44 protein-coding genes and 7 pseudogenes (1 of these 51 only partly in view) are annotated in these 56,996 nt (G+C 69.2%); 23 read left to right on the plus strand and 28 right to left on the minus strand.

The window, feature by feature from the left end; all coding sequences use genetic code 11:
• Positions 1-242: 242 nt before the first annotated feature.
• Entirely contained in the window at positions 243-506 is a 264-nt protein-coding gene (locus H1Q64_RS14170; protein ID WP_237905846.1) for a hypothetical protein, read from the plus strand.
• Positions 507-709: 203 nt separating this feature from the next.
• On the opposite strand, the pseudogene H1Q64_RS34115 reads toward H1Q64_RS14170, so the two are convergent.
• A pseudogene (locus H1Q64_RS34115) lies at positions 710-961 on the minus strand (transposase family protein); the annotation flags it as partial.
• 386 nt (positions 962-1,347) lie between these two features.
• Here H1Q64_RS34115 and H1Q64_RS14175 point away from each other — a divergent pair.
• The 3 genes from H1Q64_RS14175 to H1Q64_RS14185 all read left to right on the plus strand — a co-directional run bounded on the left by H1Q64_RS14175 (position 1,348) and on the right by H1Q64_RS14185 (position 2,609).
• The gene (locus H1Q64_RS14175; protein ID WP_237905847.1) at positions 1,348-1,596 is read left to right on the plus strand and encodes a hypothetical protein; all 249 of its coding nucleotides are present in this window, start codon (positions 1,348-1,350) and stop codon (positions 1,594-1,596) included.
• Positions 1,597-2,005: 409 nt separating this feature from the next.
• Positions 2,006-2,374 (plus strand): hypothetical protein, encoded by a 369-nt coding sequence (locus tag H1Q64_RS14180; protein WP_237905848.1) that lies wholly within the window; start codon positions 2,006-2,008, stop codon positions 2,372-2,374.
• A gap of 40 nt (positions 2,375-2,414) precedes the next feature.
• Positions 2,415-2,609, plus strand: coding sequence for a hypothetical protein (locus H1Q64_RS14185; protein ID WP_237905849.1), 195 nt, complete (start codon positions 2,415-2,417; stop codon positions 2,607-2,609).
• On the opposite strand, the gene H1Q64_RS14190 is transcribed toward H1Q64_RS14185, so the two are convergent.
• The 5 genes and pseudogenes from H1Q64_RS14190 to H1Q64_RS14210 all read right to left on the minus strand — a co-directional run bounded on the left by H1Q64_RS14190 (position 2,594) and on the right by H1Q64_RS14210 (position 10,605).
• On the minus strand, positions 2,594-3,901 hold the full coding sequence (locus H1Q64_RS14190) for a Wadjet anti-phage system protein JetD domain-containing protein (protein ID WP_237905850.1): 1,308 nt from the start codon (positions 3,899-3,901) through the stop codon (positions 2,594-2,596). The genes H1Q64_RS14185 and H1Q64_RS14190 overlap by 16 nt on opposite strands.
• Complete coding sequence (locus tag H1Q64_RS14195) at positions 3,898-7,488, minus strand: SbcC/MukB-like Walker B domain-containing protein (RefSeq protein WP_237905851.1); 3,591 nt, start codon at positions 7,486-7,488, stop codon at positions 3,898-3,900. Before H1Q64_RS14195 ends, H1Q64_RS14190 begins: the two co-directional genes overlap by 4 nt.
• Before the next feature lie 292 nt (positions 7,489-7,780).
• Positions 7,781-8,323: pseudogene (locus H1Q64_RS14200) on the minus strand (DUF4194 domain-containing protein); the annotation flags it as partial.
• 3 nt (positions 8,324-8,326) lie between these two features.
• Entirely contained in the window at positions 8,327-9,745 is a 1,419-nt protein-coding gene (locus H1Q64_RS14205) for a Wadjet anti-phage system protein JetA family protein (RefSeq protein WP_237905852.1), read from the minus strand.
• 434 nt (positions 9,746-10,179) lie between these two features.
• Positions 10,180-10,605 (minus strand): hypothetical protein, encoded by a 426-nt coding sequence (locus H1Q64_RS14210; protein WP_237905853.1) that lies wholly within the window; start codon positions 10,603-10,605, stop codon positions 10,180-10,182.
• Positions 10,606-11,343: 738 nt separating this feature from the next.
• Here H1Q64_RS14210 and H1Q64_RS14215 point away from each other — a divergent pair.
• Positions 11,344-11,739: a hypothetical protein gene (locus H1Q64_RS14215; protein WP_237905854.1), complete on the plus strand. Its 396-nt coding sequence runs from the start codon at positions 11,344-11,346 to the stop codon at positions 11,737-11,739.
• A gap of 293 nt (positions 11,740-12,032) precedes the next feature.
• On the opposite strand, the gene H1Q64_RS14220 is transcribed toward H1Q64_RS14215, so the two are convergent.
• Positions 12,033-12,833 carry a hypothetical protein gene (locus H1Q64_RS14220; RefSeq protein ID WP_237905855.1) on the minus strand — a complete coding sequence of 267 codons (801 nt, stop codon included), beginning with the start codon at positions 12,831-12,833 and terminating at the stop codon, positions 12,033-12,035.
• Positions 12,834-13,070: 237 nt separating this feature from the next.
• Between H1Q64_RS14220 and H1Q64_RS14225 the strand changes: the two genes are divergently transcribed.
• The 3 genes from H1Q64_RS14225 (at position 13,071) to H1Q64_RS14235 (ending at position 15,774) form a co-directional block, all read left to right on the plus strand.
• Complete coding sequence (locus H1Q64_RS14225; protein ID WP_237905856.1) at positions 13,071-14,168, plus strand: tyrosine-type recombinase/integrase; 1,098 nt, start codon at positions 13,071-13,073, stop codon at positions 14,166-14,168.
• 14 nt (positions 14,169-14,182) lie between these two features.
• Entirely contained in the window at positions 14,183-15,229 is a 1,047-nt protein-coding gene (locus tag H1Q64_RS14230; protein ID WP_237905857.1) for a tyrosine-type recombinase/integrase, read from the plus strand.
• A gap of 71 nt (positions 15,230-15,300) precedes the next feature.
• The gene (locus H1Q64_RS14235; RefSeq protein WP_237905858.1) at positions 15,301-15,774 is read left to right on the plus strand and encodes a hypothetical protein; all 474 of its coding nucleotides are present in this window, start codon (positions 15,301-15,303) and stop codon (positions 15,772-15,774) included.
• 7 nt (positions 15,775-15,781) lie between these two features.
• Here H1Q64_RS14235 and H1Q64_RS14240 read toward each other — a convergent pair whose 3' ends face one another.
• From H1Q64_RS14240 to H1Q64_RS14250, 3 genes are all read right to left on the minus strand, one after another.
• Entirely contained in the window at positions 15,782-16,114 is a 333-nt protein-coding gene (locus H1Q64_RS14240; protein WP_237905859.1) for a hypothetical protein, read from the minus strand.
• A gap of 600 nt (positions 16,115-16,714) precedes the next feature.
• Entirely contained in the window at positions 16,715-17,332 is a 618-nt protein-coding gene (locus H1Q64_RS14245) for a hypothetical protein (RefSeq protein ID WP_237905860.1), read from the minus strand.
• Between the two features lie 293 nt (positions 17,333-17,625).
• Positions 17,626-18,153 carry a hypothetical protein gene (locus H1Q64_RS14250; protein WP_237905861.1) on the minus strand — a complete coding sequence of 176 codons (528 nt, stop codon included), beginning with the start codon at positions 18,151-18,153 and terminating at the stop codon, positions 17,626-17,628.
• A 338-nt stretch (positions 18,154-18,491) separates the two neighbouring features.
• Between H1Q64_RS14250 and H1Q64_RS14255 the strand changes: the two genes are divergently transcribed.
• The 3 genes and pseudogenes from H1Q64_RS14255 to H1Q64_RS14265 all read left to right on the plus strand — a co-directional run bounded on the left by H1Q64_RS14255 (position 18,492) and on the right by H1Q64_RS14265 (position 20,933).
• Positions 18,492-18,866, plus strand: a complete 375-nt coding sequence (locus H1Q64_RS14255) for a gamma-glutamylcyclotransferase family protein (RefSeq protein ID WP_237905862.1) — start codon at positions 18,492-18,494, stop codon at positions 18,864-18,866.
• 395 nt (positions 18,867-19,261) lie between these two features.
• A complete protein-coding gene (locus H1Q64_RS14260; RefSeq protein WP_237905863.1) occupies positions 19,262-19,849 on the plus strand; it encodes a hypothetical protein in 588 nt (195 codons plus the stop codon).
• A 196-nt stretch (positions 19,850-20,045) separates the two neighbouring features.
• Positions 20,046-20,933: pseudogene (locus H1Q64_RS14265) on the plus strand (ADP-ribosylglycohydrolase family protein).
• Positions 20,934-20,986: 53 nt separating this feature from the next.
• Here the strand turns inward: H1Q64_RS14265 and H1Q64_RS14270 are convergent.
• A complete protein-coding gene (locus H1Q64_RS14270) occupies positions 20,987-22,027 on the minus strand; it encodes a helix-turn-helix transcriptional regulator (protein ID WP_237905864.1) in 1,041 nt (346 codons plus the stop codon).
• 419 nt (positions 22,028-22,446) lie between these two features.
• Between H1Q64_RS14270 and H1Q64_RS14275 the strand changes: the two genes are divergently transcribed.
• Complete coding sequence (locus H1Q64_RS14275) at positions 22,447-24,582, plus strand: AAA family ATPase (RefSeq protein ID WP_237905865.1); 2,136 nt, start codon at positions 22,447-22,449, stop codon at positions 24,580-24,582.
• A gap of 231 nt (positions 24,583-24,813) precedes the next feature.
• Here H1Q64_RS14275 and H1Q64_RS14280 read toward each other — a convergent pair whose 3' ends face one another.
• Complete coding sequence (locus H1Q64_RS14280) at positions 24,814-25,605, minus strand: hypothetical protein (protein ID WP_237905866.1); 792 nt, start codon at positions 25,603-25,605, stop codon at positions 24,814-24,816.
• 104 nt (positions 25,606-25,709) lie between these two features.
• Positions 25,710-27,233 carry a DUF2779 domain-containing protein gene (locus H1Q64_RS14285; RefSeq protein WP_237905867.1) on the minus strand — a complete coding sequence of 508 codons (1,524 nt, stop codon included), beginning with the start codon at positions 27,231-27,233 and terminating at the stop codon, positions 25,710-25,712.
• A gap of 353 nt (positions 27,234-27,586) precedes the next feature.
• Between H1Q64_RS14285 and H1Q64_RS14290 the strand changes: the two genes are divergently transcribed.
• Positions 27,587-29,302: an AAA family ATPase gene (locus H1Q64_RS14290; protein ID WP_237905868.1), complete on the plus strand. Its 1,716-nt coding sequence runs from the start codon at positions 27,587-27,589 to the stop codon at positions 29,300-29,302.
• 125 nt (positions 29,303-29,427) lie between these two features.
• On the opposite strand, the gene H1Q64_RS14295 is transcribed toward H1Q64_RS14290, so the two are convergent.
• The 11 genes from H1Q64_RS14295 to H1Q64_RS14340 form a co-directional block, all read right to left on the minus strand.
• Positions 29,428-31,341 carry an inositol monophosphatase family protein gene (locus H1Q64_RS14295; protein ID WP_237905869.1) on the minus strand — a complete coding sequence of 638 codons (1,914 nt, stop codon included), beginning with the start codon at positions 31,339-31,341 and terminating at the stop codon, positions 29,428-29,430.
• A gap of 176 nt (positions 31,342-31,517) precedes the next feature.
• Complete coding sequence (locus H1Q64_RS34120; RefSeq protein ID WP_419468842.1) at positions 31,518-31,943, minus strand: DUF3293 domain-containing protein; 426 nt, start codon at positions 31,941-31,943, stop codon at positions 31,518-31,520.
• Between the two features lie 222 nt (positions 31,944-32,165).
• Positions 32,166-32,510 carry a hypothetical protein gene (locus H1Q64_RS14300; protein WP_237905870.1) on the minus strand — a complete coding sequence of 115 codons (345 nt, stop codon included), beginning with the start codon at positions 32,508-32,510 and terminating at the stop codon, positions 32,166-32,168.
• 52 nt (positions 32,511-32,562) lie between these two features.
• Positions 32,563-32,697: a helix-turn-helix domain-containing protein gene (locus tag H1Q64_RS33985; protein ID WP_237906503.1), complete on the minus strand. Its 135-nt coding sequence runs from the start codon at positions 32,695-32,697 to the stop codon at positions 32,563-32,565.
• Between the two features lie 473 nt (positions 32,698-33,170).
• Positions 33,171-34,100, minus strand: a complete 930-nt coding sequence (locus H1Q64_RS14310) for a metallophosphoesterase (protein WP_237905871.1) — start codon at positions 34,098-34,100, stop codon at positions 33,171-33,173.
• A gap of 214 nt (positions 34,101-34,314) precedes the next feature.
• Positions 34,315-34,989, minus strand: coding sequence for a metallophosphoesterase family protein (locus H1Q64_RS14315; RefSeq protein WP_237905872.1), 675 nt, complete (start codon positions 34,987-34,989; stop codon positions 34,315-34,317).
• 27 nt (positions 34,990-35,016) lie between these two features.
• A complete protein-coding gene (locus tag H1Q64_RS14320) occupies positions 35,017-35,937 on the minus strand; it encodes an ADP-ribosylglycohydrolase family protein (protein ID WP_237905873.1) in 921 nt (306 codons plus the stop codon).
• Positions 35,928-36,302, minus strand: a complete 375-nt coding sequence (locus H1Q64_RS14325; protein WP_237905874.1) for a VWA-like domain-containing protein — start codon at positions 36,300-36,302, stop codon at positions 35,928-35,930. The genes H1Q64_RS14320 and H1Q64_RS14325 overlap by 10 nt, the downstream gene beginning before the upstream one ends.
• 138 nt (positions 36,303-36,440) lie before the next feature.
• Positions 36,441-37,649: a DUF2201 family putative metallopeptidase gene (locus H1Q64_RS14330; protein ID WP_237905875.1), complete on the minus strand. Its 1,209-nt coding sequence runs from the start codon at positions 37,647-37,649 to the stop codon at positions 36,441-36,443.
• Positions 37,646-38,824, minus strand: coding sequence for an ATP-binding protein (locus H1Q64_RS14335; RefSeq protein ID WP_237905876.1), 1,179 nt, complete (start codon positions 38,822-38,824; stop codon positions 37,646-37,648). The genes H1Q64_RS14330 and H1Q64_RS14335 overlap by 4 nt, the downstream gene beginning before the upstream one ends.
• On the minus strand, positions 38,817-40,448 hold the full coding sequence (locus H1Q64_RS14340) for a hypothetical protein (RefSeq protein ID WP_237905877.1): 1,632 nt from the start codon (positions 40,446-40,448) through the stop codon (positions 38,817-38,819). The genes H1Q64_RS14335 and H1Q64_RS14340 overlap by 8 nt, the downstream gene beginning before the upstream one ends.
• Before the next feature lie 400 nt (positions 40,449-40,848).
• On the opposite strand from H1Q64_RS14340, the gene H1Q64_RS14345 reads away from it, so the two are divergent.
• From H1Q64_RS14345 to tnpB (H1Q64_RS14360), 4 genes and pseudogenes are all read left to right on the plus strand, one after another.
• Entirely contained in the window at positions 40,849-43,503 is a 2,655-nt protein-coding gene (locus H1Q64_RS14345) for a PD-(D/E)XK nuclease family protein (protein ID WP_237905878.1), read from the plus strand.
• Between the two features lie 2 nt (positions 43,504-43,505).
• Positions 43,506-46,850 carry a UvrD-helicase domain-containing protein gene (locus H1Q64_RS14350; RefSeq protein ID WP_237905879.1) on the plus strand — a complete coding sequence of 1,115 codons (3,345 nt, stop codon included), beginning with the start codon at positions 43,506-43,508 and terminating at the stop codon, positions 46,848-46,850.
• 618 nt (positions 46,851-47,468) lie between these two features.
• Entirely contained in the window at positions 47,469-47,918 is a 450-nt protein-coding gene (gene tnpA / locus H1Q64_RS14355) for an IS66-like element accessory protein TnpA (protein ID WP_237905880.1), read from the plus strand.
• Positions 47,915-48,112: pseudogene (gene tnpB / locus H1Q64_RS14360) on the plus strand (IS66 family insertion sequence element accessory protein TnpB); the annotation flags it as partial. The gene tnpA and the pseudogene tnpB (H1Q64_RS14360), both read left to right, overlap by 4 nt.
• A 42-nt stretch (positions 48,113-48,154) precedes the next feature.
• On the opposite strand, the gene H1Q64_RS14365 reads toward tnpB (H1Q64_RS14360), so the two are convergent.
• Positions 48,155-50,044, minus strand: coding sequence for a recombinase family protein (locus tag H1Q64_RS14365; protein ID WP_330874573.1), 1,890 nt, complete (start codon positions 50,042-50,044; stop codon positions 48,155-48,157).
• A 9-nt stretch (positions 50,045-50,053) separates the two neighbouring features.
• Complete coding sequence (locus H1Q64_RS14370; protein WP_237905881.1) at positions 50,054-50,239, minus strand: hypothetical protein; 186 nt, start codon at positions 50,237-50,239, stop codon at positions 50,054-50,056.
• A gap of 238 nt (positions 50,240-50,477) precedes the next feature.
• Here H1Q64_RS14370 and tnpB (H1Q64_RS14375) point away from each other — a divergent pair, with 238 nt between their 5' ends.
• From tnpB (H1Q64_RS14375) to H1Q64_RS14400, 6 genes and pseudogenes are all read left to right on the plus strand, one after another.
• A complete protein-coding gene (tnpB, locus tag H1Q64_RS14375; RefSeq protein ID WP_419468843.1) occupies positions 50,478-50,642 on the plus strand; it encodes an IS66 family insertion sequence element accessory protein TnpB in 165 nt (54 codons plus the stop codon).
• 51 nt (positions 50,643-50,693) lie between these two features.
• A pseudogene (gene tnpC / locus H1Q64_RS14380) lies at positions 50,694-52,028 on the plus strand (IS66 family transposase); the annotation flags it as partial.
• A 311-nt stretch (positions 52,029-52,339) separates the two neighbouring features.
• Positions 52,340-52,519, plus strand: a complete 180-nt coding sequence (locus tag H1Q64_RS14385; protein ID WP_237905882.1) for a hypothetical protein — start codon at positions 52,340-52,342, stop codon at positions 52,517-52,519.
• Positions 52,506-54,578 (plus strand): recombinase family protein, encoded by a 2,073-nt coding sequence (locus tag H1Q64_RS14390; RefSeq protein WP_200529444.1) that lies wholly within the window; start codon positions 52,506-52,508, stop codon positions 54,576-54,578. Before H1Q64_RS14385 ends, H1Q64_RS14390 begins: the two co-directional genes overlap by 14 nt.
• A gap of 25 nt (positions 54,579-54,603) precedes the next feature.
• Positions 54,604-54,837: pseudogene (locus H1Q64_RS14395) on the plus strand (transposase domain-containing protein); the annotation flags it as partial.
• 15 nt (positions 54,838-54,852) lie between these two features.
• Positions 54,853-55,245: pseudogene (locus tag H1Q64_RS14400) on the plus strand (IS5-like element ISAzba7 family transposase); the annotation flags it as partial.
• 277 nt (positions 55,246-55,522) lie between these two features.
• Here H1Q64_RS14400 and H1Q64_RS14405 read toward each other — a convergent pair.
• Both H1Q64_RS14405 and H1Q64_RS14410 read right to left on the minus strand, forming a co-directional pair.
• Positions 55,523-56,635 carry an IS110 family transposase gene (locus H1Q64_RS14405; RefSeq protein WP_237904663.1) on the minus strand — a complete coding sequence of 371 codons (1,113 nt, stop codon included), beginning with the start codon at positions 56,633-56,635 and terminating at the stop codon, positions 55,523-55,525.
• Positions 56,636-56,756: 121 nt separating this feature from the next.
• Positions 56,757-56,996 carry the end of a VUT family protein gene (locus H1Q64_RS14410; RefSeq protein ID WP_237905883.1) on the minus strand. The gene runs 348 nt beyond the window's last position, so only the last 240 of its 588 coding nucleotides appear in the window; its start codon lies beyond the right edge, outside the window — the gene reads right to left on this strand; it ends in the stop codon at positions 56,757-56,759.

Consider the following 56,996-nt stretch of genomic DNA (forward strand, 5'->3'; position numbering starts at 1 on the left):
GGGAAGACCCGGAACCGCTCCTACAAGGGTGCGACGCTGGCGAAGCCGACCGAGGCGATCACGTCGCTCAACGACCGCGTGCACACGGCCATGGCCGATGGTCAGCTGTGCCTGGTGGCGCCGCTGGCGGGCATGCAAGCGCGGAGGTGCCCGCCGGTCCGGAGGACGTCCTCGAGGTGCGAACGGATATTCCCTTCCCAGCGTCGCACGGATGTGGCGCCCTCGATTAAGGAACAGAACGCATGACCGACACGAACGACACGGAGCGCATGGTCCTCATCGCCACACTGAAGCGGGATGCGGATTCGTTTGAGACGGTTGGCAGGGCCGTCGCCGACGCCCTGTTCACGGTCCGCCACGCGGCGGTGCCGCTGACCGGTCAGGACTCGGCGATGGAGGCGATGCTCGAGGGGTTGAACCAGGCGATGGTCAATTCGGCCCAACTGACCGAGGCGCTCCGTAGGTTGGCCCGCCGGGTGGAGCGCGATGAGATGAGCGGGGCATGAGATAGCGGAGATCCTCGCCCGCCCGCACTACCTCGATCGCAGAGGCTATGCGTCCTGGACCTTGGCTCCGCTGGTACCGGAAAGCGCCTCGGCGACGGTCGAGTAGCGAAGCCTGCCACCTTTCGCCTTGGCGGCCGGGTGTGGGAATACCCGGTCGCCTCCGCGTGGAAACGGTGCTCGTTCGGTGAAGCGCGGCGGGCCAGGACCACCAATTCGATCGGGCGTCCCGCGAGGGGGAGATCCGCAAGGTGCCTGCAATTGCGGCTATGCACCCGGCTTGAGTGGTTGCCGCATCCCGGGCACGGGCTGCCCGGGCTCGCATGCCGTACGGTGATCCGTGTTCGGGCGCCGTCATAGGTGGCCCCTTCCACAATAATGCCACGCGGCACCAAGGCTGCCGGTCGGAGAGTCTGCGGCATGCGGCAGGGACAACTGTACCCGTTCTTCAGCGCCATGTTTCAGCCAGGAAGTGATGACGGCTTCTACGGGAATCTACGGGAATCGATTCAAACGAGGGCACGCGGCAAGGCGGACACCTGCCTCCGTGCTGCTCGGAAGCCGAAGCCTGATGACGCCCGTATGGGAATCGCACACAACGGTGGACATCCATGGAGGAGCAGAGGAAGCGGTCCAGAAGGTCGAGCACCTGCTGGCCGGTCCTGGTGCGTCAGGACGGTGATGCGGAGGCGTTCGCCAGCCGGGCACGGGCCTCACCGCAGGGGCGATGGACGGTCAAGCCCGGTTGGTGGGACCATCCCGCCAGGGAGTGTGGGGAAGAGGAACCGGCATGGCGGAACGGGGCAGTGTCGCGCCGATCTGGCGCTCGTCTTTTCAGGGGGCGATGTGGGACCTGACCGTCGGCAACGGGCACGCCGTCGTCTACGATGACGCGCGTGCGGCAGGCTGGACCGTCGCCATCTTCACCGGCGGCCTGTCCGTTGTTGAGGAGCGCGACGCCGGCCCGCGCGCCGCGGCGATGGAGCAGGCGCTGCGGTTGCTCGCCGATCACGGCTTGGCGAGCGCCCACGAAATCGCCGCGGCGCTCCGCCGCCTCCCAGAAACCTCGGGCGCGGCGCGGGACAGCGCCTGACGCCGCGCCTCCGCCGGGGTGAAAGGCCGAAGTCCGCCGGCCAGGACGCTCCGCGGACGGTCTCATCGGCGCACCGGAATCCGGCCGCACCATCCCGCGCGTGCTGCAGATGCCCGCCGGACGGAGTGCTCCCATGTCCGGGTCAGCGAACTGATGGGACATGCCCAGCAGGGGCAGCCCCGGAAACGCTCCTACAAGGGCGCGCGGCTGGCGAAGCTGACTGAGGCGATCGCGTCGATTAACGACCGCCTCTACACGGTGAGGGGCGGCGGCCAGCAGTGCCTGGTGCCGCCGGCGGGTGCTCGAGTGAGAAAGCTTCCACAGGTTCGGAGGACGTCCTCAACGAGCGAACTGATCTTCCCTTCCCGGCACCGCACGAACGTGGAGCCCTCGGTAAGGAACGGAACGCATGACTGACATGACCGACACGGAGCGCATGGTCCTCGTCACCACGCTGAGGTGTGACGTGGAAGCGCTCAGGGAGGTGGGTGAAGCCGTCACCGATGCCATGGTCGCTGTCTATCGGACGGCGGTGCCGCTGGCGAAGCAGGAAGAGGCGCTTGATGGAATGCTCGAGGGGTTGAATCAGGCAATGGTCAAATCGCTCGAACTGGCCAGGGCGCTCCACAGGCTGGCCCGCCGCGTGGAGAAGGATGAGATCAGCGGGCATGAGTTGGCGGACATTCTCGCCCGCAAACACTATCTCGATCGCCAGGGCTACACATCCTGGACCTCAGCTTTGCCGGTGGCGAAAAGTGATCCGGCGCCGGGCGAATAGCGAGGCCGGTCAGCTTTTGCCTTCGCGGCCGGGTGCGGGAATGCCGCGAACCCGTCCTGCGCAGGCGGAGGGCGCCGCTTCGCTCTTGGAAGCAGGCGATCGTGTCATTCATTCCTCGGCGTTGCCGCGCGCCGCGATGCAGCTGACCGGGCATCGCTCCGAGCGCGCGTTCGCCGGATACGTCGAGGATCGCGACGCCGTCGTGGACGATGCCGGACGCTACCCGCCGCTCTGATGGGGGGCGCTCCCGGAGGCGTTGCCAGCGGGCACCGGATCCACGGCCTCCTGCTCGAGGAGGAGGCCGGTTTCCACAATCGTCCGGGCGATGATCCCGACCGCTCCGGGGCGCCGGCTGAGCGCTGTCACGTCGCTTGCGCGCCCGGCACGCCCGAAGCGGCGCACGGTCAATGCGTCCATCAGGTGCGGAACGACCGCGGCCCCGAGGCTGTCCTCCAGATGGCCGGCGATGCGCGCGCCGCCGGCGTCGACGTCGCCCCAATGGAACAGGCGGGGTGGCGTCGGGGCCGCGCGGAGCAGATGGCGCAGCGCCCGAATCACGGCGAGGCTCGGGAATCCCCCGGTGTAGACCACGCACACGTCCGCCTGCCGCGCCTCGCGCACCTGGCGGTGAAAGGACGTGAGGTTCTCGATCGTCAGAATCGAAAAGGGGCCTTCGCCGTCCCAGGACAGCCCGTCCAGCCATTCGCGCTGGACGGCCACGAAGGGCGGAGCCGTGCCGGGCAGCAGGCCGTCCTCCGGCGTGTTCCCGAAGCGGACGGTCACCGGACCGCTGAGGAAGACCGGGGCCGGGAAACGCGTCAGGCCGAAGCGGGCGAGGAGCTCGTCGTCGGAAAGCCCCTCGTCCGTCGTCGGGGCGGGGCCCGACGACGGGGCGGCCTCCGCGTCCTCGGCGTCGACCTGGGCCACCGAGCGCAGCATCCGCACCAGCCCGGCCCGGTGCCGTTCGACGATCTTGCTGGCGTCGTTCGGATGCGTCGGGAACACCCGCACGGAGAAGGTCCGCGGATCGGCGCCCTCCGCCTCGCCGCGCGCCAGCGCCGCGAGGATCCGGAAGCGCTGGTCGATGCCGGCCTCGTCCGACGGCGCCAGCCCGAACGCGCTGTCGCCGCGCGCCCAGCGGCCGCAGGCGCGCTCGGCGAGCCCGTCGAGCCAGCGGGCGTCGGCCGGCAGGAGCCGGCGGATCCGCTCGCCCAGGTCCCGGGCCTGCGCCGTCGCCCGCCGCACGCCGAGGAACGCGGCGAGCGCCTCCAGATCGGCGAGCAGGACCTTGTCCACGAGGTGGGCGCGCTCGTGCTTGCCCATGCGGACCTCGACGGCGCCGGCCGCTTCCGCCGCGGCGAGCGCCTTGAGGAAGCGCGCCTCGTCCTGGCCGGTCGGCAGCCGCGCGTAGTCCGGCTTCTCCGCCACGGCCGCGCCGTCCCGGCGCCGGTCGCCCCGCCGCAGCAGGCGCCCCAGCAAGTCGCGCGCCGGGCCGTCGAGGACCGCCGGTGGGCGGGACGCCGTCACCCGACGCCTCCCGACGCGCCGGCCGCGTGCTCCTTGAAGGCCGCAAAGCCCAGCAGCCGCGGGTTCTCCGAGCGGAAGCGCTCCCGGGCCAGCTCCTTGACGTGCTGCGTGTCGATCATCACCGAGGTGCCGATGCGGGAGATCGTCACGATCGTCTCCATGAGCTGCTCGAAGGTCGTCCGCTCCTTATCGGGCGCGGCGATCACCGTCTGCAGGCCGATGCTCCGGTTGAAGGCGAGCACCTCGTCGATCACCGCGGCGTCCATCTTGTTGAACGCCTCGTCGAACAGGGCCAGGGAAATTCCGCCGTCGAGCCCCTTGCGATCCGGATAGGCGGTTGCCGCGAGGGCGGCGCCGATCGCGACGTAGAAGGGAACCTGCAGCTGGCCGCCGGACGCCGTGCCGATGCGCCGCGCCAGGTCCGTCTTGACCACGCCCTTGCTGTTCAGCATCTCGAGCCGGAACTCGAAATACCGCCGCGGGTCCTCGATGTCGCCGATGCCGGCGTCGGGGTCGGTGGCGATCTCCTGCAAGCGCTTGAGCGCCCGCGCGCTCTCCTCGTCCAGACCGTCGGCGTCCTTGGGGGCGGTGTTGAACAGCGGCATGTCGAAGGTCGGGTCGGACGACCGCTCGATGAGCGCGATCATGTCCCGGTAGCCCGGCGCCTCCTGGCGCGCGAAGCGGTACGTCAGACCGTGGAACGAGCGCTTGCGCAGCTGCCGGTTCAGCTCCTCGAGAAGCCCGCCCATCGCGTCGAACGCACCGCGCATCTTTCCGACGAAGTCCTCCTTGAAGGTTTGGATCGCCTCCAGCCGCGCCCGGGCCGCCTCGGCCTCCTTGCGCACGAGCTCGTTGTCGCGCAGGTTGGCGTCCTCGGCGGCGACCCACGCGGCGACCGCGTCGATCTCAGCCATCCGGTCGTCGTCGGACGCGTCCGCCGCCGCGTCATCGGCCAGAGGCCCCGCCGGCACGCACGCCGGGCGCGGAAGGTCGGAACGTCGGAGGTACTCCCGAACGGCTTCCAGGAAAGCGTCCTCGGTGGCGGCGAGGCGCTTGTCACTGCGGAGCAGAACGTAATCGTCCAGGTGAGCAAGGGCGGCCGGCAGCCATCGCGGATCGTCGGCCGGGTTCTCGACGATCGTGAACTCCTCCATCAGCACGCGGTCGAACTCGGGACGCCCCGGGTCGCCGTCCGCGGTCAGAACGGCCCGACGCTCCTCGGCCTGCGACGCCTCCATCACGCGATCGGCGTAGGCGAGCGCCCCCGCGACCTTGTCCCGCAGGTCCGCGATGCTTCGCTCACTCGCGCCGATGGAGTCGCGCACGCCCTGCAGGGCGCCCTCGATGCGTCCCTTGTCCGCCGTGGCCTCGCGGATGGCCTCTTCGGTCGCGTGGAGATCCGCCTTGGCGGCGCGGATCGCCTCGATCAGCGATCGGTCCTGCGCGGACTCGAGCTGCTGCCGTCGCGTTTCGGCATCGGCACGGTCCTGCGCGATCCGGCCGAAATCGGCCAGGCTCGCCGCGAGACCGGGCGCCGTGAGCCGCTCCAGTTCCGCCACCGCGTCCCGCAGGGCGCGCTCGGCGCAGCGCAGGCGCGTCAATTCGGTCTCCTGTTCGGCTAGATGCGTCTCCGCGCTCCGACGGCTCTCCTCCACCGAGTCCAGCATGCCCTGGGTGTCGATTTTGCCGAGCAGGAACGGGACCGGCGCCCGCAACTTGCGCACCGTGCGGCCGCCCGCGGACATCAGGTCCCGGGTGATGGCGGCGTCCTCGCGGCGGAGATCGGCCTCCGTATCGACCATCAGGATGCCGCCCAACGCGTAGTCCAGGAAAGCCCGCGCGTGGCGATCCTCGGCGGCGATGGCCGTCGCCAGCGACCCGGCTTTCGCCGGCCGCGTCTCCGCGGTCTTGGTGGTGTTGACGACCATCGCGCCGTCGAGGCCCTGCTGCCGGCGATAGGTCTTGAGGGCTTGCTCGTAGGCGCCGGGTTCGACGAGGAGGGCTTCGCGGCGATCGCCGAGCGCCGCTTCGGCGGCGGCGCGCCACTCCTCGTCGAGGTCCGTCACGCGCTCGCAAAGCGGGGTTGCTTCGATGCCGTCCGCCCGCAGCGCGCGCATGAGGGCGAGCGTCCGGTCTGACAGCAAACGCTTGCCGGCACGAACGCGTTCCGCATTCTCGCGGTTGAGCTCGAGTTGTTTGTTGAGCTCGGTGATGCGGGCCTGTGCCGCGCCGATCTTCACGTCCACCGCGTCCAGAGCGGACCTCAGGGCCGCTGGCGCGGCGGACGCCAGGAGGGCGGCCGAGAGACGCACCTTGTCCTCCGCCGGCAACTTGCCGCCTGTGGCGATCTGCGTCCGCAGCGTCGGATCGATCCGGTTCATGGCCTCGGGCGCGACAGCCTCCGCAAAGGGCGCGGCGAGCGCGAACCGGGCGACCAGCCGCCCGGCGGCCACCACGGACTCCTGGCTCCGCCATTCGCCGAGACGCACGTCGATCTCGCGGATTTTGACCGCCACGCTGTTCAACGCCAGGGTGTCGGAGTTCGCCGCATGAGCCGCCTCGAGAGTCCGGAGGTGGTCCGCGTCGGCCGTTTTCTGTTCCTCGAGCCGTCCCAGAGCGGCGGTCTTCTCGGCAACGGCGTTCTCGATGGCGCCCTTCCGGGCCATGAGCTGACCGAGCTTCGCGCAGGCGAGGTGAAGGTGCCCCTGCAGGGACGCCAGACGGCGGCGGGCCAAGGTGGACCTCTGGCTGCGGACGTTGCCGACGCGGGACCCGAGCGCCTCGACCTGCGTCAGCCGATCCTTCAGCTCGGCGATCTTCTTCTCGATCTCGGCGTACCGAGCGATGGACGCTCGCATGTCCGCGACGGACACGGGCTGGCTGTCGAGGATGAAGTTGCGCACGAATTCGGTGGCCGAGGTGACCGACTTGAACGTGACCGCGTTGCGGAGGTTCTTCAGGAACTTGTTCTTGTCCATCCGGCCGAATTCGGTTCCGGCGATCAGGCAGATCTCGGAGACGAAGAGTTCGGGGCCGGTCGGAGTGTGCAGCGTCAGCGCGTCGTCCGCGGCGATGCGCGCGCGCGCCTCGTCCCATGGCAGCGCCTCGCTCCAGCGCGTCCCGTCGGGGGCGGTGCCGGTGTCGGCGACGTCGTCGGTGGTCAGGATGCGCCCTTCGACGATGAACAGCGCCGCGACGGTCTCCCGCGCCATCTCCCGATGCGCCTCGAGGCAGACGCCGAGCGTCACCTCGCGGCCGGCGTCGGTCCGGCGGAATCCCATGAGGAGGTAGGTGATCGCCTGTTCACGCAGGAACGTGGCGCCTTCCGCGTCGCTGTCAGTCTCCACGTCGTCGATCGCGCCGAGGCAGTAGTCGCGCACACTGCGCCGGGACTTCGTGACACGGGCGATCTCGTCGTTCTGGACCGAGGCGTTGAGCCGCAGGCGGGAGCGGTCGTCGCCGGTGAGGACCGTCTGCAGCGCGTCGAGGATCGCCGACTTGCCGGCGCCGTTGTGGCCGAGGATGGCGGTCCGCCCGTCGATCCGGATGTCCTCCTTGAAGAAGGCGTACCAGTTCACGAACCTCATGTGGCGCAGCTCGAAGTACGAGGGCCGTCGGGTGTCCGCGGCGCCGTCCCGCGCGCCGGCATCCAGCGGGGGCGTGATCGTGCTGTCCGGCATCGCCGGCCTCGCAGGGTTCGTGGTCGCGGAACGGGACGCGGTCGTCGCCGTCCGGCGCGTCGTCCGGTCCGTCCCCGTCCGGACGGTCGTCCTCGGCGTCGATGAGACCGGAGGGAACGGTCGACCGGCCCGCGTCCGCTCCGGCGCCCTCCGCAACCGTTTGGGCGTAGCGGAGCAGGGACTCCAGGCTCGCCTCGCTCATTGCGAGACGGATGGCGGGCCGAATTTCGAGCGTCGCGTCCTGTCCGTTGTCGTCCAGCGCGCGCACGAGGCCGTGGCGCTGAAAGCGGCGGACGATCTCGACGCAACGGGTGAGGGGCGGGCGCCGGCGTTGGGCCCGCTCCTCGATCAGCGTCCAGACCTCGCCGAGCGTGGTGTCGCACCGGCCGCGTTCCTTGAGGTCGAACGACGCGATCCGTTCCGCGTGAATGACCCGCAGCGCCAGCAGAAACAGTGTCTCGTCCAGTTTCAGCGTGCGCGGCGCGGCCCCGTCCTGGTCGAGGATGCCAACCAGACGCTCGCGCTCGTCGATCACGAGGTCGAAGCCCATGGCGTCGAACAGCGATTCGAGGTAGGGCCGGTGCCGTCGCGCCAGCTCGTAGGGTTTCGCGCCGCCGTGGTCATCGGCGTAGATGAACTGGCGATCCCACAGGGCGCGGACGGCAGCGCGCAGATCGCCCTCCAGCGTCTCGGCTTCCTTGCCCGTCGCCCGGTCGAGAATCGTCTGCAGGTCGCTCAGCATCGGTCAGTCCTCGGCGCGGACGGTAGGGAGGGAACGGCGAAGCACGAAGTCGCGGGCGATCAACCAGTCGTTCTCGACCAGACCGTCGCGGTGCTCGATCTCGAAGCCGTCGGGCAACGGAATCCGCGCGATGGGCAGGGCCCGCAGCGCCGAGAAGACGAGGAACTCCTCGATGTCCTTCGGCGGGATGTCGCGGGCGCTCACCTCGTCCCGCCCGCCGGCCTCCGCCTCCTCGATCTTGCGGCGGACGTAGGCCATGAACTGCGTCCGCGTCAGCTGCATCCGGCGGTCGAAGGTCAGCTTGGCGCGCTCGAAGGCCTGCTGGAGGGGGTCGAGCGCCGGCTGCGCGTAACGCCGCTTGTGCACCGGCGGGCGCGGCCGCTCGGGACGCGCGAGGCGTTCGCCGCCGATGTGCGACGGCGTGTCGAACAGCGCGGTCTCGAAGACGACCGGCTCGTCGTTGCCGAGGTGCGGCACGGACCGCGCCAGCGCCGCCAGCCCCGTGGCGAACCGTTCGGCGCGGCCGGTCTCGAGGGAGTCCATGTACCGCAGCGTGTTCTCAAAGCGCCGTTCGATGTTGGCTTTGGTCCGGTCGATGCGCGCACGGAAGGTTTCGATCACCTCCATCGACAGCCGGATGTCGCGGAGATCCTCGTCGAGCTTGGCCTGCGCGTCCTGCACCGAGTCCGCGACTCCCTGGGCCACGAGGTTGTCGGCGATGGTCGCGCACAGCTCGGCGTCGGAGCCGATCCGGTCGACCAGCTCGAGGATGCGGTAGCGGTGGCGGTAGGGATGGTTCCGCACCGAGGTCAGCTTGCGGTAGTCGCTGATGACGATGCGCTTGACGAACTCGTCGAAGAACGTGCGGACCAGGCCGTTCAGGGTCGCCTGCTCGAGGAGCGTCTTCTCGATCTCGGCAAGCGATCCCACGACACCACGGGCGTACCGCGCGAACTCGCGGGCGCGCTGGGCGGCCTCGGCGACGCCCTGCGCGTTGCCCGCGCCGTCCTCGGTCGCCTTGTCGAGGGTGCCGACCACGCTGAGCACGGTGCCGCCGAAGGTCTCCGACCGCGGCCGCGCCAGGGCGCACAGCCCGCCCAAAAGCTGGGCGACCTCGACGTCCATGTCCACGTGAATCGACCATCCGTCCCGCTGCTCGCGCAGCCATCCGGTCTCGACCAGCTCGGCGTAGGCGAGCTGCGGCGTCAGACGGAACTCGTCGCGCTCTTCCGGCGCCAGACCGGGCACGTATGACTCGAGGAACGTCTCGATGTCCGCCGACACGTCGTCCCGCGTCGGCTGCCGCGTTGTGTCGAGGCCGAACAGACCGTCGTGCAGCCTCGCCAGGAGGGCGGCGTACGCGTGACGGTACTTGCCGGTAAGCAACCGGAAGATGTCGTCCGGCAACCCTCCAAACAGCACGCTCGCCTCCTCGCTTCCCCACGCCACGGTGCGGCTGGGACGATAGATACCGTTCCGTCGGCAGGAAAAGGAAAATTGCGCGGCATGCGTGCCGTGGGGCCCATTAAAAGCACAATGAATAGGCCCTTTGGCATGAATCATTCTCGTTGGATTGCAGGGCTGTTCCCAGAAAGGACATCTGTCCCGCCCACCCACGTCGGAAAAGCGGCCCGCCGTGCACCTGCGGCGCGCAGCCATGGCCGTACTTTTCGGTTGCAGTGGCGTGCTGCGAGCGTGTCGGGGACGCGGACTGGCGCAATCGGACACGGGTGCCGGGCAGCGATCGCCACGCCGTCGCTGTCATGCACTCTTTCGCTTCGGGGCGCCGGGCGGTATCAGCGGGTATTCCGGTACGCCGTTGTCCAGTGTCCGCTGGATGGCGAACGTCCTTCCGGTCAGGCGTTCTGGCGACGACGCGCCGGTACCCTGATCCGCCCGCGCAGGCCGGCGGTCGCGGCGGCACTGACCAACTCGGTCAGGATCGCACCCAGGCCGTACAACGTCGCCGCCTTGATCACCACCGGGCAGTCGCCAGGATCGGCCAGCGCCGCGCGGATCCTGTGGCCCTGCACCACCAGGGCGGCGACGCTCTCGAGAATGCGTCTCTCGCGCAGGTCATGGCTGCGGGCGGCGAAGAAGGCCTCGGCGTTGCGCCGCTCGGTCGCCGTCAGCTCGGCGGCGACGCGGGACGGCAGGCCCTCGGCGTCCAGGGGCAGCGTGGCGACGACCCGCTGCCGGTTCCGGCCGATCGCGGGGTCGTAGCGGACGCTGATCACCTGAAGGCAGCCGGCTCCACGCTTGCCCCTGCGCTCGCGGATCATCGCGGTCCTCCGGTCGTCGGGTGTGAGGCGGGCGCTTCCCGTCCGCTGGCGGACGGGGCTCGACAGCCGGCGGACCGGCATTGTCCGCCTTTTCCGGAAAGCGTCTCCGCCGCGCTCCAGTTCGCCGCATTCGCCGTCATCGCCATCCTCACCATCCGTTCATCGGTGCGCCGGGGATATGGGTTTGACCGGCTGCCGGCATCCCTCGCCGTCCCTCCATTTCCTCACCGCAGTACGCGCAGCGGGCCTCGCGATGCCCCTCGCCGAGGGGCGTCGCCTTTCCTCCCTTGTTCTTCTAATTCGACGGATTCAATGATTCAGAGAGCGAAAAGCCACGCCCGATCAATCGGTTGCCAACGCCATTCCGGCGTCTGTTCGGGGGGTTCCCGGCATTCGTTCGGAGGGATCCCGGCATCTGTTCGGGAGGGTTCCGGCATTCGTTCGGGGCCATCCCGGCATCCATTCGGGGGCGTTCCCGAGCAAGGCCGTCATCGGCGGACGAAATCCGGCAAAGGCTGACGAAAGCGGTCCGCAACCCCTTGATCCGGCTGAGACAGAGCAATCATCGAAGAGTCATCGATGACTGCAGCGACCGCAGTCATCAGGTGTTGGTTCACTTTTTCTGGAACCCGGCGTCGAAACGGCCCCATATGGTCGGCGGCGGCGCGACGCATTTCCGCTGGCCCACCCTCCGCTTGACCCGCCGAACCCGCATGGCGGCCACCGTGGAGGAGCAACATGACGACCGCCCATTCGCTCGAGGCCCTCGCCCGGCTCATCACCCGCAGCGCCGCCCTGGGGCGCGCGATCCATCCGCTGCTCGACGGCCCGGCGCCGTCCGAGGCGCTCCGGTCCCAAATCATGGAACTGGCGGGCCTCTGCGACCGGGTGCAGGACCGGAACGTCGACGACGAGGGTGACGACCCCGACGAACGCTACGAAGCGGCCTTCGACGCGGCCCTGCGCCGGCAGGCCGAACAGCGCGCCGTCGAGGCCCAGGTTCTCGACCTTCTTCAGGCGATGACCGAGGCCGCCGTCGTCAGTGGCCGCCTCGCCGCCCCCCACCAGCACCTCGAGATCACCATCACGGTGCATGACCGCCCGCGCAAGGCACGGGTGGCGGTCCTTCGCTGACGCCGGGCATCCCTGTCGCCATGTGACCGCAGGACGTCGAAGAATTCGGCGTCCTGCGCCCGCCTCCGCCGTTCACCGCCCCGTAGGGCCGGCGCACCGAAGGAGGAGCACCGATGTCGCTTGACCACTCTACGGTACAGCCTTGCCGAGGCTGCCTTCCGTTGCGGCGTGACGCCGCGGGCCCGCGAACGTTGCGTAATCCTGTTGGCCGGCACAATGCGCAGCGTCAGCCGCACGGCCCTGTTCGAGTTTGAGCACGCATACGGCAGGGTGACTCCGCAGGGATTTGATGTCTAGCTGGAGCGCAGGCGATCAATAGCCTGCGCGTTCGAAAGTCCCAGTCGCCGCACCATGGCGATGACGTCGGCATCACTTGGTTCATAAAGGTCCTCGGGCCAGCACGCCATAAACGCGGCTGCGGGCAGCGTCTCGAGGCCGATCCAACGGTCCCACTCGCTCGGTACCGAGAAATGCGCGATTCGCTCCACGCCGCCCAGCCACGTCAGCCCCGCGGCCCCATCGACCGTCAATTCTCCCCTCCGTACGCGGATGAGCGCGTGGATGGTGCCGTCACAAATGGCGTAAATCTCGGGGATGCTGACCAACGGATGCCGTTCTCGAAAAGCGGCCAGTGTGCCCGGCAGCGGTCGCGGCCGCGCCACCTCGGCCCCGTGAGGAAAGTACGGACGCAAAGCGGCGCTCAGCGCCGGAGCCGCCAGCGGGCGCTCGATGGTCCAATTCAGCACGACACCGACGATCGGCGCCCCGCCAGGCAGCCCGATGGTTTCGAGGACACGGTCGACCAGCGTCGGCGAGACGCCGGTGCCGCCGTTCAGCCAGCGCGACAGGTTGCTGCCGGCGACACCGGCGAGCCGCCCGACGTGGCGGACACCACCGTTCAACATGATCGCGGCACGGAGCGTTTCCCGGTCCCAATGCGCGTGCGCCAAGGGCGACCGATTGGCGGCGGCTCCCGTTGCTGCCCTCTCTTCCAACAGCCCCATATTGGCCGGGCGTGTCCCGCGCGAGCGGCGGCCGTCGGCCCTGCGGATCTTGGCGGTCCACTCCGTCGAGGCGCTTTCGGTTCCAGCCATACCACACCGCTCGAGATGATAACGACGATGATCGCGAGTGTCACAATTCCGAACGATGAAGACAACCCCATATCGGCGATGGTGGCGTGAACAGCAGCTTTTTCAGCATCCATGTGTATGGCGCTCGCCCCGTATAAGTGGCTTTATACATACCTTGTGTATGACAGAGTCCGAAATGCGGTGCAGCGTCAGGACGTTGGAGCGATTGGAACCGCGGCCTCCGAACGCCCCTTGAACATGACCACGACCGAGGCACAGATGCCACCCAAGACCAACCTGGTAGTGCCTTCCTCACCACTCCACGCGCCGGCGGGACGCGCCAAGACGATCGCCGAGCTCGCCGCGTACTCCAAGTCGCTGTCCCTCGCTGACCTGTCCCAGGTTCTCGAGGAGGGAACCAACGCGGCCAAGGCCGAAAAGACGCTCGCGACCTATGCATCCGCCTGGAAAGGCTTCCTAGAGTTCTGCGCGCGTCGCGGGTTCCGACCTCTGCCGGCGAGCGGCGAGGCCGTCAGCTACTACATCGCGGAGCGGGCCTTCGCCGGGCTCAAGCACAACACCCTCAACCTCGACCGCGCCGCCATCCGCCACTTCCACGTCCAGGCCGGGCACGTCGACCCGACCAAGGCTCGTGAGGTCCAGGACTTCCTGAAGGGTCACCAGCGCCTTCAAGCGAGCAACCGTATCGGCGTGGCCAAGAAGGAGCCGTTGCTCACGGACGACATCCGGAGGCTGTGCTCGATCCTCGACAACGACGACAGCCTGCAGGCGATCCGTGACAAGGCGTTGATCCTGTTCACGTACGCCGGCGCGCTGCGCGTCTCCGAAGCCGTCGCCCGGCGCATCGGCGACGTCCCGATCACCTCGAGGGGCATCGCCGTCTACCTCGCCACATCCAAGGGGGATCAAACGGGCAAAGGCCAGTACGCGGGCATCCTCCGCGGCGCCAATCCGGAGACCTGCCCTGTCCTCGCATTGGCGACGTGGCTCGAAGCGATGAAGAAGCAGGGCATCACGGACAAGGACCGTCCACTCTTCCCCCGCATGCGTGACTTTTCGGATCGCGGCCTGGGCGTCCGGATCCGCGACCAGCCCATCGGTACGAACTGGGCGCGCGAGATCCTCAAGGCGGCCTGCAAGAAAGCGAAAATTCCCGACGAAAACATCTCCTTCCACTCACTTCGGCGCGGACACATCGAGCAGGCGATGGCCAACGACGCGTCCATCAAGGAGGCTCTCGCCCAGGGGCGCTGGAAAAACCCGGAGACCCTCATGGAGTACTGGTCGAGGAGAGCTGCCCTCGACCTGTCCTCGTCGTGTCACCTCGGCCTCTGACCGGACACCCCGCCATGACCGATACATCGCGCAGGAGCGCCTCGCAGCGGCAAACGCAGGACAAGGAAGATCGCATCCGGCTTTCCGAGGCGCTGTCGCTGGACGAGCTCGCCCAGATCCTCGCCCAAGGCTGTGCCGCCGCCAAGGCGGCCTCAACCCGGAGCGGCTACGCCGACTATGTCCGACAGTTCCAGGAATTTTCGGAACGCCGCGGGTTGCCGAGCCTTCCCGCCGACGCCGAGACCATTCGCTTCTTTCTCGCCGAGAAGGTCAAGGGCGGAAGCATGGCCAGCACCCTGTCCAAAGCCCTCAGCGCCATTGCGAACCATCACCGGCAACACGGCCACGTGGACCAGACCAAGGCACCGACGGTCCGCGATTTCCTGAAGGGACGGCGCCGCCTCGAAGCGGAACAGGGGAACACGCGGCGGAAGGCGTCTCTGCTCACCGACGACCTCGCCGTCCTCGCCGCAACTCTCGACGCTGACGACGATCGCTGTGCCGCGTTGCGCGACAAGGCTCTGCTCCTCACCCAGTTCGCCGGCGGCTTCCGCAGCGGCGAGGTACGCTCCATCCATTTCGCGGACCTGGACTTCGTCGCCAATGGCCTCGTCGTTACCCTGCACCGTTCCAAAACGAACCAGGAAGGCAATCCCGAACCCGTCCTCGTCGCCTGGGGAATGAACGAGCAGACCTGCCCGGTCATTGCCATGGCCAAGTGGCTCGAGGAACTGAAGGGCCGCGGCGTGACAACGGGGCCGGTGTTTCCCGGTTTGACGTACGTTCCGTACGGCATCCGTCCGCGCAAGAAGAGCATCGGCAAAGGGGGGCACTGGCAAATGCTGAAGAAGCGTCTGAAGGCGGCCGGATTGGATGCCGACCTGTATGGAACGCATTCCCTGCGTCGCGGCCACGCGACCCAGGCCCTCGATTCCGGAGCGACGATTGAGGAGGTGATGACCCAGTGCCGATGGAAAGACCCGAAGATGCTCCTGCTGTATTGGGAGAGGGGGCGCGCGCTCATGGCCGGACAGACCTCCTCCGGTCATCTCGGGCTTTAGGGAAGATGAGCATGGCTGCCGCTCGCTCTCAGAAAACCCGCTCGGACGCGAGGGCGTCCCGGAGCACTCCCATGCGGTCATTCCGCGCGCCCGATGACGTTTGGGAGAAGGCGCTCGCGTTGCTGGCAAACGTCAACAACGACCGGAGAAGAACGAAGCTGCGGGCCTACAACATGTCGGATCTGCTGCGGTTGATGATGGAGCACTGCGTCGAGCACCCTGAATTCCTGAAGGGGCAGCCGGCTTCGGCTTTCGAGCTGTCGCCGGAGGTCGCCCAGCGCGAGGCGATTTTCCGCGTCAGGAACACCGATTCCGCCCACGCCGCCAATGACGTTTTCGACCGACTGAACCGCATCAAGGGCCGCCTGAAGGATAAGCTGAGCCCGGTCGTCTTCGCCGACGGCATCAATGCCTCGGGGGCCGAGAGGAGAGCGGCGCAGGTCTTCTTCTACAAAGGGAGTCTTCCGTCCGTAAACCAAGAGGATTTCCTGGTGCGCATCATTTCATTTCTCGATGGTCTCGAAAACAGTGAGAGTGCTGGCTGAGCCGTGCTCACGACAGGCCCCTAGAAATTCCCAAAGCACGTTGACCAACGGCCGGATCAGCCACTATTCGGTTCCGGGCGGCGATGCCGCTGCCCTGCTCGCGCTGATTGTCTAGGCCCGCAGCCGTTTCGAGGCCGCACTCGGCCGACCGGTTCGGGTCTTCTGCGGTCAAGAGGCGGGATACGATAGCTTCTGGCTGCACCGCCTCCTCGTCGCTTACGACGTCGAGAACCACGTGCTCGACGCCGCCAGCCTGCCAATCGATCGCCGCGCCCGGCGCGCCAAGACGGACCGTATCGACGTCGACGGGCTCGTGCGCGCCCTGGCTGTGTATCAGCACCGAAACGGGCCCCTGCGCCGCGTACACGCAACTATACGAAACGACGGAGAAATACCCGGATGAGGTGGGGTCCCGATCGGCGCTGATCGGGACCCCACCTCTGCGGCGAAAGACAAACGATACAAATGTTTGCCGGCCGGATCGACACGGGGTTCCAGTTCCGCGCCGATCCACAGTCCTGGCGGGAGGCAGACGCGCTGTCGGCCGCCGCCGCCGCTTGGTTGGGCCCACTGGTTAGTGTCGGCGGTGTGGATGAGAGCGACTGCAAGAGCGTTCTGCGCCACCGAGCCAACGGGAGGCGCCGTGCGCGTCACCCCGGAGCTTGGCGCTTGGGCGGAACGCCTGGAGGCTCGGGTGCGTGCGGAGTGCGGGCGATTCGGCCGCGGGCTCGGAACCGCCACCCGCGCCTGCTCAACATGGTGCTTCCCCAGCATGGGACGCTGCACCAAGCGCGGTGCCCTCCTGGATGCCGCGGCGAGCGGGCTGGGTGAGGGGTGTGAGACCGCGTTTCCGGGTCAGTTTGACGGCAGCGTCGCCGCCCCCGCGATGACGGCGACGCTGTTTGACGGCACGCCGGGGCCGGAAGGAAGCCCCGGGCTGTCAGGCCTCTAGTTTCTCGGTGTCGGCCTCATCGTCTGGGACGGTGGGAGCAACGCTCCAGTCGGGCACCCACTTTGCCGCTTTCATGATCTGCAGCAGTCGTCCCGTGGTCGACGGCTCCTGAGTGTATCGGATCGACGGGATCATGGCGTCGAGGATTTCAGAAAGCGTGATGATCCTGATCCCACCGCAGGCTTCGGGAAGGTTGGCGCGAAACAGGTCGCAGCTTTCCCACAGGCCTCTGTTCTGTTTCCCTCTCAGGCAGGTCCATGCCGTGTAGTGCGTGAACTCTCGCGACCCGGTGACCTCAAAAACTTTGTCCGCAAAGGCGCTTCCCCAAGTCCGGCTGGCCAATTCCCTGAACTGTCCTTCTCGCGTCGGGTGCCCGTCCTGAATTTGTCGCACGATCGTTTCGAGCGGCGGCGGATTTTGCCAGGACTTGCAGCTGACGGCAACCACCCGCAGCGCGCCAGATGCCCTTGGATTGAAGGCAAGGATGTCAATGTCGCTGTAATTGGTGCCCGCTACCGGCGGCCGGTATCTGATGTTGGCCTGTGTCATGTACCCAAGACTGACGAAATAGTCGTCGACAATTTGTTCCAGAATATCTTCTTTCATGGTCTTCTCCGGGAACGGGTGCGTTTTGATCGCGGTGAACCAGAAAGTCCTGCCGGAGTGCCGGGCGGCTGGGGGATCAGGCGGCTTCGGGCGAATTCAGAGGCGTGCCCCCGGGCACCATCGAGCCGCCGGGGCCGCGATTCATTCGGCACGTCTCGCCGGACTGACCATTGAGTCGCTGTCGCCGCTTCGGGCCGGGTCTCCCGACGTCACGCCCTGGACGGGGTGCGCGGCCTCCCGTCCACGTGGCCTCCGAACGTGCCTGAACAAACAGGGAGACTGGCGTCCGGCCGTCACTCCAGAGCCTCGGCCAGCGCTGGGCAGAAATCCGGATGACGCCGGAGAAACCTGTCAACGCCGCCGAGCCGCAGGATCCGCCTCGCGTCGGCGGCACCCTCGACAGCCTCGACGCCGTGCCCCTGCAGCCCACGGAGCATGGCAAACTCCATGCCGCGCCGCAGAGCGTCCTCGTAGCCATGAATGTCCGAAGCCAGCCTCGGAAATCGCTGTAGAGCGCTGGTCAGAATGGCAACGACGATGTAGGTCGGCGTGAAGACGAAATCGACCCGGGCGTCGGCCGGCATTCCGGCGTCGTTCGCGGCGACGGACCACGATCCCGGCTGCGTTCGCCCGAGTGATCCGCGCTGCCCGGTTACGGCGCTGCGGCAGAAGGCGTGCAGGTCCGTGTCGCTGAAACCAAGCGCCGGGGCTTGTCCGGACGTCAGGGCTTCCAAAAGCCGGCGCAGCCCGTCGACGGCTTTGATCATCGCCGTCACAGTGGGCGGGTTCACGACTGCAAACGCCTTTGGTAAACCGTTCATCCGATCCTCCCAGGCGGCTCCGCTACCGCGCGCCCCCTCCCGCGGCAGCGGGATCGGGAGCGGCTCGAGGAGAGTGGCTCTCATGAACCGTCCAATTGTGCTTGTTCCATGAGTTGGCCTTTGGGTCAAGGTTGTGAATGGACTGGCACCGTCGACGAACTGTCGCGGCATGTCATCCGAGTTCTCTCAACCGTTCTCTGTTCGACTGCCGGCCTCCCCTCACCACGACGGCGCCAACGCCGGGGCTGCCGAGCGACCGGATGTGACGTGCTCCTCGGCGACTGTGTGGGGCCGGACCGCCGGTGGGCGGCGGGAGCATGGCAACGGACGGAGGTGGCATGGACGCGGAAAACAGACTGGCGGTTTACGGAACGCTGCGCTTGGGACAGCCGAACTGGCGCCGCCTTCTGGGGGCCGCGCACCATCTCGGTACGCACGGTCTCGACGGCTTCCGGCTCTACGACGGTGGCTCGTTCCCCTATGCGGTGCCGTCGGCCGGAAGCCGGATCGTGGTCGATCTCTTCGCCATCGACGCGGCGATGCTGAAAGCCTGCGACTGGCTGGAGGGCCACCCCGACCATTACCGGCGGCGGCGGGTGGTGGTCGCCGGGCAGGGCGCGTGGCTGTACTGTGTCGAGGAGGCGGCCGGCCGGCCGCCGATCGCGCACGGCGACTGGCTCCGGCACAGTCGAGCGCCCGCTGGTGCGGCGTGACTGATGTTCCGCCATCGAAGCGTGCTGAACCGGACGATGCGCCACCGGTTCCTGGTGGCGCGGCGGTGGACTGGGAAGGGGCGGCCCTGCGGGATCCGCCCCGCGGGTGGAACTCGTGTCGCTCGCTCGCCCGTTCGGTCTCACTGTTGCGGCACCGCGCACCGTTTCGCGCGCCGAAACGACAGGAGGGGGGCGATGGACGACGGCTGGGGGCAGTGTCCGCGCCTGGAGCATCATGCCGGTGTGGGGGCTGAAATCCGCGCGCTGTCCGCTGGTGATTGGCCTCGTGCCCGGGGCCAACCCGTGCCGTGCCGCTCTCCGGGAGGCGGGCGACGACGCGGTGGCGGTCCGTCGGTTCCGTTGTGACGGGGACGCGCTGGCCGGCGCGGACGTGCATGTCGCCCGTGCTCCTCGCGCCGGTTGGCCGCGGGGCCGGTATGAGCCGCGGTGCACCGGAGGTCAACGTCAGCTCGCGCGATGACGCGCCCGCGTACGCCGTCGGCTGTTCGCACGCGGTGAGCTTCGAGGACAGCGGAGCGCCGCGGATGGTGTTGCCGGGCATCGATGCCGCCCGCCATCAGCGTCTGGTCTTCGACGACATCGTCGTCCCACGCACGCTTCAGGTTGGCCGTCGCGTGCTGCTGCCTCCCACACGCGGCACCATGCAGCGGCTCATCGAGATCATGAACGGCTTGCTTGGCGAGAGAGCGGAGCGGGTGCTGGTCCACTGTTCGGCAGGCCGTCGGCGGTCGCTGGCCGGCGCGTACATCCTCTTCGCGCAGGCGTTCGGGCCCGGGGCCGAAGAGGATGCGTGGGCGGCCACGGTGCGCGCGTGCACCGCCGAACGCCCCGAGCCCAACCCGCTCATGCTGGCGCTGGCGGATGTTTTGCTCGGGCGCGGAGGGCGCCTCTTCTCAACCGTCTGGCCCGACCTCGATCGCGGCGAATGGCTGCCGCCCGCCGCGGGATCATCCGGCCGTTGAGGCCGCTCGCCAGGTGCTGCATCAGCCGGGCTCGTGCGGCCGCCGGGGTCGGGCTGCACCCTGACCGCCCCGGGGCCACAGGCGAACCGATTGTTTGAGGGCAACGACGATCATCCGATCGACCATGTACGACACGAGAGGGCACCCCTTGATCGAGCGCGCCGCGGCGGCAGGGGGCCGGGCGATCGGGTGCCTCATGGGACTGGCCATCGGCGACGCGGTCGGGGCGACGGTCGAGTTTCGACCGCACGGCTCCTTCGCCCCGATGACCGGCAGGATCGGGGGAGGGGCATGCCGCCCCGCACCGGGACAGTGGAGCGACGATACGGCGATGGCGTGGCGCCTGGCCGAGAGCCTGCTGCACAACGCCGATCTCGACCCCCGTGACCTCATGACCCGGTTCGAGCGCTGGGTGGGCGAGGAGCACAACTCGTCCACGGGGCGCTGCTTCGGCATCGGCCGCATCACCCTGGCGGCCATCGGCCGGTGGCGTGCCACCCGCCAGCCCTTCACCGGCGGTCCGAGCGCGAAAACGGCGAGCAACGGCTCGGTGATGCGCCCTGCTCCGGTGGCGCTCCGCTGATGGCGCGACCCGGAGAAGGCGGAGGAGGTGGCGCGGCGGCAGAGCCTCACCACCCACGCCGCGCCTGAGGCCGTGGACGGCTGTGCGCTGCTGGCCCGGATCGTCACCAGGGCCATCGCCACGGGCGACGGCGCGACGTCACTGGCCCCGTCCGTGGAATCCACCTGGACGCCGGCGCTGCAGGCCGTCGCCGCCGGTCACTGGCGGGGCAAGACCGACGACGCGTTCGCGTCGACGGGCTATGTCGTGCACACGCTCGAGGCGGCGCTCTGGGCGGTCGGCCGGGCGGTGGACTTCCGCGACGCCATTCGCCGCGCCGTCAACCTCGGGCACGACGCCGACACCGTTGGTGCCGTCGCGGGCCCGATCGCGGGCGCGCTGTTCAGACGCCGCGGCACCCCGGCGGCGTGGCTCGGGACGCTGCACGCCTCACCGCGGATCGAGGGCATGGCCGGCGCCCTTCTTGCGCAGGCGCTGCCCGGGTCACCACCCGCCGGCTGACCGGACGCCGGCATCCGGGGCGGCGGGTGCCGAGGGGCGCGGGCCACCGTGGATCATTCCGCTCCGTCCGCGGGCTCCGGCGCGGGCACAGCGGTCACGCCGCTCTCGGTGCGATCGAGCGCGTCCGCGATGTCCGTCACGAGTCGCCGCATGGTCTGCCGCAGCACCGCCGGGGCGAGGATCTCCACCGTGCCACCCCAGGTCATCAGGTGCCAAGCCATCTCCAGCAGGCCCCCGGCGTGCAGGCGGACGAGCAGGGAGCCGTCGGACTGCGGCTCCAGCTCCTGGCTGGGGTGAAAGCGGTAGCGACCGGCCTCCGCGGCCGCGCTCGGCAGGAAGCGCAGCACCACGTCCACCGGCGGCTCCTGGAAGATGCCGAACGACTGCGCCACGTAGTCGGCGAGTTCGAAGGCCGGGTCGCGTTCGAAAACATCATCGGTGAGTTCGAGCCGCTCAAGGTTGGCCAGGCGCAGCAACCGCATTCCGCGAGACCGGTGCGCGTGGCCGACCAGGTAATGCTGGCCCCCGTACAGCAGGCCATAGGGGTGGAAAGGCATGTTGGAGAGCTTGCCGGTCTGGTGGGCGCGGTAGCGCACGTCCACGACCCGGCAGCCGACAATGGCCTCGCGCAGGGTGGCCAGCACCCCGGGGGCGATCGCCGGCCGGGGGCCGGGGCGCAGCGCCATCCCCTCCGCCATGACCAGCGCCTCGTAATCGGGCTCGACACGCCGGCGCTGGCTCGGCGGCATAAGACCGCACAGCTTGTCCATCAGACCGTCGACGATGTCCGCGCGCTCCGGCAGCCCGGCCGCGCGCAAATGCCCGGCCGCTTCGCGCAGCTCGGCCAGTTCGACCGCAGAGACGGAAATCAGCCGGTTGAGGGTGCCGGGTGGCAGCCGCCAGCGCTTGACCGGTTCGCCGGTGGGGACCTCCTCGAGCTGCGGGAACACGCGCGCGATGCTGTCGCGCATGCGCTCGGCGGTGCGCCGGCCGACCTCGAACTCCTCCTGGACGTCCGCCAGCGAAACGCCCTGCGTCAGCCCCTGCATCTTCAGCGCCAGGCGCAGCAGGTCGTCCATTCTCTGATAACGCATGCCCCTCTCACCGCCCGTGGCCCGTCAGCCACCAAGGTACCACTTTCGCTCGAGCTGGGCGAGGGCAGCGGCAAACCCGGGCTTGCGTGATGCCGCGAACCGCGCGCCGCCGCCGGATCCGCTTCGGTGTCCGGCCACACCCCGTGATCCGGCTGTTTCCCGGCGCGCGCGCGCCCGTCCATGCGCCGGCCGGCCACCGCCCGCCGCCGGGGACGGATCCGACCGTGGTGCGGTCCGCCGGGACCCTGCCCACCGTGGCGGCTTGTCCCGGACCGGCGGTCACCAGAAGTGAGCCGGAATCACAGGGGCGATGCGGGGCAGTGCAGAATGGGCGAATGCCCACCCGCCGTTCGCGCGCACGTCCATTTCTGACGCGGTGCGGGCGTCAACTCTGCGCATTCACTGATGGATGAGGGCCCATGGAGCTCGAACGCGCGTCTCCTTCTTTCGCAGCCCCGGTGACCGATGCCATCCTGGACGACCTGGGCCACGAGCGGGCGCTTTGCCTGTGGTACGCCGCCAATGTCGCGCGCAGCAAGGTGCCGCCGGGCGACCTGATGCCCGTTGTGGCCGGCTGGCTGCGCAGCCACCGCACGCTCCACGACATCGACCTTCCAGACGATCCGAACACCCCGGAGGCATTGCCCGTCCGGCGGCGCCTGCGCTCCGCCGTCTTGAGCGGAGCGGTCGATCCGGCCCTGCGCCGGGTCATCCTGCGTCGCCTGCCGCCAGGCGGCGCGGCCCCGGTGCATCCCCGTGACGCGATCCCGCGCAACATCGATCTGCTCGGCGACGAGTTCGACCTCGATCCGATCGAGCGCGGTCTGCTGTGCCTGCTCGTGCGGTGCCACCGGATCGATGGCCTTGGCCATCTGCTCGAGGCGGTGAATGGTGCGGTCAACAGCGTCTCGCGGGCGGTCGCCGTGCTTCTCGGTGTCGACAGCCTTGACGTGCACCGGCGCATTCTGCCGCAGGGCCGGCTCGTGAAAGGCGGGCTTCTGGCGGTCAACCAGGGAGGCCTCAGCGTCACCGGCGAACTGGGATACCTGAACGTCTGCCCCGGTTTGGCCCGCATCGTTGCCCGGCCATACCGGTCGGCGGAGGATCTGCGCGAGGACCTCCTTGGCCACCCGGCTCCCAGCGAGCTGGCGTGGGAGGACTTCGTGCACGTTGCCGATGTCCGGGATCTCGCCGCGCGCGTGCTTGCCGGGGCGCTCGCGACGCACGGCCCGGGGGTCAACATTCTGGTGTATGGGCCGCCGGGAACCGGGAAAACGGAGTTCTGCCGGGTCCTTGGCGCGCGGCTCGGCGCCGCCCTGTTCGCGGTCGGCGAGACGGACGACGACGGCGACGAGCCGACACGGTCGGAGCGCATCGCCGATCTGCGCTTTGCGCAACGGCTCCTGCAGAACGCCCGCCGCGCTCTCGTTCTCTTTGACGAAATGGAGGACCTGCTGTCGGCTCCGGTCGGCTTTCCGCACCGGGGCGGTGGCTCCAAGGTGTTCGTCCATCGTCTGCTCGAGACGAACGCCACGCCGACCCTGTGGACGGCCAACAACATCCACGCCTTCGATCCCGCCATCCTGCGCCGCTTCACCCTGGCGATCGAAATGGCGGCCCCGGGCGTGGCCGTCCGCCGGCGGGTGTGGGAGCGGCGGCTCACGCGTGAGGGCATGACCGTGACGGACGCCGCGGTTGCCCGGCTGGCCCGCGAGATCGATGCGCCGCCGGGCATCGCCGCCAACGCCATCCGCGCCGTGCAGCTCGCCGCGGGCGGGGAAGAGGATCTGCTGCTGGCGGCACGGGGGCTGGCGCGCGTGACCGCGTCCAAGGCCTCGCCAGCCGACGCCAGCCACGCCGAGGCGTTCGCTCCCGAGCTGGTCCGCGCCGATGCGGACCTGGCCCGGCTGACCGAGCGGTTGGCGAGCGCGGGCGGCGTCGACGGGCTCTCGCTGTGTCTGTACGGTCCGCCCGGCACCGGCAAGTCGGCGTTCGTGCGGCACCTCGCCGGCCGGCTCGGCCTGCCGGTCGTGCAGAAGCGCGCCTCCGATCTGCTCTCCAAGTGGGTCGGCGGAACCGAGGAACGGATCGCCGCCGCGTTCGCCGAAGCGCGCGAGGATGGAGCCTTTCTGGTGTTCGACGAGGCGGATTCCCTGCTGGCCGACCGGCGGGACGCGGCGCGCAGCTGGGAGATCAGCCAGGTCAACGAGATGCTGACGTGGATGGAGAGCCACCCGCTGCCGTTTGCGTGCACGACGAACCTGATGGACCGCCTCGACACGGCGGCCCTGCGGCGGTTCACGCTCAAAGTGCGGTTCGCCTTTCTCGCTCCGGACCAGCTCCGGAGAGCCTTCCAGCTGTACTTCGGCCTGGAAGCCCCTCCGGCCATTCAGGACTTCGAGGCTTTGGCCCCCGGCGACTTTGCCGTGGTGCGCCGGAAGTCGCGCCTGCTCGGCTGCGCGGACAATCCGAACGGGCTTGTCGACCTTCTGCGCCAGGAGCAGGAGGCAAAGGGCGTCGCGTCGCGGCGGATCGGCTTCATGGCGGGCCGCTGACCCGTCGTAGCGGTGCGCGGTGTGGACCGAGCAACCGTGTCCACCATCCCGTCGCACCAGTTTTCCGGGTTGGCGTCATTGAATCCGGTCGCCTGGCCGGGGCATTGGATCTCTGGTCAGCCCAGGCTTTCGATCAACAACGTGCCAGCACCCGGTGAGCGGCACAGCCGCTCACCGAACGGCCTGTCAAGCCGCGTCCCCTTGTGGCGCTCGAGCCATCTGGATAGGGCATCAAGCAGACACGCGGAACACATGAAGGCCGAGCCGGTATTGCAAGCCGTTCCGTTCATCTTTGTGCGCAACCTGGCTGCCAAGGTGGCGCGCTTTGACGCTCGCGTTCGGCTGAAAGATATCTCGGTACCAAACTTCAAAGTCAGCGGCGGATCCTTTATGACGAAATGCATAATGCTGATTCTCGTCGCCGAGAACGGCTTTCGCCCCCGCCGCCAGGCGCTCGAGTGTGTCGCTGCAGCCGATGTATGGCAGGTAGGAGTTGCCGTAACGTATCTTTTCTTTTTCGAATATGACTCGATCTCCCTGGATATGGGTCGACCATATGAGACAATACTTGCACGGCACATCACAGCATTTTGTGGTAAGCTTCCTTATGTCGCGCAGAGTCCTCTGGATCGGGCGATCGTTTTGAATGGTGCGACGTTCCAGACATGCAATTTCGCCTTGGGACCAGCACTTCGCCTCAATCGCCGCCACTGGACCGTCAGCCCCGAAGATCGAGATGTCCACGCGGTTCATAAGTCCCGGTTCCGTGTATTCCTTTCGAACGTCAAGACTCTGAAATAGTCCTTGTTCGCCCTCGACCTGATCGGCGCTCCCTTCCTGCGTGGACAAACGGTTGAGGCACGCCAACAAGCGGTCCTGCAGCAGCAGGTTATACAAAGGCTCATCGCTCCCGTCTCTGAGGCGCAATGCCAGGTTTGGAACGGGCAAAGGCGTGTCGACCAGGCTCTCAAGCATGGTGCACATCAACTTATCAGTCATTTTACCAATCGTTATGTCCACCATTCCAATCCCACCTTACTGAAACGGGCTGCAGGCACGGAGCGCTGCGTTGCCTCCGCAGCGGGGAAATGCTTGGAGCGCACGTTGCCAATGCGCGCCATCTGTGGTCAGCAGGCACCGGCGCCGACGGATGTCCGGTGCGGCAGCTCCCCCGGCGGCCTCGCCATAACCCGCAACGCCCGGTGCAGCTTGACCAGGGCCAGGGTGTCGCGCTCGCAGTAGGCGAGAAGCGCCCGGCGCACCCGCCCGTTCTCCTCCTCGCTCAATCCGCCGGTGACCAGGCGTTCAAAGGCGACGGCGGCCGTCGTGCCGTCGGCCACCGTGTCAAGGTCGGCGTAGGTCAGGTCGGGACACAGCGCCGGAGCGACCGTCTTGATGGAGAAGCGGAACCGGAAACCCGGATGGTAAACCGCGTCGCGCACGACCGGCAGCAGGTCGTGCAGACGGCCGGCGATCTCGTCGAGGGCGCGCGCAAGGTCCGGAAACGCCGCGGCCAGCTCCGCAAGGCGGCTGCGCTCGTACGACGAATACACGATGATCGGATGTGGCGAGTCGCGAAGCGCCTTGATCAGGGTCTGCGCGAACGCCCGCCGCGGATCGTCGTGGCCATCCGCGAGGAAGTCCTCATGCCCGATCCGGCCATCGCCATCCACGCGATGCAGCGACCACTGAAACGGCAGGGCCTGGTACGGGCGGGTGTCCGGATACAGGGGAATGGCCGGCAGCATCGCCTCGAAATCCAGATACACGGCCGGCGGTCCGAAGGGGACAAGACGGGCCGCGAGGCCCGGCTCGACAATCGGCTCTCCCCGCCGGATGGCGTCGCGGATGCGCGTCTGTGCGGCCGTCAATCCGGCGTGATCGGGAATGTCGCGGATGGCATGGATTCCGTCGGCGGCCAGCGCCTCATGGCGGCTGTGGGAGAGATGCGGCAACCAGCCGATCCAATCCTCAGGCAGTGCGGTCGAGCAATGCTCCCAGTGCTCGCAGGTGCCGTGGCGCAGACAGCGCTTGGACGGCTCCACGGCCGGCTCCGCGTCCCGGCCCACGACGCGCAGCTGGTGCGACAGCGTGGCGGGCACCAGCGAGCGCCGGGACTCGACGGCCGGCGCGACTTCGACGCGGGCGAAGACATCGGGCCACGCAATACCATGCGAGCCGCGGGCGTAGCGGCTGTTCACGTGCAGCAGTTCCATGGAGTCGACGCGGACCGCACAGCCGTCGAGAACGTGGGCCTGCAGCGCAACGTCGTCGATGTACTCGTCCCGGACCGCGCCGCCGCTCTTCACCTCGCGCAGCCCCCAGCACCCACCCGGGCGACGCTCCAGGACATCGACGCGGATGCGAACGGCGTCATGCTCGAAGGCCGCCTCGAAAATGGCGCCGACTCGCGGGTCCTGCATCAGGGCGCGGGTACGGGCCACGGCGGCGGCATGCTCCCAGGGCGGCTCGTCGATCAGAACGCCGTCGGCGAACAGGCGATGGGCGTGCCGCCCGATTCTCTGGCCGACCTCCTGCGGGGAGCCCGGCACAGGCTCCTGGTGCGGCTGCGGCCGATGGACGGTCCGCCACAGGCGGCGCACGCAGTGCAGCCCCAGCATGTAACGGGACTTGGTCAGGTACTCAGGCATCGGCGGTCCCTCGCACTGGCTGCGGCTCCCTCAGCGTCGTCGGGCGTGATCGGCTCGTGGGCACGCCGCCGGGTGGCCGGAGCCGGTCGGTGGCGTCCGCGGACCGCCCCGGGACCGGACGGTTCACGCTGGAGGGCATGGTCCTGCGAAGCAGGTTTAAATTGTGTCAACGGCATGCGTTCAGACGCGCGGCGGCAGCGCGCGCAAACGGAGAAACAGCGCGGGTGTTTTGCGCGGGGAAACCATCCGCGCGCTGCCGAACCGCCCTGGTCGCAACTTTTTAACCAGGCTGCGGCATCGTCGCGCTTCCATTCACCAGAGGCTGGACCGCTGCGCGGCCGGTGCCGACCAACATGGCCACTGTTTACCCCAAGGACGTCTTTGAACCCTGCGCGTTCGGGATGGCGGCGCTGCCGTTCAGCCATCACCATGAACTCACGACGCTGCGGCGGCTGCGCGACGCGCTTCCCGATCACTACACCATCTTCCATTCGGCGCATGTAGCCTGGTGGAACGGCAAGGGCGCGTCGTTCGCCGAGGCCGACTTCGTCATCGTCAACCGGGACGGCGACGCGCTGATGATCGAACAGAAGAACGGCCGGCTCGAGGAGACCGGCAACGCTCTGTTCAAAACCTATGAGGACGGTCCGAGCGACGTCGTCTGCCAGATGACGCGCTGCGCCGACGGCCTGCGCGACGGCTTCCGCAAGGCAACCGGGGGCAGGCTGGCGTTGTCGATGCTCCTCTACTGCCCCGACCACACGCTGGGCAGCATCAACGCGGCCGCGCTCCCGCGCGAGCTGGTCGTGGACCGGCCGCGGGCGCCGCAGCTGGTGACCATCATCGAAAAGTGCCTGGGGCGGGGAACGGGGGGAAGCAAGCACGGTCCGCAGCATCAGCGGGTCATCGAGTTCCTGCGCAATCAGTTCCAGCTGACGGTGTCGAAGGAACGCCAGATGGAGTTGCACCGCATCAGTGCGGAGCGGCTCACCGGCGGGCTGGTCGACGCGTTGCGCCGCTTCGAAATGCAGCCGTTGCGTCTGCGCGTGGAAGGAACCGCGGGATGCGGCAAAACCGACATTGCCCGCCATTACGTCGAGCGCTGGTCGGGTGCGGAACGGCAGACGCTTCTGGTGTGCTTCAACAACGCGCTGGCGGCGGCGCTCCAGGAGCGGATCGGGGGCAAGGCCAAGGTGGCAACCATCCTCGGGTTTTGCCGGGAATTCATGGAAAGCCGGGGCGAGACCATCGACTTTGCCCAGGCCGGGCAGGCGGGTTTCTGGTCGAACTTCCTGGAGCGCATGGAAGCCCTGATCATCACCGAGCCGCCAAGCGGCGCGTGGCTGTTCGATGGCCTGATCGTCGACGAAGGCCAGGACTTCGAGCCCGGACAGTTTCAGATCCTGCGCTTCTTCCTGCGCGAGGATGCCGACATCGTGTGGCTCGAAGACTGGCGACAGAACCTGTATGGCAAGCCGGCCTTTCGCAAGGACGGCTTCGTCACCTTCCACGCCGACGGAAATTTCCGCACGCCGCTGCGCATCGCGTCCTTCGTGCAGCGCGCGCTCGGCGTTCCGTTCAACTGCCTGAACCCGGTTCCCGGCGAGGGCGTGTACGTCTTTGACTACGGCACCGAGGCCCAGCAGCTGGCGCTTCTGGCCGAACGCATCGACACCTGTCTGAGGCGCGGCTTCGCGGCCGACCAGATCGTCGTGTTGAGCGCGCGCGGGCTCGATCACGCGGTCTTCCGCACGTCGGAGCGTCTGGCAGCGGTCGCCCTCCGCCGCTTTCAGGGCTACGATGCCGCCGGCCGACCGCAGTTCACCAGCGGTCATCTGCTCTGCGACTCGATCTGGCGTTACAAGGGACTCGAGGCGCCGGTCGTCATCCTGACCGACGTCGACCCGATGCATGACCGGTCGGACGATGGTCCGACACCGGCGGCACGCGCCCTTCCCGTCCTGTATTGCGGCATGACCCGGGCGACGTGGCGCCTGGAACTCCTCATGGCGCGCAAGAACCCGCTGTTCGCCCGGTTCGGGAAGATTGCCGCGGCCTGCCGGTCCTGACGACGGGGCTCCATGGCCACCCGCTCCGGCGGGCGGGCGTGACCCGCCGCGGGCCACAACGCGCGCGGCGCGCGCGCCGGATGGATCGGGCAGGAGCGGGGACGCTCCGCACCGCCCGCCCGTCGTCACGTGCCCGGGCCGCCGCTGGCGGAGGCCGCGGTCCGGGACGTGACAGGCCCGGTGGCGAGCAGGGCCTCAGCGATCTCCAACGCGCGGTCGGGCCAGAAATGCGGCGGCCGGACCCGGCGGGCACCGGCGCGGGCGGATGGCCGGCAGGTGAGGATGGCCGTCGCCCACCGCTCGGGCACGCCGGCGCGGCCCTCGACAGCCCCCAGCAGCGCGCCGGCGATGGCGGCGTTGGTGTCCGTGTCGCCGCCGCAGGACACGGTGGCGATCACACCGTCCTGCAGGGACGCACCGGCCAGCAGCCGGTGAAAGGCGTTCTGCAGCGCGATGAGCGCCCATCCCTGGTGCGTCTCGAAATCGGCGGGCGGCGCGGCGGCGGCGCGAAGAGCGCCGGTGACGCTGGGGGCGCGATCGTTCCGCACGGCCCGCAGCGCCGCCTCGTAGACGTCCCGGCGGTCGGCACCGGTCACCGCGACCGCGATGCCGGCGGTCAGGGCGGCGCAGGCCTCGGCGCAGACCGGGTGCGGGTGCGTCAGCGCGCTGTCGGCCCGTGCCGCTTCGGCGGCCTGGTCCGGCCGTCCGGCGTGCAGCAGCCCGATCGGGGCCACGCGCATCAGCGACCCGTTGGCCTGGCTGACGGCGCTGGCCGCCCGGTGCGCCGCCTCCCGCCGCGCCGGGGAGGCAACGCGCGCCGCGGCTTCCAGCGCGGTCGCCGTCGTGCCGCCGATGTCGAACGGCGCCGAATGGAACCAGTCGACGTAGGCGTCGAGGACCCGATCGGCGTCGTACCGGCCGGCGGCGATGATCGCGCGCGCCAGGGCGAGAGCCAGTTCCCCGTCGTCGGTCGGCTGGCCGGCGATCGTGTTCCACGTCCCGCCGTCCACCAGGTCGCGGACGCCGTCGGGATGGCGGGCGCGGATCGCGGCGGCGCTTTCGAACTCGACGCGCGAACCGAGGGCGTCGCCGGCCAGCAACCCGAGCAGGCATCCCTGGGCACGGGCCAGACACGCCGGGTCGGCCGCGCGCGGCCAATCGACCGAATCCCCCCGTGGGCTCGTCTTCGCCATCGAAGCCGCACCCGGCAGGACCGAGGACCATGGGCGCCGCCGCAGGTCGTCGACCGCCTCCGGCGCGCCGCCGAAACACCACCGCGTCGCGCCGCGGTCGTGATCGTCGTAACGGATGGCGTGTCCGCGCTCGTCGACGAGGGTTCCGCCGGACGCACGCAGCAATGCGTGCCCGGCGGCAAAGTCCCATTCGCAGGGAGCCGCCAGCGAAACGCCGGCAATGGCATCGCCGGCGGCCACCCGGGCGAGCCGGTAGGCAATGCTCGGCAGCGGGAGGAACCGACCGGGTTGCACGCACGTCTGGTTGGCCTCGGTTCGCCGCCACGCCGCCTGCGAGACGATGACGATGCTCCCCGGCGCGAGCCGGCCACCGGACAGGTCGGTTTCGATCGGCAGGCCGTTGCGCCGCAGCGGCCCGCAGCCCTCCGCCCAGGCGATGAGATCACCGCCGTCGTCGGGAAAGGCGAAGGCGTAGACGACGCCGAGCACGGGGACGTGGTTGCGCAGGAGCGCGATCGACACCGCCGTGCCGCGACGGTAGCCCTTGAGGAAGGCCGAGGTTCCGTCGTGCGGATCGACCAGCCAGCGGTGCGGGGCGCCCGGTTGCTCGACCGCCCCGGTCTCCTCGCCGCGATAGCTGCAGGGCAGAACGGCGAGCAGACGCCGCCGGATCATCCATTCGGCCTCCTCGTCGGCGGGCATGTGCCCCTCAGCGCCACGGGGACCGCCCGGCCGGTGCAGCTCGGCGCGCAGGTGGGCGCCGGCGTCGAGCGCGGCCTGCACGGCGGCCTCGAGCACGGGGCGAAGGTCGAACGGGACAGCGGAGGGCATCGGGGGTTCGGTCATGCAGGGGCTCCTCGGTGGTGGCACACCGCGTCATCGTCCACGCACGCCGCGTCAGATCCGGTCGCAGCCGACCGCCCGGAGCCGCGCCCATGGTGGGCGCGGCCGAGGGTGCGAGCGCCCCCCGGACAGCCGGCGCATCCGGCCAACGTCCGCGTGGTCCATGGAGGTGCCGTCGGTCAGCGGGATGGAACCAGACGCGCCGGGCGGCCGCGTTCAACGAACACGACGGCGTTCTGGCCGAAGGAACGGCCCAGGATTGCGGCGTCGCGGAGTGGCGTTCCGAGGATCAGCAGGCTTGGCTCGCTTGCCCGCTCGGCTTGGGGCGACCGCCCTTCTCCGGGCAGGCGGCGCCGGCCCCGCCGGCCGATTATGCCCCGCAAGCGCTGGTGGGGCCGCCGGTTCGCCACCCGGCTGCACGGTCGGCTGCGCGGCGCCCAGGCGGTGACGAAGGCCGCGCGGTGCACTCCCCTGATCATCAGCAGCCGATCAACGCGAGAACACGATGTCCCGATCGTGATGGCAGTCTCCTGCCGTCCATCGAAGACGGCGAAGACGGTCCCGGCGTGGGCGTCCCACAAGGATGAAGGGATGGGATGGTTCATGAGCGGTCTTGGAGGGAATCGGGCCTGTGCCGGCGAGGGGGGCGTGGGAACGATAGCGGTCGTCCCGGACGACGGCCAGGGTGCCGCCCGAGGAGGCTGCCGCTCGCCCTTCCTGGCCGCCGTTCCCCGGTGAGCGGCCGACAAGCCGGCACGGATGGCGTTTGCGTACCGTGGCGCCGCAGCGCCGTGCCGTTCCGGCGTTTCCTTTCGGCGCGCGGGGCATCAGTTGGGCCGGCCATTCGGCATCCGGACAAGGCCGGGCATCACTCGATCGATGCAACGGGCGAGGTCAAGCGCCTCGAGGCCGCCCTCGTCGAAGCCGGCGGCGCGGCTTTCGGCTCGGCGCGTCGCCTCCTCGGCGAGAATGCGCTGTTCGAGGTGGGCCACGGCGTTGGGGCCGGCTGCCCTGGCCGCCCGGTCCTCGTCCCTTTGCCGGTCGAGGTCCGTGGCGGAGTCGCGGATGTCCGCGACCGCCTGCGCGCGCGCCTCCGGAGGTCCGAAGAGGCCGATCGGGCGGAGCAAGGCGATCAGCATGCCGTCGAACAGCGTCGGTCCCGGCACCGTCATCCGACGCATCCGGGGCTCGGGTGGGGTTGCCGCGCGGCGCGCCGTTGTCCGCTCAGGACGCAGAGAACGCCGTCACGGTCGGTGTCAGACGACATGAGAAATTCACCCAGCCGCGCACGGTCTTGCGATTGACGCCGAGCGTGCGCGCGGTCCGCTCCATCGGCCAGCCTTGACCATGCAGGGCCATCGCCACGGTAGAGCGGCCTCGCCGAACGGCATCACGGTCCGTGGCGGACAGTTCGGCCTCCGGCTGTGGATCGCTGTCCAAGCCCAGGCTACGGTGCAGCGCTCTCTATCGAATTGGATCGGATCATAAATCATGCTCCATAGGTGGTCTTCCATCAGCGCCTATGGAGGTCATCCTGAGAGTTCGAAATCGTCGAAAAATCGGCAGCTTGATCGATCTCAGCTCGTGGCCCAGGCTTGGACGCCGGTCCACAGCGGTGCCCTTAAGATGCTGCTCCAGGCGGTGGAAGGGCCGCAGATGCAGCGGACCGCTCACCCGGCGCAGTCATCCCTCTTCAGCTCAAAGTAGCAGCCCATCAGCACCTGCCGGGACGTCCCTGCTGCGAACAGCTTCTTGAACGGCGTCGTTACGCCGCGACGCTTTCAAGAATTGCGCGGCCCGGAGAGCGGACGTCGGGTGCTGTGACTGGGGACTCATGTCTGTGCGAATTCACAGGCCGGGTCCGGGCCGTGCGGTTCCGGACCGCTGTCCGCACAACGCCGGGCAACGATCAAACGATACCGGCCATCACACAGCTGGGAGGCGGCGACACGGCCCGTGCAATAGGACCCGGCATCAAGGTTCAGGCGCCCACACCGCAGGCGGTGTCCACCTCCCGGTGCCCGCTGTTCCGTGTCCAGCACCTCCGGCTCGGGCGTGTGTCCGTGAACGACCAGCAAGTCCTCGGCAAAGGTTTCGGCACGGTGGCTGAGAAACGGCTCTCGAATCCAGGCCCAGTGGTGGTCAACCAGCGCGTCCCACGGTTGCTGAAGGGTCTGGAAAGTGTCCGTCCGCGGGTCGATTCCGGCGTGGACGAACAGCGTCTTGCCAACCCGACGATGTCCGGTCATGGCCGACAGCATGGCCGTCACCGGAGCGGGCACCACGGCCGCCAGCCGGTCTCGGACGTCGTCCTGCAAAGCCGCCTCGAACATCCAGCCGCTCCTGGAGGGGTGCTTGCGAGCGAGCGCCCGTTCGACCTCGTCCATGTCGATGCCAAAGCTGTTCAGCGCCGCCCCGCCGCCGTTGGCGCACCACGTGAACAGACACGGATGCCCCTCCATGAACAGGCGCATCATCTGTTCGTGGTTTCCCATCAGGCGATGCATGGCGCCGACACCGTGGTCACGTGCGGAGCGGGCCGCGAGTTCCAAACACCGCCGGCTGTCCGGTCCTCGGTCGATCAGATCGCCGAGATACGTCAGCCGCGTGGACGGGCGACCGCCCGCAAGGCGAGCCACCGTCTCGAGCACGGCCTCAAGCAGGTCGGCGTGCCCGTGGACGTCGCCGACGGCGAACTCTTCGGTGGCGCCGACGACCAGCCGATGCGAAAAGACCCAAGGCGAAAGGGTGACGCTGATCATCGCTTGCGGTCTTTCTCTGGGTTCAACAGGGGCGGTCTGCGCCGCAGGCGTTGCCGTGCCGGCCCTGCAGACATCGCCTCACAAGACGGTGTTGCGGCGACAGCCGGCGATGCGCATCGGTGCGGCGGCGCGAGCCGTGGCCCGCGCCGGACTGAGGCCACCGGGCACGTCGCAGGCCGTCATCGCCGGCGACCGTGTCGACCGCAACGGGGGCTCACGCCACCACGGCCAGTTCTTTGAAATCCCGGAAAAGCGTCTGGTCGCGACGCTGTCGTCGGTAGCCGCGCGGGTTGCTCACCAGACGGACGCCGTCGAGGGTGGCGTCGATCTCAATATGCGCATGGCCGAAGACGACGGCGGTGGGTTTGGTCGCCTTGGGGGGCACGCGCTCGAGCAGATTGTTGCATTTCTCCCGCAGGTCTAGGCCGACGAGGGGGCCGATGCGCGGTGTTGGGACGAAATGGGAGACGATCACGATGCGATCGACGGCCGCGGCAGCCTCAAGGCTGCGCAGACCCTCTTCGGTCCGGGTGAACTGGCCGTCGTCGGCCGGAGTGAGGCATCCTCCGACGTAGCCGACGCGCGTCACGGGATCAATGTGCAGGCCCTGGGCCTGCAGGTCGAGGACGTGGAGGTTGGGCGCGCGGGCGTGGGTCGGGAGTCCCTTCTCGTGATTGCCCCACGTCGCCACCACGCTGCGGAAACGCCGGGCGGCCGCGTTGAGGGCGTCGATGGCGTCATCGACCTGCTCGGCGGTGTCCCCGGCGACGACCAGGGTGTCGTCGGAACCACCGGCATAGGCGGAAACGTCGAAGCGCCCCAGCCAGCCGAACGGGCCGCCGCTCATCGCGTTGTCCAGGTGAAGATCGGAGACGTGAAAAATGCGCATGCTCGCCTCGTTTGCTCGGAACTCTGTTCAGCTGGGTGCACCGGCCGAGCCGGGTAGCGCGCCGGACGCTTCGACAAGCGCCCGCCCGAGCGCCAGAATGCGCTCACGGTCGTGCAGGCGCGCGGCCCAGCGTGGCGGAATGCCGGTCGGACCGTACCGCGCGCCGGCGATCTGGCCGGTCACCGTCACGACCGTGTCGGCGTCGTGGCCAAGGTTGACCCCGGCGAGGAGCGCCTCCTCGAAGGTCCGGGTGTGCGCGCAGCACCAGAAGGCCGCTTCCAGAGTGTGCTCGACGTAGCCGGTGGACGCGACGGCGTCCCGCGCCAGGCGCCTGCGGCGATCGCCGGGATGCTCGGGCACCAGGCCGGGGTGGGCCGGCGCGGCGAGCGCGTCAGCCCGTGATCCGGTGATGGCGGCGCCCAGAACCCGCGCCAGCAGCGCCCACGCGTCAACCGCTTCCGCCGCGCCGAGGGTGGTGACGCGCTGCGCGCGGGCGACCCGCTCGGCGGTCGGCGGGTCATGCCACCGCGCGACCACCGGTGCGAGGCGCATGATCGAGCCGTTGCCGGCTTTCCGCGGATCGCTGGCGCCGGTCAGCGGATCCCCGGTGCGCCGGAAACGCGCGATTGCGCTCAACGTGGTGCGGCCAACGTCGAAGCACCGTCCGGTCGAGGCATTGTAGCCCTCCTCGGCCCAGCGAAAAATGCGGTCCATCAGGTCGCGAGGATCGCGCGTGGGAGCGTACAGCAGGCTCCCGGCCAGGCAAAGCGCCATCGACGTGTCGTCCGTCCACTGTCCGGCGGTAAGGCGGAACGGCCCACCGCCCACCATGTCGGTGACGGGCGGGAACAAGCCGCGCGGCTGGAACTCCACCGTCTTGCCGACGGTGAGGCCGACGACGCTGCCGAGGGCACGGTCGAGAACATCGGGGGGCAGGGTCACGAGCATTGTCTCCGCAGACGAATGGGGGTGGGCGAGGGCGGGGACCGGCGACGGCCCCAGCGGTGCGCCGGCAGGGATACGGATTGGGCCCAGGCGGCCGGAGGCTGTCCGGCCGGCGTGAGCACCCAAAGCACGGGAAATCCGGGCGGGGCCGGCGGCACGCAGCCCAGCCCGTCGGTCAGGGCGACCAGCCCGTTCGGCAGGTCGGGGGCGGTCAGGGCATTCAGGGCCGGCCGGAAGGCGGTTCCGCCACCACCGCGCAGGAGCAGCCGGTCTGCCGCCTCGGCATCGTTCGCCGCGAGCACGACGTCGGTGTGCACGGCGGCGTCGAAGGAGCCGATGCGGCAGGACATCGGGGAGGAGGGCTGCACTCCCGACGACGCGCTGATGCGCGCCGAATGATTGCTCGTTTCCTTCTGGCTGCGTGCTTTTGAACGCTCGTGCGCCTCCGGCCAGCCACGCGGCACACCGCTCGGACCGGAGCGGCTGCGCCGGATCGGCGTGGCGTCTCACAGCGTTTCGCTGGACGGCGCGGCGCACGGCCGGGCCGGCAGAGGGACGCAGTCCGCCCAGCCCGCGGGCCGCTGCCCGTCGGCGGTCAGAGCCCAGAGCACGGGGTACGCCGGTGCGGCCGCCGGTGCGCGGCCGAACCCGTCCGTGAGGACGATCACGCCGTCGGGCGTCGGACCGGTTTCCTGCAGACGCGCGAACACCGGACGGAAATCCGTGCCGCCACCGCCGTGCAGAGGCAGCCGGGCGACCGCGGCGAGATCGCCGGCGGCGAGCTCCGTGTCGAGCTGGAGCGCGGCATCGCAGGCGAGAACGCGCACCGTCTCGACGGCACCGCTGGTCAGAATACCGGCCAGCTCTCCGAGGAACTGCGGCAGGCACGCCAGCGTGCTCCCCGAGACGTCGATGGCAACCACCAGGCGGTGGGTCGATGCGGTCCGACCGGGCAGGTGCAGGCCGCGCGCGAGGAAGCGCCGGTCGGGCCGATCCCAGCGCCGGTCGGTGCGCCGCGACCGGGCGACGAACCGGGCGATCAGATCGCGCCAGTTGAGCGCCGGGCGCGACAGGCGCTCGACCAGCAGAGCGGCTCCTCCGGGCAGGCGCCCGCCGCTTCGCTCCACCTGCCGCGCCGCCGTGATCACCCGCAGCGGCCATCCCGCGAAGCCGGCCGTCGCGAACGTGAGGTCCGGGTCCCGCGGTCCGGCCCCATCCCCGTCCGGGCGGCCGTGCCAGTCGGCCAGCGGGCCACGCCCATCACCGGTCGCAAGGTCGGACACCGCAGGAAGCCGTTCGTACACCTCCTCGGCGCACAGTTCCTCCCACGCGGGGAAGTACACCGCGCCCGCCGGCATGCTCCCGCGCTCGGCGCGGATCATCGCGTTGACCTCGTGGTCGATGGCGATGTTCCAACGCTTCGCCTCGCGGCCGCCCTGGCGTGCGAAGTGTCCGAGCGCGCAGTGCCAGACCTCGTGGGCAAGAACGAATAGCCGGTCCGCCGCCGACAGGCCGAGCAGGAACGGGGCGCTGGCGAACACCGAGCGCCCGTCCGTCGCCGCGGTCGCGAGGCGGCCGTCGACCACCGGCACCAGGGTCAGCTGCATCGCCAGATGGGCGAGGAAGGGCTGCGCGAGCAGCAGCGTGGCCCGGTCCTCCTCCCACAGCGCGCGGGCGCGGCGCTTGAGCGCCGCCGCGTCGTCGTCGCCGCTCATTCCGCCGCTCCGGCGAGCACCGGGTCGATCGCCGCCAGCGCCGCGTCGGCGATCGCCGTGGCTCCGCCGCACAGCCCGGCGGCCAACGCCGTGCCGTGGCGCCGTGACCACGCGGCGAACAGCGGATGGCCGGTGACGGTGAGCAGGTCGGCCGCCGGGCGGTCGCGCAGTGCGTCGACCATGGCGAGCGCGGCGAAGTCGCTCGACAGCGCCAGGCCGATGCGCAGGAAGGACTCGACCAGCCGTGGCCAATCCGGCCGGCGGCGCAGGTGGTGGGCGAGGGCGGCACACAGGGCGTAGCGCTGGTCGGCACGGTCCGGCACCGTCACCGGCACCCGGCCGTCCAGCATCGCCCCGGCGTCGGGCAGCACCGCCGCCAGCGCTCGGAAGGCCTGGAACTCCAAGGCCACGCCCTGGCCGACGAGGCCGGCCGTCACCAGGCCGAGCAGGCGCGCCCGGGCGTCCGCTGGCAGCGGGCTGGCCTCGATCAGCGCCAGTTCGGCGGACACGCGCGCCCAGGAGCGCGGACTCGGCCAGCCGCGTTCGGTGTTGCCCGTCATGTCGAACAGGCACTGCGGCCGGTAGCGCAGAAAGCCGACGACGTCGGGGTGCACGCCGGCGTCGAGCGCCCAGGCGATCCAGCTCTCCGGATTGGCCTCGACCTCGACGTGACAGAGGCGGTTGGCCAGCGCGCTCGACAGGACGGTGGCGACGGCCCCGTCGCCGAGGCGATTTCCCGCCGCCACGATGTACCAGCCCGGCGGCACCGTGTAGAGATCGCCGAGGCGGCGGTCGAGAATCAGCTCGTAGGCGGCGACCTGCAGCGTGCGGTCGGCCGCCGTCAGCTCGTCGAACAGGATGATGCCGCGGCTGTCCGGATCGCGCGGCCACTCCGACGACAGCAGCCACGCCACAGAGTCGCCGCGCGGCACGGGCAGGCCGCGCAGGTCGACCGGCTCGCGCTGGGACAGGCGGACGTCGACGAAGCCGATGCCGCGCTGCTGGCACAGCGCGCGGATCACCGCGCTCTTGCCGACCCCCGGCGGTCCCCAGAGCATCAGCGGCGGGATGGCGGAGGCGAGGTCCGGGCTGTCCCGGAGGGCATCCAGGTGCAGGTCCAGCATCGTGCGGACCTCGGCGATGGAGCACACGACCGACGGTCTCGAATCAAGCATGCAGCACCTCGTCGAAGCGGAAGATCGCGGCGCGGGTCGGCGCCATGGCCAGAGCCAGGGCCAGCGTCTGTTCGTCGGCCGCCGCGTTGGCGTCGCCGGCCGCGAGGCGGAGCAGACACGCCCGGGCATCGGCGGCCCCCAGCAGGTGGAGAGCGCCGAGCAGGTTGGCGCGGTCGGGGCCCTGCGTGTTGCGGACGAGCCAGCGGCCGAAGGCGGCAACCAGTGCGCGGGCGTGCGGGTGGTCGCGCAGCGCACTGAGCGCCTGCACCGTCCGGCGCAGCCGGTCGGTGTCGTTGGCGTCCAGGCTCGGCCGGTCGGTCCGGCGCCGTTCCTGCAGTCGGCCGAAGCGCTCCGAGCCGAAGGCGCGCATCAGCAGAGTCGTGATCGCCGCCGCCCGCGGTCCCGGCTCACGCAGCGCCGCCGCGAGCGTGACGAAGTGGACCGGGTGCCAGGGCTGCAGAGCCGGGGCGTCGGACGGCTCGGGCGAGGCCGACGCCTGGTAACGGAGCCAGAGCCGCAGGTCGGCGTCCCAGCCGCGCTGCTCGAGGTCATGCGGCAGGTCCCACCACCAGTCGTCCGGACGCGCCCCGCGGCCGACGCTGCGGTGCCGCAAGCCGCAGCGCACCGCCCACAGGGCCTCGACGTCGGAGCCGGCCACGGCCAGAGCGTCGAGGGCGATCAGCGCTCCGAGCACGCCGCGCCGCGTCCGGACGCGGCCGCACCAGTGCAGCAGGGCGCCCACGGCCTGGGTGTCTCCGGCGCGGGCGGCTTCGAGGAGGTGCCGGACCGCGCTCTCGGCCGCCTCGCCATGAACGCGCCCCGGTGCCGACACCCGCTCCACCAGCGGTGCCTCGATCCCGGCCGGGGCGCTGTCGCGCACCACCAGGGACGACCAGGGGCCGAGCACCTCCAGCCGCTCCCGACGGGCGCTCGCCAGGACGGTCGCCGCATCCCCAAAGCCGCGAATGTGCTGCAGCCGCTGGCAGCGCTCGGCCCGCAGCAGGCGCACCGGAGCATCGCTGGTGATGCGCGTCAGGCGCGGCAGGTTGTGGACTTCCACGCACAGAGCGGCCGCCGCCGCCCCAAACGTCAGTGTCTCCAGCGACGCACAGTCGACAAGCACGACCTCCCGCGCCGCCGACGCGGGAACGTGCAGATGCCGGAGCGCGGAATCGGCCCCAACGAAGATCACCAGTTCGACACGCTCGGCCGCGGTGGGATCGAGCGCGCCGATGCAACAGCCCGCCAGGGGCGGGCGGCGGCTTCGGCCGCGCGGCGCGGCCGCGCTCCCCTGATCCCAGCAGCAGTCGATGTCGGCCACCCAGCCGGTGACGCGCAGCTCCGGCGCACGCGCCCCAAAGTCAACGTGAAGCTCGGTCCCCGGTCCGTCCGCCGGCAGGCTGACGCGCGTCAGCCGCGGGCAGCGCGCGATCGCGATCCAGGACACCTGGGGCGACGCGGTCAGGTCGAGATGGACCAGGTCGGCGCAGTCCTCAATGGTGAGGATGCGCAGCGTGGCCGAACCAACGACCAGCGTGCTCGCGCCGTTGCCGGCGACCCGCAGCCCGCCCTGACCGTCAAGCGCCGGCTCCAAGACCGTGTGCTGTGTGATGGCCTGTCCCAAGTTACCTCCGCCTCTGTTCCCGGTCACTGTGCGCGAGGAACACGTCACATCCGGTCGCACGCGTCGTGCGGAGCCTCCGAGGGCACGGTTTTGGGGCAGGACACGCAGGCCCGGAGTTCGGGAGGCGCTCCCGCGGATCGGACGCGCCCCTGCATCCGTGTTGCGGCGCAGTAATCACGTCAAAGAGCAGTCAGCCGCGAACCGGCTGGTGGCGACCGCAGGCGGCCCCCGGTCAGCCTTCACGGTGCGCAGTGTTGGAGGCCGCCAGACCGTGCCCTGTCGCTCTGGTTCCCCAGGATTACTGATCGCAGGTGGAAGTGCATGTAGCTGTGCAACTCCGTTGACAAAGGCGAATGTGCGCACCCATCCTCGACCCCCAGTCGCGCAGAGGAGGGCGGGAATGCGTTGCACGGTCATCGTCGGAAGTGAGCTTGCCTGCCGGATGCAGCGACACCAGCTGGCGATGGCGTGCGCGCACGGTACCCAAATTTTGAGCGTCTGTCAGATGGCGGCCCGCCTTGCGGGCGGCTTTGTCGAGCCGGTGCGGCGCGAGGCTCTGCTCGAAGGGCTGTGGACGGCGCTAGCGGTGCCCGGTTACGGGGAGTTGGACGATGTGCGCGAACTGCCCGGCACCGTGAGGGCCGCGGCGGCGACCCTGACAAAGGCCTGGACCGCCGGATTCAGGGTGGCCGCCCTCAAGGACCACGGCGGTCGCTTGGAAGCGATGGCGCGGCTTGAGGAGGCGGTCCTCGCGGCGTTGCCCCGTCGCATGCTGCCCCATCCCACTCTCTGCGAGAGGGCGATGGCGAACGTCGGCGACGCGTCGCGGCTCCTCGGGCCCGTCACGTTCGACCATGTGGACGAGGTCGACACCGTCTGGCGCGACCTGGTGCTGGAACTCGCGCGGCATGTGCGGGTCACATGGCGGGCGGTGCGGCCGCCGGCCTGGCTCGACGGCAGTGAGGTCGTGGTGGAACGGCCGAGGGAAGCCGCGCCGTCGGTCGCCCATGTGGCGTGCGCGGGCCCGCGGCATGAAGTGGTGGAAGCGTTGCGATGGGCGCGCGGCCTCATTGCCGAAGGGCGCGCAAGGCCTGATCAGATCGCGATCGTCAGCGTCGACCCCGGCGAGTGGGACGACGACATGGCGGCCGCGGTCGCGGAGAGTTCGCTGCCGGTGCACTTCGCGCACGGCCGGGCGGCGACGTCGCTGCCCGAAGGCCAAGCGTGCGCCGCTCTCGCCCGAATCCTTCTGCACGGGCTGTCGCAGGACCGGGTGCGCCGACTCGTTCCGCTGCTGCGCTCCGTCGGCAAAGCCCTGGGCGATCTCCCTCCGCTGTGGCAGAACGCCCTGCCGCCCGACGCCGCGCTGACCACGGTCGAGCGGTGGAAGCGCCTGCTCAACAGGGTGGAGGACACGCACGGCTCCGAGCCGCGGACGATCGAGGCGGTTCTCCTGCCCGTTCTCGAGCTTGCCGAACGTGGGCCGCAGGCCGCGAAGGATGCGGGTGAGGCGCTGCTGTCCGGACGCGCTCTGGCAATTTGGCGGGCGGCTCTGCGCGAAGCCGCTCCCGAGGCACTGGAGGTCGTTTTGCGCGACGTGAGGGGCGAGGACCCCGTCGGGCCGGAAGGAGCCATCGTCTGGGCCTCGGCGTGCGAGGTGGCGCAGGCCCCGCGGCCGTTCGTCCGCATGTTGGGCCTGACCAGCCGCGCCTGGCCGCGCCGCTCGTCGGATGATCCGCTGCTGCCGCAACGCCTGCTGAAGCCGATCGGACTGGACCTGGATCCGGATCCCGTGCCGATGCGCGACCGGCGCCATTTCGCGGTGTTGATGACGGCGACGGGGTCCCATGTCGTGCTGTCGCGCTCCCGGCGCGATGCCGAAGGCCGGCGGCTGGGCAAGAGCCCTCTCGTTCCGGCGGGCCTCACCTCCCTTGTTCTGCCGCGGTCGCGCGTGCCCGAGCACGCCTACAGCGAGAGCGACCGCATGCTGGCCAGGGCGGACGAGTTCGCGGGCACCGCGCTGGCGCGCTCGGCGGCATCGGCGTGGGAGGATTGGAGTTCGGCGCGGATCACTCCGCACGACGGCCTGGTCCGCCGCGACCATCCTCTGATCGTGGCGGCGCTGGAGAAGCCGCAGTCGGCGACGTCGCTCAGGCTGCTGCTGCGCGATCCGCTGGGTTGGCTGTGGCGCTACCCGCTCGGCTGGAAGGACACGCAGGAGGCGGAGGAGCCTCTGGCGCTGGATGCCCTGGCGTTTGGCAATCTCGTGCACGAAACGCTGCAGGGGGCGGTTGCGGAACTGGAAGCGGTTGGAGGATTCGCGCAGGCCGATCGGTCCACCCTCGAGGCCGCCGTCGAACGGGCGTGCACCGCGGTCGCCCTCCGGTGGGAAACGGAACAGCCGGTGCCGCCGGCGGTGATGTGGGACAAGGCGAGGCGGGAGGCGATGTCGTGCGCCGTCGCCGCGCTGTCGGTCGCCGAGCCCCCTCTCGCCGGTCAGAGGTCGTGGACCGAGTTGCCGTTCGGCAATCCCGAAGCGCAACCGGACGGCGGTCTGCCATGGGATCCGCGCACGGCGGTGCCGGTGCCGGGGACCGGGCTGCGCATCAACGGTGTCATCGACCGTCTCGACGTCTCGGATGATCGAACGCAGGCGCGGGTGACGGATTACAAGACCGGCAAGGTTCCGAGCCAGCCGCACGCTTTTGTTCTCGGCGGCGGCAAGGAACTGCAGCGCTGCCTCTACACCTTTGCGGTCGAGACCCTGCTGGGGAACGGCGTCGCGGTGGAGACCCGCCTGCTCTACCCGCGCGAAGGACAGGTGTTGCCCTTGCCCGATCCCCAGACCACCCTCGGCACGCTGACGGCCGCCCTGCAGGCGGCGGCGGCGTCGATGAGGGCGGGCCGGGCGCTGCCGGGGCCCGATGCCGCCGATCCTCACAACCGAATGGCCATCGCGCTGCCGGCCAACGCAAGACGCACCTACTGGCGCCGGAAGGAGGGCGCCGTGCGCCACGAACTGAGCGCCTTTGCCGAAATCTGGGAGGAGAAGTAAGCATGCCGCTCGTTGATCGCGAGGCGCGCCGGACGGCGCTGACCGCCCACGACGTCTCCCTGGTGGTCGAGGCGGGGGCGGGGACCGGCAAAACGTCGGTCATGGCTGGCCGCGTCGCCATGCTGCTTGCCGCGGGGGTTCCGCCGGAGAGCATCGTTGCCATCACGTTTACGGAACTGGCGGCGGGCGAACTCCTCACCCGCGTCGAGGAATTCGTCGCGGGGCTGATCGATGGCGTGATCCCGCGGGACCTGGAACCCGCCTTCGCGGGTGGGCTCCAGGACGAACAGCGGCAACGGTTGCGCGCCGCCGCCGAACAGCTGGATCAGATCGTCTGCTCGACCATCCACGGCTTCTGCCAGCGTCTGATCACGCCCTATCCGATTGAGGCGGGGATGGATCCGGGCGCGCGGATCATCGACCCGGGCGAGGCGCACCTCATCTTCCAGGGCATCGTCGACGACTGGCTGCGGGAGCGGCTGTCCGTGGTGGGAGCGCCAGACGATCTCGTCGTTGAGATGCTGGCGACGCAGGGCGACGAGGCCTCGAAGCTGCTGGAGGAGGTCTGCCGGTTGCAGCGGAGCTATCGGACGGCGGCGCCGCCGCAGGCGTCCTTTGGAGTGGCCGATGCCGCTGATCTCATCCGGGCCGTCGCCGCGTTCCGCACCTGGTTCGATGGTGTCGGGCTGGCGTCTCCTGACGAGGCGACGCGGCGGACCCTCGAAACGCTTGAGTCCTTCGCGGACGACGTCGCGCGCCTGGTCGACCAGAACGATGCCGGCGCGCTGCTCCGCCTCATGAGGCTCTGCAAGGGGCTGTCCTGCGTCGCAGCGACGACGGGGGCGTTCCGGCGGAGTGGCGCGGGGGTGCCGACGAAAGCGGCGTGGACCACGGCGGCAAAGGCCAGTGGGCGTCCGGGGCGTGACGGTGAAACGCTCGCCGCTGAAGCCAAACAGCACTACGAAGCCGCCGGCGAGGGCTACTTGCGGCTGGTCAAGGGGCTGGCTGGCCGCCTGTGCGAGCGCATTGCACAGGACTGCGCTGAAGTCAGGGAGCGGTACACCGCCCTCAAGCGCCGCGCTGCGCTCATCGATTTCGACGATCTCCTGCACATCGCGCGCAATCTTCTGCGCGAGCACCCGGAGATTCGCCGCGAACTTGCTGCCCGCCACCGCTGCATTCTCGTCGATGAATTCCAGGACACCGACGCGCTGCAGGCCGAGATCATCTGGCTGTTGGCCGGCGAAGGCGACGCACACGCCGGCTGGAAAGCGTTCGACATCCGTCCCGGCGCCCTCTTCGTCGTGGGCGATCCAAAGCAGGCCATCTACCGTTTCCGTGGCGGCGATGTGGCGACCTATCGTGAGGCCTGCGGGCTTCTGGTGAAGGGATGTGAGAGCCGCAAGCTGGTCATCAACGTCAACTTCCGGTCTGTCCCCCCGGTTCTGCAGCACGTCAACAGGTGCTTTAAGGCACCGCTTTCCCAACCGGGGCAGCCCGGATTCCAGGAACTCAATGCCTACGCGGCGGACTCGGGAAGCCCGGCCGTCCTGGCCCTGGATGTTCCGAACCCGAACCTTGATCCATCGGCCGAGCAACTGCGCGAAGCGGAAGCCCGGCGGGTTGCGGAGCTGGTGCGGGGGCTGATTGGAGAGCTGGAGATCCGTGGCCGGGATGGCGCGCGCCGCTGCAGCGCCGGCGACATCGCCCTTCTGGCGCCCGCGGGCAGTGACCTCTGGATCTACGAGCGCGCGCTCGAGGATGCCGGTCTGCCGATCGCGACGCAGGCGGGCAAAGGCCTGATGCGGCGCCAGGAGATTCAGGATCTGCTGGCGCTCACCCGGGTCCTGGCGGACAGCCGTGACACGTTGGCGCTTGGGGCGCTGCTCCGTGGTCCGCTGGTCGGTCTGACCGAAGCCGACCTGCTCGACGCAACGGCCAGGCTGCCAGGCGGCGAGAAGATCCGTCTGTGGACCGATCCCGACACGGTCGACCACCCTGTGCTCAGGGAAACGTTGAGGCAGCTCCGCCCGCTGGCGCGGAGCGCGCGCTTTACGACACCGTTTGCGCTTCTCTGTGCCGCGGTCGAAGCGCTCCGGGTCAGGCCGATTCTCGCCGCACGCCATGAGCGCGCGGCGGAGCGGGCCCTGGCCAACGTGGAGCTCTTTTTGGAAATGGCGCGTCCCTACGCCGTACGGGGGCTGCGCGTGTTCGCCCGCGACATGCAGCGACACTGGGAAGACGCGGACCGCATGGCGGAGGGCCGCCCGGACAGTGAGGCCGATGCGGTCAGCATCATCACGATCCACTCGTCGAAAGGGCTCGAGTTCCCGGTCGTGGTGCCGATCAACGGCATGGCGGGTTTCACGTACCCCAGCGCCGTGCACCGCCGCTCGGACGACACGCTGCACTTCAAAGCGTTCGGACTGGCATCGGCGGACTATGATGCGGCGATCGATGAGGATCGCCAAGAAACGAGGCTGGAACGCGAACGGCTGTGGTACGTGGGCCTGACGCGGGCGCGCGATCTCCTGGTGCTGCCGCGTCATGAGGCCGACCTGCCAAATTCCTGCTGGGCTCGGGCGTTGGAGTTCGGGCTGGCCGACCTGCCTTCCATCGATCCGGCCGTGTTTTGTGAGGATCTCCCTCGGCGGCCGGCAAACGTGAGGAACGAACAGACCGCGCCGCAGTTTGTCGATGAAAGCAGGCGAGTTCTGGCTGCGTCCTTCCAGGTCAAGTGGCGGCGGCCCAGCGATGTCGACCGCGACCGCTCTACGGTGGAGCTGATGCCAGTGCACGCATCGGCGGCTTCCTTCGTCAGCGGCTATGAGGACATCCAGGGCTCTGCCATTCGCGGCAACGTTCTGCATAAGCTGATGGAGGAGGTTCTGCTTGGCCTGCTTGGCGACGGGGAGCCCGCTCTGGTGGCGCGGGCTGAGGAGCTGCTGGAGCAGCTCGAAATCGAGCCCGCCGCCGATCCGAAGGACGGGCCTTGTCCGGCCGAGATGGCGGCGACCGTGGCCAACACCCTCCGGATTCCGGTCGTTGCGGCAGCGCGTCCGCGTCTCCACCCGGAGGCTGTGGTTCTGTCGGTGAGCAACGCTGGGGATGAGCGTTTGGGAATATGCGGCATCGCGGACGCTCTCGAGGTTGAGGGGGGCCGAATTCTCACTGTCTTCGATTGGAAGAGCGACGTCGATCCGTCATCCCAGGCGCAGGCCGATTATCGGGTGCAGGTCGAGGATTATCTCCTGGCGGTCAACGCATCGGCGGGCTACGTGGTCTACATGTCCACCGGCTCCGTCGATTCGGTTGGAATGCCGGCGACGACGGCGGCCTACGGATAGGCCGCCAGTGTTGCGACCTCCCACCTGTCAGGGGGACGACGATGCAGGCAGGTCCCTAACGCCAACGTGCCTGTGCCCGCACTGTGCCAAAGGCCGGCTTCTGGCATGGAGGTGGACAGGGTCGGCGTTCTGAGCCGGTCGGACGTGCGGAGGCCCCGTGGCCGCCATCAGCGGGGCTATCAGGTGGACCGCCGTGAGGCCGGTGCAGAGGTTCTCATGGCCGGCAAAGACGGCCGGGAGACCGTTTTTCGAGGGCATCGGCGGCACGTCAACGTTGGCGCGTCGCGGAGCCGCGCCGGCCGGAGACGCGTCATGGGACGATCAGCACGGCCGCGTCCGGAGCCGCCTCCTGCACCGGATGACCAACATGGCTTGCGAACAAGACACTGGCCGCAACCGCGTTCATAGCCGGCAAAGCGTCTGCACCTGTGGGCCTCACCCGGTGGGCACTGGGATCGCCGGCGCGGTGATGAGCTTGGCTCCGGTCACATCATCAGTAAGCGGAGCGTGATTGCACCGGATCAGGCGTTGACGGTAAGCGTTACGAACGCTCCCTTCTTCCCAAACCGGGTTCCGTGATCGAGATTGCGCGCGGGCTCACGGGGCGCGGAGGGTACGATGGAGGATGGCGTCAGACTTCATCCCAGGCTTGAAGCCATGGATGAAGGCAGGCCGTATCGGCGGGTCGAGGTGATCACGGGGCGGCGACAGCGACGCTCGTACACGGCGGAGGAGAAGGCGCGCATCGTGGCGGAGAGCGCGGCGCCGGGCGTCAACATCTCGGAAGTCGCACGGCGCAACGGGGTGAACCGCGGCCTGCTCACGGTCTGGCGCCGGGAGGCAGGCATCGTCGCGGAGGCGATCCCTGTGCAGACACCGCTGTTCGTCCCGGTCACGATGGTCGAGGAAGCGACGCCCGCTCCCCCAGAGGATCGCCGCCCGGCACCTCGGGAGGCGGCGCCGGGTCGCATCGAGATGGACCTGCGCAGTGGGCGGTTGGTGTTCCATGGCGCCGTCGATCCCGGCCTCGCGGCGGCGGTCATCGCGGCGGCCCGGGGGCGGGGGTGATCACGCTGCGTCCCGACCTCAAGGTCGTGGTCGCCACGCAGCCCATCGACTTCCGCAAGGGCGTCCATGGCTTGGTCGCCCTGGTCGCCGAGGCGCTGAAGGCCGATCCCTATTGCGGCGACGTCTTCGTCTTCCGCTCCAAGCGCAAGGACCGACTCAAAATCCTGGTCTGGGACGGCAGCGGGCTGGTCGTCCCGGCGTCATGATGCCTCTCCACAGCAGGTTTATCGGTATCATCACGTGACGTGCTCGACTTTGGTCGGCTTGCGGGGACGGCGCTTCTGGTCGTGAGCTAGGGCATCGTCCAGGCGGACGAGCCAGAGGTTCTGGCTCACCGCTTGTGCCCGACGCGCCGGGACCAGCCCTTTGTACAGCCACCGGTAGATCGTGCCCTCGGGGACGCCAAGGCGGACTGACAATTCTGCCACCGTGAACTCGTCCGGAGCCCGCTCCACCACCAGGGTCGGGCGGTGCCGGCCATCCGGCAACAGACCCCGGCGCTGCAGCCATGCACGCACGCTGCCTTCCGTAACCGGGCGGCCGTGCGGCGTGAGCCAGCCCTCGGCGGCCAGGGTCCGGGCGATGGCCGGCGGGCGCAGGCCCTCGGTGAACAGCGCTGTGGTCCGGGCAAGAAGTTCGTCGTGCCCGGCCAACTGGGTCATGCGCCGTACCGCCCGCCGCAGCCGGTGGCGGGTTCGGCGGCCGCCGGCCCACTGGCACTCCACCGCCATGTTCTCGGTCTCGCCCTCGACCGTGGCCACCACCCGATCCAGCATCAGGCGGACGATCTCCTTGCGCTCGGCCGCGGTGGTGCTCGCCGTCCGCCAGATCGCCGGCATGTCGGCGGCGAGCCGTTCGATGGCGGCCCGATCCGCCGCGGTCAGCCGGGCCGGCTGGCGGGCCAGGAAGCGGGCATGCTCGGCCGTAAGCTGCGTCTCGGCCTGCAACGCCGCCTCCCAGCGCCGTTCCAGCGTGCGGGCGACCAGCCGGTTTTCCGGCTCGACCTCGTCATATTGGCGTTGCGCCCGTTCGGTTTCATAGCGTGCCTGCTCGAGCCGCAATTCCCACTGCCGATGCTCCCGGGCGCGTTCGATCTCCACGTCCTCGGCGAGTTGCAAGGCGACGTCGATGGCGCCGGGCCGCAGCGCCGCCAGGACCAGGTCGGCGATGAGGGCGTCCAGGGTCTCGCCGGCGAACCCCTGGCAATGCTCCTCGCCGCGGTTGATCATCCGCCGCGTGCACTCGTAGCGCAGGCTGTGGCCGTTGTTGCGGTAGGTCGTCACCATGCGCGAGCCGCAGCGGCCGCAGACCAGGATCCCGGTCAGCAGCGACGGCCCGCCGCGGGCGACGCCGATGTGCTTGCTCTGGTTGGCCTTCAATTGGCGCTGGTTCCTCTCGAACGTGTCCCAATCGATGTAGGCCGGCCAGCGGTCCTTGATCAGGATCTGCCACTCGCCGGGACTGGTCGCCCGGCTTCGTTTCGAGGGGTCCGTCGGCGGAGGCCGCTGCCGGCCATACGCGTAGGCGCCGGCATAGGCAGGGCTCGTCAGGAGTTTCAGCACGGCATTCCGGGTGACGGGCGCCCACACGAGGTCCCCCTTGGCCGGCCCGCCCCGCACCCGATCGGGGAGTTGGAGGCTGTGGGCGTGGAAGTACCGCACCACACCGTGGATGCTGCGCCGCCGCTCGAACACCTCAAACACCAGGTGCAGACTTTCCCGGGCCCGCTCGTCGGGATCCTGGACGACCTCCCCCGAGGGCCGGCGGAGGAAGCCGCGCGGCATCGGAAAGCCGAAGTCGCCGCGCTCGGCCTTGTTCCAGCGCCCCTCCTCGAAGCGGGCGCGCATGATGTGCAGTTCCGCCTCGCTCATCGTGCCCTTCAGCCCGAGCAGGAGCCGGTCGTTGTAAAGACCGGGGTCGTAGACGCCGTCGTTGTCGCCGATCAGCGTCCCGGCCAGAGCGCAAATTTCCAGGAGATGGTACCAGTCCCGGCAGGACCGGGCGAGCCGGGAGACTTCGAAGCCGAGGATCAGGCCGACGTGGCCGAGCCCGACCTCCGCCACCAAGCGCTGGAAGCCGGGACGGCCCACGGTGGAGGCGGCGGAGCATCCCAGGTCGTCGTCGATAACGGTGACCTATGGCCGGGCCCAGCCCAGCAGACAGGCCCGCTCCACCAGGGCGTACCGCACCGCGGTGGACTCCCGGTTGTGCTCCAACTGCTGCAGCGTGGACAGGCGGACGTAGACGACCGCCTGTCGATCAAGGTGGCGCCCCTCCACCTTGCTCGGCAGCGTCCCACTGCTCCGTCTCCAGCGGCTCATGACCGGCCTCCGCCAGATCCCGGCCTTGCGCCATGCGCCACGCCAGATGTCCGAGCAGAACCGCCAGCCTCTGCCGGCGCGCTCGCGGCAGGTCGCTCCAGGTCACTGTCTCGGTGATCGTCGCTGGTTCGGGCATGGTGCTTCGCCACCCATTGCGCTAGCGCCCGCAGAGCCTCCACCCCGACGCCGGGCTCCGAATCCAACCCGACCTTCTTTGTAGAGGTTCCTTGTCGAGGGGATGGTTCTCGCAACAAAATGGCTTGAAGCCGGCCGCTTCTCCTGGCCGCCGGTCCAGGACGGAGCGATCCGTCTGAGCGCGGTGCAGTTCGCGCTTCTGCTCGACGGGCTGGCGTGGCAAACGGCCTCGCCGCCACCGGTCAAGAAGCCGCGCTGGATGGGCTGAATGCGTTGATTTACCTGGGTTTCTGTGGGTTTTCTCGGTATACTCCGGGGCATGCCGCCGCCCCCCGATCCACTCCCTCAAGACCCCGCCGAGCTGGCCCGCATGGTCCGTCGCCTCGCCGCCGAAAAGGCGGAGTTGCAAGAGCAGGTGAAAACCCTGAAGGCGCTGATCTTCGGGGCCAAGTCGGAGAAGGCGGCGGTGATCGATCCCCAATAGGGCCTCCTCGATCTCGGCGATCTCGCCCTTGAGGCCGCGCCGCCGGCCAACGACAACGCCAGCCGGGCCGCCCCTGAGCGCCCGCGGCGGCCGGCGAACCGGAACGTCGGCGCGCTGCCCCGGCATCTGCCGCGGGTGGAGAGGGTGATCGAGCCGGAGAGCACCACCTGCCCCTGCTGCGCGGGGCGGCTGCACCGGATCGGCGAGGATGTCGCCGAGGCGCTGGACGTCATCCCCGCCGTCGTGCGCGTGCTGCGCACGATCCGGCCCAAGTACGTCTGCCGGGCCTGCGCCGGCCGCCCGGTCCAGGCTCCGGCCCGGCCGCGGGTCGTGGACGGCGGCATGGCCTCCACCGCCCTGGTCGCCCATGTGGTGGTGGCGAAGTTCGCTTGGCATCTGCCGCTGTACCGGCAAGCGCAGATGTTCGCCGGTCAGGGCGTGGCGCTCGACCGCGCCACCCTGATGTTCTGGGTTCGCCGGGCGGCATGGTGGCTGAAACCCTTGTACGATCGGCTCCTGCTCTACATCCGTTCCCAGGAGCGGGTGTACTGCGACGAGACGCCGTTGCCCCGGCTCGATCCCGGGCGGGGCCGGACCAAGGTGTGCCAGCTCTGGGCCCAGGCGGTGGACGACCGCCCCTGGCGGGAGCCGGCCATGCCGGCGGTCGGCTACGTGTTCGCCGAGGGGCGCGACACGGCGACGCTGCAGGAGCAGATGACGGCTTTCGCCGGCATTTTGCAGGTTGACGGCTACGCCGCCTACAAGGCGCTGGTGCGCCGCCGCCGCTCCGGGGCAAAGGTCCGGCTGGTGTTCTGCCTGAGCCACGCACGCCGCAAGTTCGTGGCGGTGTTCAAGACCACCAGGTCGGACGTGGCGCGCGACGTGATCGCGCGCATTGGCGCGGTGTATACCATCGAGGAGCGCATCCGCGGTACGACGGCCGAAACGCGGCGCCGGGCGCGGCAGGCCGAAAGCCAGCCGCTCATGGAGGCGCCGAAGGCCCGGCTGCTGGAGGTGCGGGGCGAGATCTCCGGCCAGTCGAGCCTAGCCAAGGCGATCAACTACACCCTGGGCCACTGGGACGGGCTGGCGGCTTTCCTCGACGACGGCCGTATCGACGTCGATACGAACACGGTGGAAAGAAGCATGCGCCCGATCGCCATCGCCCGTCCATTGTGCCCATGCCGGGCAGGATGTTGACGTCCATTACCGCTGGCATCCGCTGTATGGCCGTCGCGTACGGGTGATGTGGAGCGAGGCGCGCGCCATCGGCCATCTGGTTTTCGTCGAGGCGGCGCCCGGCATCATCACGGTGTTGCCGGAATGGATGCTGGACCCTGTCATCTGCGCCGGCATGGTACTCGGTACGCCGCGGGTCGCGGTGGAAGCGCTCATCAACCTTCAGCGTCAGCTGAGCGACAGCGGATTCAGGCGAAGCTCTCCAGGCGATGCGATCATCGTCCCGGAGGAGCGACATGAAAATGCCGTCAGCATCAACACGACGGGCCAAGACCCGGCGTCAGTTCAGCATGGCCTTCGACACCGCAAGGCTGCGGACGATCAGCCCGGCCGACCGCGCCGCGGCGGTGGTGCAACTGGCCCTTCTCCTGATGGAAGCCGCAGGTGCCGGAACCGGGGAGCGTGACGATGGCGAACACTGATCTCCTGCCGCCGTCGGTGCTCAAGCGCAAGGCCGTGGTCTACGTCCGCCAGTCCTCCCCGGCGCAGGTCCAGACCAACCTGGAGAGCAAACGCCGGCAGTACGAACTCGTTGATGCGGCCAAGCGCCGAGGCTTCCGCCGGGTCGAGGTGATCGACGACGATCTCGGGCGCTCCGCCAGCGGCACCATGGCGCGGCCCGGGTTCGAGCGGCTGGTGGCGTCGCTCTGTGCAGGCGAGATCGGCGCCGTGCTGTGCCTCGACGCCTCCCGGCTCGCCCGCAACGGCCGGGACTGGCACCACCTGCTCGAACTCTGCGGGCTCGTCGAGGCCAGGGTCATCGACCTCGACGGCATCTACGATCCGGGGCGGCCGAACGATCGGCTGCTGCTGGGCATGAAGGGTAGCATGAGCGAGTTCGAGTTGGGAGTGCTGCGGACCCGGATGCTCGATGCCGCCCGCAGCAAGGCGCGGCGAGGCGAACTGCGCATCAGCGTGCCGATCGGCTACATCTGGCACCGAGAGGTCGGTCTGGGATTCGATCCGGACCTGCGGGTTCAGGAGGTGATCCGCCTCGTCTTCACCCGCTTCCGGGAGCTGGGCAGCGCGCGCCAGGTCCTGCTGTCGCTGGCAGCAGAAGGAGTCTGCTTCCCGCGGCCGTCTGACGGCAAGAGACTGATCAGCTTCGACTGGACGCCGATCCGCTACCGCAATGTCATCAGTGTGCTCAAGAACCCCTTCTATGCCGGCGCCTACGTCTACGGGAAGAGCGAGAAGCGCACCGAAATCGTCGGAGGGCGGGCGCGGAAGAGCTATGGCCACGGCAAGCCGCTTGAAGAGTGGGAGGTTCTGCTGAAGGATCACCACGAGGCTTACGTGGACTGGGACGAGTTCGAGCGCAACCAGACGCTGCTCGCCGCCAACGCCTACGGCCGGGTCGGCGGCGCGAAGTCGGGGCGCGGCGGGCGCGCCTTGCTGGTCGGCGTCCTGAGCTGTGCGCGGTGCGGGCGACGGCTGGCGGTGTCCTACCGTGGCCGCAGCCCGAGCCAAGCCGGCTATCGCTGCGACCGCCCGAACCAGATGCTCGGGCTGCCACGATGCCTTGGGTTCGGAAGTTCCCGGGTGGACGAGGCGGTCGCCGGCGAACTTCTGCGAGCCGTCGAGCCGATGGCGATCGAGGCCGCGCTGGAAGCTGAGCGGAGGCATATGGAGCACCAGACCGAACGACGGCGGATGGCGGAGCTGGATCTTCAGAAGGCGCGCTACGAGGCGACGCTGGCGGAACGGCGCTATGTCGCCTGCGATCCCGACAATCGGCTGATCGCCGCGCAGTTGGAAAAGAACTGGGAGGCGGCGCTTCAGCGTGTCGAGGCGTGCGAAGCGCGGGTCGCGTCCGTGTCGGCTCCCGTTCCGGCTCCCGCGGCGCCGGACTTCGCCGGGCTGGCGGACGACCTGCAGGCCGCCTGGAACGCGCCGGGGGTGACCACCAGGGCGCGTCAACGGCTGCTGCGGACATTGATCGTCAACATCATCGCCGACGTCGACGAGGCGGCGCGCGAGGTCATCCTCACCATCCATTGGCGCGGGGGCCAGCACTCGCAGCTGCGTCTCACCAAGCCGCAAACCGGGGAGCACGGTTGCCGGACGCCGGAGGAAGCGATGGCGGTGATCCGCAGCATGGCGACGCGCTGGTCGGATGCGGACATCGCTGCGCAGCTGAACCGGATGGGCATGCGCACCGGGCAGGGGAAATCCTGGACCGGGCACCGTGTCAGCTCGTTGCGCCGGGTCCATGGCATCCGCGCCTACCGGTCGGCCGAGAAGGATGGCGAATGGCTGACCCAGTACGAGGCCGCCGCGGCGCTCGGCATCTCGCGCCACCGACTTCGGCGCCTTATGGATGCCGGGCTGATCGTCGCCGAGCAGGTGGTGCCCGGCGCTCCCTACCAGATCCGCGCCTCCGACCTTCGGGAGCAACGGGTTCTTGCCACCATCGGGCGGAAGGGAGAACCGTGCCGCCTCGCTTCCGAGGATCAACTTTCAATGTTTCCAGACACTTGAAGAAGAGGGGCACAATGAACACACCATCGCGCTGGGGCGGAAGAACTGGCTGTTCGCCGGAGCCGACGTCGGGGGCGAACGGGCCGCGGCGATGTACACGCTCATCGAAACGGCCAAGCTCAACGGGCTCGACCCCGAGGCGTACCTGCGCGATGTGATCGCCCGCATCGCCGATCACAAGATCAGCCGCATCGACGAGCTGCTGCCCTGGAACTGGACCAAGGCCGACGGCGTCACCGGAAACGCCGACGCCGCGTAGCTCGGCGGACGCTTACATGGCATCCCACTCGCCCTGAAGATCTCGCCGGCCAACCGGCACGACAGCAAGCTGCTGGAGACGCTGGTCGATGCCGTGCCGGCGATCCGCCAGTGTGCGGGCCGGCCACGGCGCCGCCCGGCCAAGCTGCACGCCGACAAGGGCTACGACTTTGCACACTGCCGGCGGGCGCTGCGCCAACGAGCGATCATTCCGCGGATCGCCCGGCGTGGCGTCGAGAGCAGCGAGCGTCTTGGCCGACACCGATGGGTGGTCGAGCGGACGCTCGCCTGGTTCGCCCGCTTCCGCCGCATCGCCGTCCGCTACGAACGGCGCGCCGACATCTTCACCGCCTTTCACCACATCGCCGCCAGCCTCATCTGCTGGCGCTTCGTCCAAAGATGGTTCTGTTCTCATGTTTGCCGTCAAGGGATTTGGCCACGCGTGCCCGTCCTGGCTACGCCCAGGCGCTGAAGCTCAGTGGATGCCCACGGCAGGAGGCAGGGCCGAAGACGACGGTTGAGCAAGCTCTCATGCGCGGGTTGGCTACCGCATGACCGTGGTTTCGTCCTGGGGCTGCCTCGGTCTAGGAGCGAGCGTCGGTCAGGCCGGCTCATAACAGAACACGAGGGTTCCCCTACCGCGCCCCGCCTCCAGCCGTGGGCACCGGCTGCGACGTCCGATGCCGTCAGGAAGCCGGACGCGGCTGGACCTCACGGGCGATCGCCCACAGGAAGCCGACCATCTCGCGCGCAATGGCCGTGGTGACCACCACCTTGGCCTTTCCCGCGGCCGTCAGGCGGCGATAACGCGCACACAGCCGGGCCTGCGCCTTCCAGGCGATGTCGCGGACAGACTGCGGCAGGGCTTCGATGCGATCGTACAGCTTGCGGCTGACGCGGGCCGGCATCCGGTAGCTCCAAGCTCCTTCGATCAGGATCCGCCGTGCCAAACCGCTGCCGGCCTTGGTGATGCCACCACGGCGCACGCTGGCGCCACTGGAATGCTCCGAGGGCACCAGGCCGAGATAGGCCATCAACTGGCGGGGGTTGGCAAAGCGCGAGAAGTCGCCCACCTCGGCGACCACGGTGACCGCCACGAGGAAAGCAACGCCGCGCATGGCCTGCAGGGCCGCCACGACCGGTGCCATCGACCACTCCGCGACCAGCCCCTCGATTTGCCTGGTCAGACGTGCCACGCGGGCCTCAGCGTCCGTTACGGCGTGGATGTAGTCCTGCAGCACCGCCTGCTGAGCCGGGTGCTCGAAGCGCACCGTCGTCAGCCAGCGTCGGTAGGCCTGAGTCCAGCCCCGCTTGCCAGGATAGACGCGGCCGTGCCGCAGGAGAAAGCCTTGCAGGTGCTGGCGGGCCTTGCCCAGCACCTGCACCGCTGTCGCCCGAGCCCGGATCAAGTCGCGCATCGCCTCGTGGGCTCCGTCGGGCACCCACACGGCCGTCAGCTCGCCGGCCCGGTGCAGCTTGGCGAGCATGACAGCATCGCGCCGATCCGTCTTCACCCGGTCGCCCGCCCGGACCGGGATCAGCGACGGAGCCACGACCACGCACTCATGCCCAAGCGCGGTAAGCTGACGATACAGGCCGTACCCGCACGGGCCCGCCTCATAGCAGAAGCTCAGGCGATACCCGTCCCGGGCGAGCCGCCCGACCAGCTTTTCGATCACCTCGGCCCGGTTCGCCACCGTGCCGAACAAGCGGACCTCGCCGCCGCGTGTTCCTTCGGCCACGGCCACGGACACCGTCGCCTTATGCACATCCAGACCCACGAAAATGGTAGAGTTCATCGGCCCGTCCCCCATGTCTGAGGCTCGGCGCCGGACCGCCCGGCGCAATCCTCGATGGGGACATGCCGTGGGACGGGCCGCTACTCGCCTTTCGGCCGGCAAACATATGGTCTAGGCGCTTTTACGCCACCTTAAAGCCCAGTTGCTTATCTCGGCGTCTCAGCCAAGCCACCATGGGAAGTGCCAGCGCAATCATCCATGCTTTTCCGATCGCCTGCCCAGGCAGGTACTCCAAGGATCCGAATGCCAATTGTAGAAACACGACGCTGTCCACAAGCAGTCCGGCTAAACCGCTTATGGCGACAGCAAGTACTAACCCCCGCCGCAGCAACGGCGTGTACACGGCGAAGTCCGTAAGTTC

The organism is Azospirillum brasilense, assembly GCF_022023855.1.
In the GTDB taxonomy this organism is placed as follows: Bacteria; Pseudomonadota; Alphaproteobacteria; order Azospirillales; family Azospirillaceae; genus Azospirillum; species Azospirillum brasilense_F.

What these genes read in the sequence shown, in the direction of transcription:
- H1Q64_RS14170 (WP_237905846.1), top strand. Translation starts at nt 243, where the DNA reads ATGACCGACACGAACGACACGGAGCGCATGGTCCTCATCGCCACACTG.
- H1Q64_RS14175 (WP_237905847.1), top strand. Translation starts at nt 1,348, where the DNA reads ATGTGGGACCTGACCGTCGGCAACGGGCACGCCGTCGTCTACGATGAC.
- H1Q64_RS14180 (WP_237905848.1), top strand. Translation starts at nt 2,006, where the DNA reads ATGACTGACATGACCGACACGGAGCGCATGGTCCTCGTCACCACGCTG.
- H1Q64_RS14185 (WP_237905849.1), top strand. Translation starts at nt 2,415, where the DNA reads ATGCCGCGAACCCGTCCTGCGCAGGCGGAGGGCGCCGCTTCGCTCTTG.
- H1Q64_RS14195 (WP_237905851.1), bottom strand. Translation starts at nt 7,488, where the DNA reads ATGAGGTTCGTGAACTGGTACGCCTTCTTCAAGGAGGACATCCGGATC.
- H1Q64_RS14210 (WP_237905853.1), bottom strand. Translation starts at nt 10,605, where the DNA reads ATGATCCGCGAGCGCAGGGGCAAGCGTGGAGCCGGCTGCCTTCAGGTG.
- H1Q64_RS14215 (WP_237905854.1), top strand. Translation starts at nt 11,344, where the DNA reads ATGACGACCGCCCATTCGCTCGAGGCCCTCGCCCGGCTCATCACCCGC.
- H1Q64_RS14220 (WP_237905855.1), bottom strand. Translation starts at nt 12,833, where the DNA reads ATGGCTGGAACCGAAAGCGCCTCGACGGAGTGGACCGCCAAGATCCGC.
- H1Q64_RS14225 (WP_237905856.1), top strand. Translation starts at nt 13,071, where the DNA reads ATGACCACGACCGAGGCACAGATGCCACCCAAGACCAACCTGGTAGTG.
- H1Q64_RS14230 (WP_237905857.1), top strand. Translation starts at nt 14,183, where the DNA reads ATGACCGATACATCGCGCAGGAGCGCCTCGCAGCGGCAAACGCAGGAC.
- H1Q64_RS14235 (WP_237905858.1), top strand. Translation starts at nt 15,301, where the DNA reads ATGCGGTCATTCCGCGCGCCCGATGACGTTTGGGAGAAGGCGCTCGCG.
- H1Q64_RS14245 (WP_237905860.1), bottom strand. Translation starts at nt 17,332, where the DNA reads ATGAAAGAAGATATTCTGGAACAAATTGTCGACGACTATTTCGTCAGT.
- H1Q64_RS14250 (WP_237905861.1), bottom strand. Translation starts at nt 18,153, where the DNA reads ATGAACGGTTTACCAAAGGCGTTTGCAGTCGTGAACCCGCCCACTGTG.
- H1Q64_RS14255 (WP_237905862.1), top strand. Translation starts at nt 18,492, where the DNA reads ATGGACGCGGAAAACAGACTGGCGGTTTACGGAACGCTGCGCTTGGGA.
- H1Q64_RS14260 (WP_237905863.1), top strand. Translation starts at nt 19,262, where the DNA reads ATGTCGCCCGTGCTCCTCGCGCCGGTTGGCCGCGGGGCCGGTATGAGC.
- H1Q64_RS14270 (WP_237905864.1), bottom strand. Translation starts at nt 22,027, where the DNA reads ATGCGTTATCAGAGAATGGACGACCTGCTGCGCCTGGCGCTGAAGATG.
- H1Q64_RS14275 (WP_237905865.1), top strand. Translation starts at nt 22,447, where the DNA reads ATGGAGCTCGAACGCGCGTCTCCTTCTTTCGCAGCCCCGGTGACCGAT.
- H1Q64_RS14280 (WP_237905866.1), bottom strand. Translation starts at nt 25,605, where the DNA reads ATGGTGGACATAACGATTGGTAAAATGACTGATAAGTTGATGTGCACC.
- H1Q64_RS14285 (WP_237905867.1), bottom strand. Translation starts at nt 27,233, where the DNA reads ATGCCTGAGTACCTGACCAAGTCCCGTTACATGCTGGGGCTGCACTGC.
- H1Q64_RS14290 (WP_237905868.1), top strand. Translation starts at nt 27,587, where the DNA reads ATGGCCACTGTTTACCCCAAGGACGTCTTTGAACCCTGCGCGTTCGGG.
- H1Q64_RS14295 (WP_237905869.1), bottom strand. Translation starts at nt 31,341, where the DNA reads ATGACCGAACCCCCGATGCCCTCCGCTGTCCCGTTCGACCTTCGCCCC.
- H1Q64_RS34120 (WP_419468842.1), bottom strand. Translation starts at nt 31,943, where the DNA reads ATGAACCATCCCATCCCTTCATCCTTGTGGGACGCCCACGCCGGGACC.
- H1Q64_RS14300 (WP_237905870.1), bottom strand. Translation starts at nt 32,510, where the DNA reads ATGACGGTGCCGGGACCGACGCTGTTCGACGGCATGCTGATCGCCTTG.
- H1Q64_RS33985 (WP_237906503.1), bottom strand. Translation starts at nt 32,697, where the DNA reads ATGGCCCTGCATGGTCAAGGCTGGCCGATGGAGCGGACCGCGCGCACG.
- H1Q64_RS14310 (WP_237905871.1), bottom strand. Translation starts at nt 34,100, where the DNA reads ATGATCAGCGTCACCCTTTCGCCTTGGGTCTTTTCGCATCGGCTGGTC.
- H1Q64_RS14315 (WP_237905872.1), bottom strand. Translation starts at nt 34,989, where the DNA reads ATGCGCATTTTTCACGTCTCCGATCTTCACCTGGACAACGCGATGAGC.
- H1Q64_RS14320 (WP_237905873.1), bottom strand. Translation starts at nt 35,937, where the DNA reads ATGCTCGTGACCCTGCCCCCCGATGTTCTCGACCGTGCCCTCGGCAGC.
- H1Q64_RS14330 (WP_237905875.1), bottom strand. Translation starts at nt 37,649, where the DNA reads ATGAGCGGCGACGACGACGCGGCGGCGCTCAAGCGCCGCGCCCGCGCG.
- H1Q64_RS14335 (WP_237905876.1), bottom strand. Translation starts at nt 38,824, where the DNA reads ATGCTTGATTCGAGACCGTCGGTCGTGTGCTCCATCGCCGAGGTCCGC.
- H1Q64_RS14345 (WP_237905878.1), top strand. Translation starts at nt 40,849, where the DNA reads ATGCGTTGCACGGTCATCGTCGGAAGTGAGCTTGCCTGCCGGATGCAG.
- H1Q64_RS14350 (WP_237905879.1), top strand. Translation starts at nt 43,506, where the DNA reads ATGCCGCTCGTTGATCGCGAGGCGCGCCGGACGGCGCTGACCGCCCAC.
- tnpA (WP_237905880.1), top strand. Translation starts at nt 47,469, where the DNA reads ATGGAGGATGGCGTCAGACTTCATCCCAGGCTTGAAGCCATGGATGAA.
- H1Q64_RS14370 (WP_237905881.1), bottom strand. Translation starts at nt 50,239, where the DNA reads ATGAGCCGCTGGAGACGGAGCAGTGGGACGCTGCCGAGCAAGGTGGAG.
- tnpB (WP_419468843.1), top strand. Translation starts at nt 50,478, where the DNA reads ATGGTTCTCGCAACAAAATGGCTTGAAGCCGGCCGCTTCTCCTGGCCG.
- H1Q64_RS14385 (WP_237905882.1), top strand. Translation starts at nt 52,340, where the DNA reads ATGCCGTCAGCATCAACACGACGGGCCAAGACCCGGCGTCAGTTCAGC.
- H1Q64_RS14390 (WP_200529444.1), top strand. Translation starts at nt 52,506, where the DNA reads ATGGCGAACACTGATCTCCTGCCGCCGTCGGTGCTCAAGCGCAAGGCC.
- H1Q64_RS14405 (WP_237904663.1), bottom strand. Translation starts at nt 56,635, where the DNA reads ATGAACTCTACCATTTTCGTGGGTCTGGATGTGCATAAGGCGACGGTG.